Annotated in this window: 50 protein-coding genes and 1 other RNA gene (1 of these 51 only partly in view); 33 read left to right on the top strand and 18 right to left on the bottom strand. The window is 46.2% G+C overall.

What is annotated here, in order from left to right:
• Positions 1-174: 174 nt before the first annotated feature.
• Both HG547_RS16275 and HG547_RS16270 read right to left on the bottom strand, forming a co-directional pair.
• Positions 175-522: a thioredoxin family protein gene (locus HG547_RS16275; protein WP_169548405.1), complete on the bottom strand. Its 348-nt coding sequence runs from the start codon at positions 520-522 to the stop codon at positions 175-177.
• Between the two features lie 219 nt (positions 523-741).
• Positions 742-1,335 carry an excalibur calcium-binding domain-containing protein gene (locus HG547_RS16270; RefSeq protein WP_169548404.1) on the bottom strand — a complete coding sequence of 198 codons (594 nt, stop codon included), beginning with the start codon at positions 1,333-1,335 and terminating at the stop codon, positions 742-744.
• Positions 1,336-1,641: 306 nt separating this feature from the next.
• Between HG547_RS16270 and HG547_RS16265 the strand changes: the two genes are divergently transcribed.
• Positions 1,642-1,998, top strand: coding sequence for a helix-turn-helix transcriptional regulator (locus tag HG547_RS16265; protein ID WP_037414271.1), 357 nt, complete (start codon positions 1,642-1,644; stop codon positions 1,996-1,998).
• A gap of 1 nt (position 1,999) precedes the next feature.
• On the top strand, positions 2,000-2,950 hold the full coding sequence (locus tag HG547_RS16260; protein ID WP_169548403.1) for a hypothetical protein: 951 nt from the start codon (positions 2,000-2,002) through the stop codon (positions 2,948-2,950).
• A gap of 34 nt (positions 2,951-2,984) precedes the next feature.
• On the opposite strand, the gene HG547_RS16255 is transcribed toward HG547_RS16260, so the two are convergent.
• Positions 2,985-3,785, bottom strand: coding sequence for a hypothetical protein (locus tag HG547_RS16255; RefSeq protein ID WP_169548402.1), 801 nt, complete (start codon positions 3,783-3,785; stop codon positions 2,985-2,987).
• Between the two features lie 456 nt (positions 3,786-4,241).
• On the opposite strand from HG547_RS16255, the gene HG547_RS16250 reads away from it, so the two are divergent.
• The 5 genes from HG547_RS16250 (at position 4,242) to HG547_RS16230 (ending at position 10,544) form a co-directional block, all read left to right on the top strand.
• Positions 4,242-6,323, top strand: coding sequence for a TonB-dependent receptor (locus HG547_RS16250; protein ID WP_169548401.1), 2,082 nt, complete (start codon positions 4,242-4,244; stop codon positions 6,321-6,323).
• A gap of 807 nt (positions 6,324-7,130) precedes the next feature.
• Positions 7,131-7,961, top strand: coding sequence for an AraC family transcriptional regulator (locus HG547_RS16245; RefSeq protein ID WP_169548400.1), 831 nt, complete (start codon positions 7,131-7,133; stop codon positions 7,959-7,961).
• A 102-nt stretch (positions 7,962-8,063) separates the two neighbouring features.
• Positions 8,064-8,768, top strand: a complete 705-nt coding sequence (locus HG547_RS16240; RefSeq protein ID WP_169548399.1) for a LysE family transporter — start codon at positions 8,064-8,066, stop codon at positions 8,766-8,768.
• 134 nt (positions 8,769-8,902) lie between these two features.
• Entirely contained in the window at positions 8,903-9,712 is an 810-nt protein-coding gene (locus HG547_RS16235; RefSeq protein ID WP_169548398.1) for a hypothetical protein, read from the top strand.
• Between the two features lie 97 nt (positions 9,713-9,809).
• A complete protein-coding gene (locus tag HG547_RS16230) occupies positions 9,810-10,544 on the top strand; it encodes a DUF1566 domain-containing protein (RefSeq protein ID WP_169548397.1) in 735 nt (244 codons plus the stop codon).
• A gap of 37 nt (positions 10,545-10,581) precedes the next feature.
• Here the strand turns inward: HG547_RS16230 and HG547_RS16225 are convergent, their stop codons facing one another.
• A complete protein-coding gene (locus tag HG547_RS16225) occupies positions 10,582-11,124 on the bottom strand; it encodes a hydrolase (RefSeq protein WP_047538833.1) in 543 nt (180 codons plus the stop codon).
• Positions 11,125-11,450: 326 nt separating this feature from the next.
• Here HG547_RS16225 and HG547_RS16220 point away from each other — a divergent pair, with 326 nt between their 5' ends.
• From HG547_RS16220 to aroG, 5 genes are all read left to right on the top strand, one after another.
• On the top strand, positions 11,451-11,789 hold the full coding sequence (locus HG547_RS16220) for a P-II family nitrogen regulator (protein WP_011071066.1): 339 nt from the start codon (positions 11,451-11,453) through the stop codon (positions 11,787-11,789).
• A gap of 10 nt (positions 11,790-11,799) precedes the next feature.
• Complete coding sequence (locus HG547_RS16215; protein WP_037414289.1) at positions 11,800-13,050, top strand: ammonium transporter; 1,251 nt, start codon at positions 11,800-11,802, stop codon at positions 13,048-13,050.
• A 106-nt stretch (positions 13,051-13,156) separates the two neighbouring features.
• Positions 13,157-13,504, top strand: coding sequence for a hypothetical protein (locus HG547_RS16210; protein WP_169548396.1), 348 nt, complete (start codon positions 13,157-13,159; stop codon positions 13,502-13,504).
• 118 nt (positions 13,505-13,622) lie between these two features.
• On the top strand, positions 13,623-14,810 hold the full coding sequence (locus HG547_RS16205; RefSeq protein ID WP_169548395.1) for a hypothetical protein: 1,188 nt from the start codon (positions 13,623-13,625) through the stop codon (positions 14,808-14,810).
• A 307-nt stretch (positions 14,811-15,117) separates the two neighbouring features.
• Positions 15,118-16,176 (top strand): 3-deoxy-7-phosphoheptulonate synthase AroG, encoded by a 1,059-nt coding sequence (aroG, locus tag HG547_RS16200; RefSeq protein WP_169548394.1) that lies wholly within the window; start codon positions 15,118-15,120, stop codon positions 16,174-16,176.
• Positions 16,177-16,217: 41 nt separating this feature from the next.
• Here the strand turns inward: aroG and HG547_RS16195 are convergent, their stop codons facing one another.
• Entirely contained in the window at positions 16,218-16,394 is a 177-nt protein-coding gene (locus tag HG547_RS16195) for a hypothetical protein (protein WP_011624090.1), read from the bottom strand.
• Between the two features lie 503 nt (positions 16,395-16,897).
• Between HG547_RS16195 and HG547_RS16190 the strand changes: the two genes are divergently transcribed.
• Both HG547_RS16190 and HG547_RS16185 read left to right on the top strand, forming a co-directional pair.
• Positions 16,898-18,688, top strand: a complete 1,791-nt coding sequence (locus HG547_RS16190) for an ABC transporter ATP-binding protein/permease (protein WP_037414298.1) — start codon at positions 16,898-16,900, stop codon at positions 18,686-18,688.
• Between the two features lie 110 nt (positions 18,689-18,798).
• The gene (locus HG547_RS16185; RefSeq protein WP_037414299.1) at positions 18,799-19,056 is read left to right on the top strand and encodes a hypothetical protein; all 258 of its coding nucleotides are present in this window, start codon (positions 18,799-18,801) and stop codon (positions 19,054-19,056) included.
• A 35-nt stretch (positions 19,057-19,091) separates the two neighbouring features.
• On the opposite strand, the gene HG547_RS16180 is transcribed toward HG547_RS16185, so the two are convergent.
• The 3 genes from HG547_RS16180 to HG547_RS16170 form a co-directional block, all read right to left on the bottom strand.
• Positions 19,092-19,298 (bottom strand): hypothetical protein, encoded by a 207-nt coding sequence (locus HG547_RS16180; protein ID WP_037414301.1) that lies wholly within the window; start codon positions 19,296-19,298, stop codon positions 19,092-19,094.
• 145 nt (positions 19,299-19,443) lie between these two features.
• The gene (locus HG547_RS16175) at positions 19,444-20,934 is read right to left on the bottom strand and encodes an FMN-binding glutamate synthase family protein (RefSeq protein WP_047538818.1); all 1,491 of its coding nucleotides are present in this window, start codon (positions 20,932-20,934) and stop codon (positions 19,444-19,446) included.
• Positions 20,935-20,945: 11 nt separating this feature from the next.
• Positions 20,946-21,539: a histidine phosphatase family protein gene (locus HG547_RS16170; RefSeq protein ID WP_069453575.1), complete on the bottom strand. Its 594-nt coding sequence runs from the start codon at positions 21,537-21,539 to the stop codon at positions 20,946-20,948.
• A 183-nt stretch (positions 21,540-21,722) separates the two neighbouring features.
• On the opposite strand from HG547_RS16170, the gene HG547_RS16165 reads away from it, so the two are divergent.
• The 3 genes from HG547_RS16165 (at position 21,723) to HG547_RS16155 (ending at position 23,855) form a co-directional block, all read left to right on the top strand.
• Positions 21,723-22,328 carry a DUF5610 domain-containing protein gene (locus HG547_RS16165; protein WP_169548393.1) on the top strand — a complete coding sequence of 202 codons (606 nt, stop codon included), beginning with the start codon at positions 21,723-21,725 and terminating at the stop codon, positions 22,326-22,328.
• A 109-nt stretch (positions 22,329-22,437) separates the two neighbouring features.
• Positions 22,438-23,187, top strand: a complete 750-nt coding sequence (locus HG547_RS16160; protein WP_144345375.1) for a ferredoxin--NADP reductase — start codon at positions 22,438-22,440, stop codon at positions 23,185-23,187.
• A 71-nt stretch (positions 23,188-23,258) separates the two neighbouring features.
• Entirely contained in the window at positions 23,259-23,855 is a 597-nt protein-coding gene (locus HG547_RS16155; protein WP_169548392.1) for a glutathione S-transferase N-terminal domain-containing protein, read from the top strand.
• 6 nt (positions 23,856-23,861) lie between these two features.
• On the opposite strand, the gene HG547_RS16150 is transcribed toward HG547_RS16155, so the two are convergent.
• Positions 23,862-24,281, bottom strand: coding sequence for a hypothetical protein (locus tag HG547_RS16150; protein WP_047538809.1), 420 nt, complete (start codon positions 24,279-24,281; stop codon positions 23,862-23,864).
• 215 nt (positions 24,282-24,496) lie between these two features.
• Here HG547_RS16150 and HG547_RS16145 point away from each other — a divergent pair, with 215 nt between their 5' ends.
• From HG547_RS16145 to HG547_RS16125, 5 genes are all read left to right on the top strand, one after another.
• Entirely contained in the window at positions 24,497-25,504 is a 1,008-nt protein-coding gene (locus HG547_RS16145; RefSeq protein ID WP_037414315.1) for a Fe(3+) ABC transporter substrate-binding protein, read from the top strand.
• Positions 25,505-25,562: 58 nt separating this feature from the next.
• Positions 25,563-27,197 carry an iron ABC transporter permease gene (locus HG547_RS16140; protein ID WP_169548391.1) on the top strand — a complete coding sequence of 545 codons (1,635 nt, stop codon included), beginning with the start codon at positions 25,563-25,565 and terminating at the stop codon, positions 27,195-27,197.
• Positions 27,194-28,243, top strand: coding sequence for an ABC transporter ATP-binding protein (locus HG547_RS16135; RefSeq protein ID WP_169548390.1), 1,050 nt, complete (start codon positions 27,194-27,196; stop codon positions 28,241-28,243). The genes HG547_RS16140 and HG547_RS16135 overlap by 4 nt, the downstream gene beginning before the upstream one ends.
• A 142-nt stretch (positions 28,244-28,385) precedes the next feature.
• On the top strand, positions 28,386-30,098 hold the full coding sequence (ggt, locus tag HG547_RS16130) for a gamma-glutamyltransferase (RefSeq protein WP_037428480.1): 1,713 nt from the start codon (positions 28,386-28,388) through the stop codon (positions 30,096-30,098).
• Between the two features lie 203 nt (positions 30,099-30,301).
• Positions 30,302-31,243 (top strand): Dyp-type peroxidase, encoded by a 942-nt coding sequence (locus tag HG547_RS16125; protein ID WP_037414323.1) that lies wholly within the window; start codon positions 30,302-30,304, stop codon positions 31,241-31,243.
• Positions 31,244-31,307: 64 nt separating this feature from the next.
• On the opposite strand, the gene HG547_RS16120 is transcribed toward HG547_RS16125, so the two are convergent.
• A complete protein-coding gene (locus HG547_RS16120; protein WP_088586138.1) occupies positions 31,308-32,210 on the bottom strand; it encodes a LysR family transcriptional regulator in 903 nt (300 codons plus the stop codon).
• A 119-nt stretch (positions 32,211-32,329) separates the two neighbouring features.
• On the opposite strand from HG547_RS16120, the gene HG547_RS16115 reads away from it, so the two are divergent.
• Entirely contained in the window at positions 32,330-32,962 is a 633-nt protein-coding gene (locus HG547_RS16115) for an NAD(P)-dependent oxidoreductase (protein ID WP_037428474.1), read from the top strand.
• Between the two features lie 121 nt (positions 32,963-33,083).
• On the opposite strand, the gene argR is transcribed toward HG547_RS16115, so the two are convergent.
• Positions 33,084-33,554: a transcriptional regulator ArgR gene (gene argR / locus HG547_RS16110; RefSeq protein ID WP_011071072.1), complete on the bottom strand. Its 471-nt coding sequence runs from the start codon at positions 33,552-33,554 to the stop codon at positions 33,084-33,086.
• 289 nt (positions 33,555-33,843) lie between these two features.
• Here argR and mdh point away from each other — a divergent pair, with 289 nt between their 5' ends.
• Entirely contained in the window at positions 33,844-34,779 is a 936-nt protein-coding gene (gene mdh, locus HG547_RS16105) for a malate dehydrogenase (RefSeq protein ID WP_037414331.1), read from the top strand.
• 95 nt (positions 34,780-34,874) lie between these two features.
• Here the strand turns inward: mdh and HG547_RS16100 are convergent, their stop codons facing one another.
• Positions 34,875-35,264: a DUF393 domain-containing protein gene (locus HG547_RS16100; RefSeq protein WP_169548389.1), complete on the bottom strand. Its 390-nt coding sequence runs from the start codon at positions 35,262-35,264 to the stop codon at positions 34,875-34,877.
• Positions 35,265-35,475: 211 nt separating this feature from the next.
• Between HG547_RS16100 and folM the strand changes: the two genes are divergently transcribed.
• Entirely contained in the window at positions 35,476-36,195 is a 720-nt protein-coding gene (folM, locus tag HG547_RS16095) for a dihydromonapterin reductase (RefSeq protein ID WP_169548388.1), read from the top strand.
• A 136-nt stretch (positions 36,196-36,331) separates the two neighbouring features.
• On the opposite strand, the gene HG547_RS16090 is transcribed toward folM, so the two are convergent.
• The 3 genes from HG547_RS16090 to zapA all read right to left on the bottom strand — a co-directional run bounded on the left by HG547_RS16090 (position 36,332) and on the right by zapA (position 37,611).
• The gene (locus HG547_RS16090) at positions 36,332-37,006 is read right to left on the bottom strand and encodes a 5-formyltetrahydrofolate cyclo-ligase (protein ID WP_169548387.1); all 675 of its coding nucleotides are present in this window, start codon (positions 37,004-37,006) and stop codon (positions 36,332-36,334) included.
• A 7-nt stretch (positions 37,007-37,013) separates the two neighbouring features.
• Positions 37,014-37,194: non-coding RNA, 6S RNA (gene ssrS / locus HG547_RS16085), on the bottom strand.
• Positions 37,195-37,308: 114 nt separating this feature from the next.
• Complete coding sequence (zapA, locus tag HG547_RS16080) at positions 37,309-37,611, bottom strand: cell division protein ZapA (protein ID WP_037414335.1); 303 nt, start codon at positions 37,609-37,611, stop codon at positions 37,309-37,311.
• A 225-nt stretch (positions 37,612-37,836) separates the two neighbouring features.
• Here zapA and HG547_RS16075 point away from each other — a divergent pair, with 225 nt between their 5' ends.
• The 6 genes from HG547_RS16075 (at position 37,837) to gcvP (ending at position 45,912) form a co-directional block, all read left to right on the top strand.
• The gene (locus HG547_RS16075; RefSeq protein ID WP_169548386.1) at positions 37,837-38,412 is read left to right on the top strand and encodes a UPF0149 family protein; all 576 of its coding nucleotides are present in this window, start codon (positions 37,837-37,839) and stop codon (positions 38,410-38,412) included.
• A 106-nt stretch (positions 38,413-38,518) separates the two neighbouring features.
• Positions 38,519-39,742: a 2-octaprenyl-6-methoxyphenyl hydroxylase gene (gene ubiH, locus HG547_RS16070; protein WP_169548385.1), complete on the top strand. Its 1,224-nt coding sequence runs from the start codon at positions 38,519-38,521 to the stop codon at positions 39,740-39,742.
• 33 nt (positions 39,743-39,775) lie between these two features.
• Positions 39,776-40,993 carry an FAD-dependent oxidoreductase gene (locus HG547_RS16065; protein WP_169548384.1) on the top strand — a complete coding sequence of 406 codons (1,218 nt, stop codon included), beginning with the start codon at positions 39,776-39,778 and terminating at the stop codon, positions 40,991-40,993.
• A 398-nt stretch (positions 40,994-41,391) separates the two neighbouring features.
• Positions 41,392-42,486 (top strand): glycine cleavage system aminomethyltransferase GcvT, encoded by a 1,095-nt coding sequence (gene gcvT, locus HG547_RS16060; RefSeq protein WP_169548383.1) that lies wholly within the window; start codon positions 41,392-41,394, stop codon positions 42,484-42,486.
• A gap of 25 nt (positions 42,487-42,511) precedes the next feature.
• Positions 42,512-42,901, top strand: a complete 390-nt coding sequence (gcvH, locus tag HG547_RS16055; protein WP_011071083.1) for a glycine cleavage system protein GcvH — start codon at positions 42,512-42,514, stop codon at positions 42,899-42,901.
• Between the two features lie 122 nt (positions 42,902-43,023).
• On the top strand, positions 43,024-45,912 hold the full coding sequence (gene gcvP, locus HG547_RS16050) for an aminomethyl-transferring glycine dehydrogenase (RefSeq protein ID WP_169548382.1): 2,889 nt from the start codon (positions 43,024-43,026) through the stop codon (positions 45,910-45,912).
• Positions 45,913-45,962: 50 nt separating this feature from the next.
• Here the strand turns inward: gcvP and HG547_RS16045 are convergent, their stop codons facing one another.
• Positions 45,963-46,166 carry a hypothetical protein gene (locus HG547_RS16045; RefSeq protein ID WP_169548381.1) on the bottom strand — a complete coding sequence of 68 codons (204 nt, stop codon included), beginning with the start codon at positions 46,164-46,166 and terminating at the stop codon, positions 45,963-45,965.
• A gap of 164 nt (positions 46,167-46,330) precedes the next feature.
• On the opposite strand from HG547_RS16045, the gene HG547_RS16040 reads away from it, so the two are divergent.
• Together HG547_RS16040 and HG547_RS16035 are read left to right on the top strand one after the other, a co-directional pair.
• On the top strand, positions 46,331-46,996 hold the full coding sequence (locus HG547_RS16040; protein ID WP_169548380.1) for a hypothetical protein: 666 nt from the start codon (positions 46,331-46,333) through the stop codon (positions 46,994-46,996).
• 122 nt (positions 46,997-47,118) lie between these two features.
• The gene (locus tag HG547_RS16035) at positions 47,119-47,715 is read left to right on the top strand and encodes a hypothetical protein (protein ID WP_169548379.1); all 597 of its coding nucleotides are present in this window, start codon (positions 47,119-47,121) and stop codon (positions 47,713-47,715) included.
• A gap of 331 nt (positions 47,716-48,046) precedes the next feature.
• Here HG547_RS16035 and HG547_RS16030 read toward each other — a convergent pair whose 3' ends face one another.
• Together HG547_RS16030 and HG547_RS20760 are read right to left on the bottom strand one after the other, a co-directional pair.
• Positions 48,047-50,227, bottom strand: a complete 2,181-nt coding sequence (locus HG547_RS16030; RefSeq protein ID WP_169548378.1) for an AAA family ATPase — start codon at positions 50,225-50,227, stop codon at positions 48,047-48,049.
• An 85-nt stretch (positions 50,228-50,312) separates the two neighbouring features.
• Positions 50,313-50,543 carry the 3' end of a nuclease-related domain-containing protein gene (locus HG547_RS20760; RefSeq protein WP_211164685.1) on the bottom strand. 684 nt of this gene lie beyond the right edge of the window, so 231 of the gene's 915 nt are visible here — the last part of the coding sequence; the start codon falls outside the window, past its right edge; the stop codon is at positions 50,313-50,315.

The raw sequence follows: 50,543 nt of genomic DNA, 5'->3' as shown, positions 1-50,543 counted from the left end.
TCTGGTAAGGCCAAACATAGGCAAATAGATGAGAATTTGTATGGCAGCAGGTGTGGGAATTTTCGATTGAGCTAACGAGCCGAAACACACTTTGGGGCATAAATGTTTTAGAAAAGGCTGTACACCGATGTGTTAGCTGCCTTTTCAGTATGATTCTTTATTACTTGGTGACAGTTATTCTGCATTCAGTAATTTATAGGGGCGGGCAATCGCTCCTTTGAGATCGCCGAGGGAAAACACCTTCGAAAAGCGCGCAAAGCTTTTGCCATAAAATATTGTTTCTACCACGGGCAGACTAAAGACATTGTATCTCGCGGCAAGCTCTAGGTGAGCCTCACAGTCGATATAGACTAACTGCATTTGGGGAAAATCCTCCGCTAGCATAGCGGCGATTTGCGGTTTTAGTACCTGACATACCCCACAACTTGGCGCACCAAATAGCAGTAATACCGCTGGATTTTGCTTTAGTATGGCATCCAGTTGCTCAGGTGTTTCAAGGGTGTGGATAACGGCAGTCGGCATGGACAATCCTATCGAATTTGGGGTTTTACAGGCAGAGTATCACGGAATTAATCCCCATTTTACGGCACTACTGCCGATAAATGAGCCTACGAAAAATAGACCCACCGTCAGTATGATAATGCCGAATACTATTACCCCTGCTATTTGTGTTCCGCTGAGTTTATCGATCCAATGTGAAAGCTTATTTATCATTTTTGCTTTACCTCGTTACAAAATGGATTAGCTACACCATTGGCGCTCGCAGGGGATACCATCGCCATCACCATCCATTTGCGTGTTGGGGCAATTTTGAATGTAAAAGGTCGCTTCGGCACAGGAGCGCATATGGCTGCAATGGGTTTTACCTGCTTCACAGTGAAATTGAGGTTCGACTGTTCTTGGAGATTGTACTTCGGAATAAGCGGCTGGCTTTTCCTCAACAATAGTTTCTTGCCGTTGTTGAAATTCCTTATAGCCAAATCCTGCGAGTGCAACAAGTAATAAAAGTGAAATCAAACGGTTGAATGATGACTGAGTGTTGTTGGTGCTTTTATTGCCTCGATTGACCTGCGGCGTTCGGCTTGCGGCTGCTGATGTGGGGGTTGCTGCCTGTACCGCAACGCCCTCTATTGAAGCGATTACAGCTTTAATTTTGCCGTCATTCTGGACTTCTGTTTGGTATAAAATGCTATCGCCGACTTTCGGTTTTCGCGCCATCTTCTTAAGCACTGAGATATGGATAAACACATCACGAGCACCGCTTTGATCTGGCTGAATAAAGCCAAAGCCCTTTTCATCGTTCCAGCGTACTAGTACGCCTCTCTCCATGAGCATTGATTGTTTCCTTATGAGTTGATTCTGCGCCTAACTGGATTTACTTGCATAAAAGGCTGCTAGCTAAGTTACTCAAGTTACAGCCTTTTGGCAATTTGTATCTGGGTGGCATCGCGATTGATGCACTTTGCTTTGTGCGCGGCGATTGCCTCAGTACCTTGTGGTTTATGTGATTTGAAAAACAAATCACCAAACCGTTTTGACTAAATTTTGCGCTAAAAACTTGCCATATTACTGTGTGTCGCATAGTATTTGCTGTGTGCCACATAGTATGTACGGCACAGTGTTAATCAATAGGAATTGAGTATGACAAGTTCACAGCTAGTCAAAATGCGACTCGAGTTACGCCGTGGCGTATTAGTGTTGGCGGTATTGGGATTGTTAAAACAACCCCATTATGGTTATTCGCTTCGCAAACAGTTGCAGGACGGCGGTATCGATATCGACGAGGGAACGCTGTATCCCTTAGTGCGCCGTTTAGCCGAGCAGGGATTGTTAGAAAGTGAGTGGCGACAGGCTGAAGGACGCGAACGCCGTTACTATCAATTGTCATCATCGGGGGCTGAGCTACTTAGCCAACTAACCGAGGAATGGCAGCAACTTAATGGTGCCTTGGCATTTTTGCTAGGGCAGGTTACCGATGAGAATACAGAGGAAAACTGATATGGAATTAGTTGACCGTTATATTGCCGCTGTGCAACGGGAATTGCCCGAAGATAAACGTCAGGAAATTAGTCGTGAACTCAAAGCTAATATCTGTGATCAATTGGATGCCCTTGCTGAACAGGGTGAGCTGTCGGAATCACAAATCGCCGCAGTGTTAAAGCAAATGGGACATCCGGCACTGGTCGCCTGGCAATTTGTGCCACCAAGCCCCATAGTGGCTAATGAAGATATCTCTTTGTTTAAGTACACCTTGTATATGGTACTGGGCGTCTTATTTGTATTGCAGGTGATTGGTGGGGCGACCCAATGGCTTGGTGCGACTGAAGGGAGTTTATTAGGATTTCTGCTGCATATTGTCCACGGCTTTATCGGTGATGCTTGCTTTGCATTTACCGTAATTGTGTTGTCATTTTGGAGTTTTTCAATTCAGGGAAAATCAATTTCCGCTGGCTGTAGTAAAGACTGGCAACCGCAACAACTGCCCAAAGTGGTGCCTTCTTGGCAGCAAATCCGCTTTAGTGATGTGTTTTTCGATCTAGCGACTTATCTTTTTTTACTCTTGGTAATTTGGAATAGTGTCTGGATGAGCGCCGAGCAACTGGCGGCACGTTCAGTTATCTTCAGTGTTAATGTACAGCAATTGCTGCAATGGTTTAGCCCCATTATCTTGCTGTCTATTTTCAATAGTCTTTGGCAACTGCGCCGTCAGGTGTGGACGGCAACATTATTGCTAACGAATATGGGGATGAATCTAGCCTATGCGTTATTGCTTGTTTTTCTGGCGTTTAACTCGCCATTGTTACAGGTTCAAGGATCTGACTTAAATGGTCTTTTTACAGTAGAACAGTTAGATAAATGGTTAAGCCATGTCCTGTTGATTACCGCATTATTCCCCAGTTATGAATGTATCCGTGATCTGTTGAGGTGGCGAAAGTTAACTGCAAGCTAGAGGCTTAAATCGTGGCGTGATTCGTGGTGAGGGATTATTTGTTTTGCTTACTGCTAATACTTGCTTGCGCTTGTTGCTTGTACAGTTCAAATAAACCTTGCTGCTTCATTTTTTTGAGTTGTGCAGCGAGGTTTATGGCCAGTTGGCTATGGCGCTCGTTTAAATACCCATAGCTTGTGATTGCCTCTAATGTCGCTATTGGTTTTATTAGGCCGTCTTTAAACTCAGGAGTTTGCTGAAGGAGTTGTGAACTTATTTCTGAATCGATGTAGATATCTATCCGGCCGTGAAGTAATTTTCGAAATGAGTTAATGGGTGAAGATGATTCACTAAGCCGCGTTTCTGGGATAAGCGCTGTAAGGATTTGTTCTACTCGCAATATGCCTCGGTAATATTCAACCTTATAGTCTGCTGTGGTTAGTGATTGCCAATCAGTAAGCTTGATATTCGGATTATTACTAAAGGCGATTAAATGTGTTTCGATAATGGGTTCTTCAACCCTAATCACATGTTGTACTTTATCGCCATAGGTGAACACTCTACCGGGTTCGCCATCGACTTTACCTGACTCCAGCATTTTGCTGGCTCGAATTGCGGGTACGAGTTCATAACTAAATTGATAACCCAGTTGGTCTAAGGCATGGCTGTAAATGAGTTCGGCCCATTTAAAGTAAAAGCTATGTTCAGGATCCTCATAAAACGCCATAGTAAATATGGGTTTATCCGTTACACTCGCCGCTGTTGGCGACGGTGTGGTTTCACTCGCTTGGGCGCTTAAGCAAAAGACGATTCCAATTAATATATTGGATATACCCGCAAGGTTCCTAAACGGCATGCTCACTCCCTTTAATATTGACTATATAACCTGAACTCGGGGTAACGAGTGTCGAAAAATCTAAACTCAACAAACTAAATAAATGCTATAAATGATTATTTTGAAAAGAAAAATTTTTTCTGACTGAATGCGCAGATTTTTGCGCATATCAAGGCACTCTGTCGTACGCATAGTGAGCTCTGGTTATATAGAGTATAGCCATCCTAATTCACTGGCTTAGCTTTATTCTCCCTTGTTCTTCGAACGGTGAAAAACCTCAATATCGGCAACAAAATGTGATCTGATGGCGGACAAATTGTCCTTTTGTTGATAAAAATGTGCGACTCAGCACATAAATTTGACAGATAAATGTCGTTGGCGATTTTTCTCTCACTGGAGTTTGAGCTAGATCCGCTTTTGTGCTGTGAAGACAGTGTTAAATCCGCGTCATCAACTCGTTGACTCGGGAAACACTCAATGAAACTAAAACAACACGTTTTAAAAACACGGTCAGCTAAAGCCTATTTAACTGGCCTATGTTTATTGCCACTTAGCGGCTTATCGGCCACAGCACTTGCTGATGATCTGGATAAAATCGAGCGTTTAGAAGTGCGTGGCAGGCAAATTAATACCTTAGGCCATAGTACTTCGGCGTCTGAAGGGATAGTGGGTGCGGCGGAGATCGAGAGTCGCCCGCTGCTGCGCACGGGGGAGATCCTTGAGTTTGTCCCCGGGATGATAGTCACTCAGCACAGTGGTTCGGGTAAGGCGAATCAGTATTTTCTGCGTGGCTTTAACTTAGACCATGGCACAGATTTTAATACTCGCGTCGAAGGTATGCCGGTCAATATGCGGACTCACGGGCATGGGCAAGGGTATACGGATCTTAACTTTTTAATCCCCGAGCTGTTAGGGGAAATACGTTATGCCAAAGGAGCTTATTATCCTGAAGTGGCAGACTTTTCTGGCGCGGGTGCGGCGCAAATTCTGCTCGCCGATGAACTCGCTTATCGCCAAGTTGGGGTGACCTTAGGTGAATACGGTTATCAACGGCTGGTGGCGACTCAGGATATGAAGACCGACGCCGGCCGATTTATTTTAGGAACAGAATTACAGGCTTACGATGGTCCTTGGAGTGATATTAAGGAGGATGTCAGCAAGGTCAATGTGGTTGGTCGCTATCTTACCAAGCTTAATGGCGGGGACTTTAGCCTCACTATGATGGCCTACGACAATAGCTGGAATTCGGCGGATCAAATTCCGGCGCGGGCGGTGGAGTCTGGGCTGATTGATTTTTACGGTTCACTCGACACCGATGTGGGCGGTGAGGCCAGTCGTTATAGCATTTCAGCGAATTATGACGCTGGCAACTGGCAGGCCAATGCCTATGCCATCCGCTCAACCATGGATCTGTTTTCAAACTTTACTTACTTCTTAAACGATCCCATCAATGGCGATGAATTTGAGCAGGTCGATGAGCGCACCATTTGGGGCGGCGATATTAAACGCGACTGGCAAATGAGTCTGGCGGGGACACAAATCAATTACAGTCTAGGTGCCGATGTACGTTACGACGATATTGGTGCCGTGGGTTTATATAACACCAAAGCACGGGAACGCCTCAGCACTGTGAGACTCGATGAAGTGCAGGAACTCTCTACGGGATTGTTTGGCAAGCTGGAGTGGTTGCCTGCTGACCAATGGCGTTTGAATTTAGGCTTGAGATACGACTATTTCGATGTGCAGGTCGATAGTGATAATCCCCTCAACAGCGGTGATGCTTCCGATGGTATGTTGAGCTTAAAGGCGGGCGCTTCCTACCTAGTGAACGATAATCTGGAACTCTATATGAATGCGGGGCAAGGATTGCATTCTAACGATGCCCGCGGCGCAACCATTAAGGTCGACCCAGTCACGGGCGATCCGGTTGAAAAGGTCGATTTGTTAGTGCGATCCAATGGTGGCGAGTTTGGGGTCAAATACTATGATCGCGACTTTATTAACTTCTCTGCCGCGCTTTGGTATTTGGAACTCGACTCTGAACTACTCTTCGTTGGCGATGCGGGCAATACCGAACCAAGCCGCGCCTCTGAGCGTTACGGCGCTGAAATCACGGCCTATTATTGGCTTAACGATGATGTGAGCTTAGATATGGAACTGGCCTGGACCCGTGCCCGTTTTACCGAAAATGAACTCGATGAAGGCAAATATGTCGATGGTGCCGTGCCCTTTGTTGGCAGTGCGGGCATTACCTATCGTCCCGATGGCGATGGTTGGTATACCAGTGTCAGGCTGAGATATTTAGGTGAGCGAATTCTCGATAGTTTTGATGAGCATAAAGCCGATGACACCACTTTAGTGAACCTTGCCCTGGGTTATCAGTTATCGGGCTTCGATACTAAGCTGGAGCTATTGAATATATTTGATAGCAAAGACCACGATATCGATTATTTCTACGAGTCTCGTCTAGCGGGTGAGCCAGCTGAAGGCGTGGAAGACTTGCATTATCATCCCGTTGAGCCGCGTATGGTACGGGTGAGTGTCAGTTATCGTTTCTAACTTGAGTGACCATTCTTGAGTGATCATTGCTAGCGCCAACCGATACGCTAAGTTTGTTCCGCACCTAGGATAAACTTAGCGTATCTATTCTGTTTAACATCATCATTTCGATATCTAACTCAAATAAAATATTTTTAAAATCAAGATAGTTAGTCATGTTAGACATTGAGGATGTCAGTGCCCTTCAAGTGGATACCCTCAAACACTCAATACTAAAATTGGTGATGAATATTAAACGGATCGCTGCCGTTATCTCCTGAAGTTTAATCATGGCATTAGCCACTCCCGTTACCGCTTCTTCTACCAACGAGGTGAATGCACAATGTGCAACGCTGGCAGATGACACTACTCAGAGTTATTTAAAGGGATAACACTACCTTTGAACAATAGGCTCCCAATGGCGAGTATTTGCGTTATTTCCCCATTGAAAGGGCTCTGTCACTTAGCGCAAGGGTGACTTTAGGACGTTAAACATCAAGCACGATCATGAGCCGTTATACCATGTGATCTCACTGGCATTGCCCGCTGATATAACTAACATTGACCTAAAACACTACTTTATTGAACTAACACAATTACTTTGCTTTGTGGTTTAAAGCGTTATCGAACACGGTCGCAGTGGCTTCTATAAATAGCGAAGGCCATGCCATTGAGGCACAAGACGGCCACGGCAGTCATTCGCACTCATCCGCCATTTGGCATTTTTTGGGAGGGCGCTGCAATAATTTACTATTCCGACCAAGAGCTCGGCGGCTAGAATGAGTAGTATCTAAAGTTGTGTTTGCCCTGTGAGATTAAGCTTGTCCTATGAGCCGTGTGACTCCCGTTGAAAATATCAATTACTGGCGCCATCCCAGTCTCTCGGGCATTGAACTGAGTCAGGCGGAATTTACCCATTTCAGTTTTGATAAACACGTGCATCTGGATTATCACTTAGGCGTGGTGACTCAAGGGGCACAGCAATTTATCAATAAGGGCTGCCATTATCAGCTAGGACGACATGGGCTATCGACCCTCAATCCCGATGAAACCCACGATGGACAAAGCTGCGACGCCGAAGGTTATCGGGTTAAGGTGATGTCGATCCCCGTGGAATATATGAATGGTATCAGCCTAGAGTTAGGGCTGAAGGCCCATTTCTTTAATGCACCTATGGTGGATGACCCCGCGTTATATCAGTACTTTATCCAGTTGCATGATTTGCTTATCCAAGGCCAATGTTCTGAGCTTGCGGCCGAGTCCCATCTGCTGAATTTTATGCAGCTATTATTAACGCGCCATCCGGCAGGAGTGCTTAAAGTTGAGCAGGATAGGGGGCTATCATGGCAGCAGTTAAATCGAATCAAACAGAAAATCCACGATGAACCTTGGCAAAACACTCAGCTTGAAGGTTTAGCCAATGAGGTTAATCTGAGTAAGTTTCAGTTTTTAAGGCAGTTTAAACAGGCTACGGGGATGACGCCCCATGCCTACGTTAAGCGGGTGCGATTAGAGTTAGCTAAAAAGTCCTTAACCCATGGCGCCTTAGTGGCGGATGTGGCGCAGCAGTTAGGCTTTTTCGACCAGAGTCATCTAAATAAGGCGTTTAAGCAGGCCTTTTTACTCTCACCGGTTCAATTTCAGCGGCGCATGCTTTAATTTGTCTTGGAAAATTAGCGGCGTGCAATTTATTACAATGCAAGCTCTGGCTATTTAGTCATACTGGACTTTCTGTTTTTCTTGTTTTGCGGAGCCGTATTGATGGATGTATCCCTGTTAGTCACTTTAGCCGTTATTCATTGTGTTGCCTTAGTGAGCCCCGGGCCGGATTTTGCCATTATGGTGAAGATTGCCACCTCACAGCCACGAAACACCGCAATCGCCACGGCGGTCGGGATATCGGCGGCGATTTTAGCCCATACCATTTTGAGTTTAACTGGCGTTAGTTTAGTGATTAAAAGCTCCCATACCTTGTATCTCTTAGTGCAATTGCTGGGTGCTTCATACTTGGCGTGGATGGGATTTGGCGCACTAAAGGCCGCGGTGGCTTTTTTCAGTAAACCCAAAACCCTATTAAACAGTGAGGGCGCCGATCCTTCTGGATTCACAACGACATCGGAAAACAGCGCTGATATGTCAATGGCGGGCGCGGTCAACGCTTTGTCAGCTAAACAGGGTTTTATGAGAGGGCTTTATACCAATTTATTGAATCCTAAAGCTTTAGTGTTTTTCTTAACCTTATTCTCTGCCCTGATTACCCCCAGCGTGACGCCCGTGACTAAAGTCGCTGCCGCATTAATGTTATTTGTGTTGTCACTGCTGTGGTTTGGCTTTTTGGCTCTCATGCTCTCAAAAGCCAAGGTGCAGCAAAAGTTGCAACGACTGACGCCTATCATCGATGGGGTGATTGGGCTGATCTTTATGTCGGTGGCGGTAGCGATAGTGTCTAATTTGCTGTTGGCTTAATGAGAACTGAGCGAGGCTGTGATTCGGCTTTTAACACATAGGCTTGGATGGGATTGTTTATGTTTATCCCACCTTAGCTATGCTATCCTTGCCAAGTCTTAATTTGGATGTTTTTGACTTTAAAGGAATAAGCCATGCCTCATGCTCTGTATTCTCGAACATATTCAGCTATTCATCGACTTTCGCGCTTAGGGCTTTTTGCAGGCTTGCTGCTGGGGAGTCTAAGCCTTGCGCCACAGGCTTTGGCCGCACTAGAAGCGGAATATGTGCCGCAGGTGCAAGCTTTGATTGATGCGGCCAAGGCGGGTGATCGTCAGGCGATTGCCAAGCAGATTGCTTATCCTCTCAAGCGGGAATATCCGCTCCCCGATATACAAAATCCACAGCAAATGCTGACGAGATTCCAGCAAGTCTTTGATAGCAAGTTGCTGAGTCAAATTGCCAATTCGACCACAGAGAACAACTGGGAGACTATGGGCTGGCGCGGCATTATGCTCGATCACGGCAGTGTCTGGTTGGACTTTGATGGCAAAATCTCGGGCATTAATTATCAAAGCCCAAAGGAAGCCAAATTAAGAGACGAGCTAATCGCGCAGCAAAAATTGATGCTACACGAGAGTGTGCGCGAATTTGCTAGCCCAGTACTCGCGTGGGAAACCGCGCGATTTACCATACGTGTCGATGCCATCGATAATAACCAATACCGTTATGCCGCTTGGGCAAAGGGTAAATCCCTAAGCGAGAAACCTGATTTAGTCCTCAAAAAGGGTCAATTGGTGCGCGAGGGAACTGGCGGTAATCATTCCTTCCAGTTTAAAAGTGGTCCCTATCGCTATGTTTGCGATGTGATAGTGCTCAGCGCCGAAGAGAGTCCTGTGGGTAGACTTTATGTCTACAAAAACGATCAATTGCTGGTACAGGAGCCTGTGATTAAGGCGCTATAGCTTTATTGGTCATTCGCTTAAGGCAATTCCCTGATGCGAATGCCATCGAGGTTGCCTGTAGCTGTCTTTTATCAACACAGGATTTAGGTTTGTTGTGATGATTAATCCCGCCAAAATCGCCGTTTTCGGCACTGCCATAGTGCTGTTGTTTTTACTAACTGAATGTCGCCAAAAAGAGCAAATTCCCCTGTGCGGCCATGTCGAAGGTACGCCAATCGATACTAGCTTTGATGGCGGCCTAGACAATAACGACCGCACTCTGGCATCAACCAACTGCTTAAAAATCAAAGCACTTTACGATAAAAGTGATCGCCAAACTAAATGGTTTAGCAGTTCGCCTTCTATCGCTGTGATGAACGCCTTGGGTTACTTAAAACAAGATGATACCGACAACAGTGGCGATTCCTATGCGATGACATTTTATGTACAGGAGGAATTTGTGTTTGGCCCAAGCCGAGGAGAATATGTGCAGTTTCGTCAGGACGGTAAGGGCGTTATCTTACCCGGCACCGAAGCGGCCAAGGGCAATGAGGCCAAGGTTGGTGTTAACGGTCAGTTTGACCGCTGGTGCCAAAAATTGGCCTCAATCGAGTTTGCAGGTAAAGACAATTGGCGCAGGCCAACGGAGCAGGAGTTAAATACCCTCTATGGGGATGGTGAGAGTCGCGCAGCCTATCAACGTGCGCAGTGGAGCTCGACAATCCCTTCTTGGTCTAGCACAGTGTATGAGACCGAATTCGAGGTCGGCATTATCTCGGTCGCCCCCAGCGGTTATAGCTTTCGCAGTTATGCCAATAGTGCCAAATTTGCTGTTTGTGTCGCCGCGTTTTGACCCGCTAAAGAGAGCTTGAACAAGCTCTCTTTTCGCCTTATTTAATCAACTTAATCAGCGCTTTAAATCGATCGCCTTGGGCATCGTGTTGCAGTTCAAATAACAGTGACTCCACATTGGTCAGCGTGGCTCCCTTGGCGGTCATCATTTGAATGCCCAGCTGTTTATTGTCAACGCTGCGGGAAGAAACGGCATCGGCAACGACATGCACTGAGTAGTGCTGATCGAGCAGATCACGGCAAGTCTGGTATACGCAAACATGGGTTTCTATCCCCGCGAGCAACACCTGTTTCCGCCGAGTTTGGGTTAACGCATTAGCAAATTCATCACAATACCAACCACTAAAGTGTTGCTTGGCAATGGGCGAGCCCGTTTTTTCGAGTAAGGTTTTTAACTCTTCAGTGGTCGAGCCTAGTTTGGCGGGTAATTGTTCGAGCCAAAGGATAGGAATTTCAAACAGCTGCGCGCCTTGGATGAGTGTACTCAACTGCTGATGAAGCTTGGCTGAGTTATCCATGATCTGAGCGAGCTTTCCCTGCACATCGACGATAACGAGTACACATTCTTCGGGTTTTAACATCGGGTATTCCTTCTGCGCGGGTGGAATAAAGGCATCGTTTAGCGATTGCTCTGCTTATTTTGTGAATTGTGTGTTTTTTACACTGTTAGTAAACCCTAATTGAGCAGCCTCACCAATAGGGCAAAAGTCGAATATGCCGTGCACTTAAATTGCTCACTAAAAGAGTGCGCTGCCTCAACGCTTGCACAAGTCTGGTGCATTTTTAATCGGCTAATTCAAGTGTATTCTTTATTATTTCTTTTAAATCAATAAATTAAAATTCTGGCCTAATGATTGAATTATCTTGGCTACAAGTTAATAACAATCGCGTTTTTTTGGAGGTCAGGATGAAACTAGTCAGCGCTATCATCAAGCCATTTAAATTGGATGATGTCCGTGAAGCTATCGCCGGAATTGGTATTGAGGGGATGACGGTGACCGAGGTTAAAGGTTTTGGCCGTCAAAAGGGGCACACAGAGTTGTACCGTGGCGCTGAGTATCAGGTGGATTTTTTACCAAAAGTAAAACTAGAAATTGCCACTAAAGCAGAAAATCTCGACATGCTGATTGAGGCGATTACCACCGCGGCTCATACGGGAAAAATTGGTGACGGCAAGATTTTCGTTATCGACTTAGAACATGCCATCCGTATTCGTACGGGTGAACTCGACACTGAAGCGCTATAGGGGGCGGAAGATGGAAGAACTAACAAAATTAGGCGTGACAGTCTCTGAACTGCGCTTTGCACTCGACACCTTTTATTTTTTGATTTCTGGCGCCTTAGTTATGTGGATGGCAGCGGGTTTTGCCATGCTCGAAGCCGGCCTAGTACGCTCTAAAAATACCACCGAAATTTTAACTAAAAACGTGGTGTTATATGCGATTGCCTGTGTGATGTACCTATTGGTTGGCTACAACATTATGTATGTCGACAATGCTGAAGGTGGCTGGTTGCCTTCACTCGGTACGCTGATTGGCTCACAAGCTAGTGATGCAAACCATGCCTTAGAATCAGACTTCTTCTTCCAAGTGGTGTTTGTGGCAACGGCGATGTCGATTGTCTCTGGCGCTGTGGCGGAGCGGATGAAGTTATGGGCTTTCCTATTCTTCTCCGTGGTGATGACAGGCATTATCTACCCCGTTGAAGGCTACTGGACTTGGGGTAAAGGCTTTATCTCTAGCTTAGGCTTTGTAGACTTTGCAGGTAGCGGTATTGTGCACATGACAGGTGCTGCTGCGGCTATCGCTGGTGTGTTGCTGCTCGGTGCTCGTAAGGGTAAATATGGCCCTAACGGCCAAGTCAACCCAATCCCTGGCTCTAACCTGCCAATGGCAACCTTAGGGATGTTTATTCTATGGATGGGCTGGTTTGGTTTCAACGGTGGCTCACAGTTGATGGTTTCAGATGCGGCTAACGCTAGCTCTGTCGCTAAAGTCTTTGTGAACACCAACACCGCGGCCGCTTTTGGTGCTATTTCTGCCCTCGTTGTGTGCAAAATGATTTGGGGTAAAGCAGATTTGACCATGATCCTCAACGGTATTCTGGCGGGCTTAGTGGCAATTACCGCCGATCCGCTGTCGCCTTCACTGCTGATGGCGGGTGTGATTGGCCTAGTTGCTGGTGGCTTAGTGGTGTTCTCAATTGTGGGCTTAGATCGCATTAAGATCGACGATCCAGTTGGTGCGATTTCGGTGCACGGCGTGGCAGGTTTCCTCGGTTTAATGTGTGTGCCGTTATCAAATGCCGACGCCACTATTACAGCGCAATTAACTGGTGCAGCGATTATCTTCGCATGGGTATTTAGCGCGTCATTTGCGGTATGGTTTGTGCTGAAGATGACCATGGGTATCCGCGTTTCTGAGGAAGAAGAATATAACGGTATGGATGCATCTGATTGCGGTATCGACGCTTACCCAGAGTTTGTGACAGTCAAAAGTGCAGGCTGATATGACTTGATGCCTCTAAGGGATAAGAGGATAGTAAAGCAGAGCCAAGTGCTCTGCTTTTTTTATGGGTATTCGATTCTACTTGCACCGCAACAAGGAGCTAACGATGCGCTTAATCTCGGATCTCACCGCACCACTTAGACGTACCTGTTTGCTCGGGAGTATGCTGAGTGCTCTCTTAGCCTTGCCCACTTTTGCGGGGCAAGTTGTGGTGACTCGCTCGGATAAGCCTTTCGATGCTTTTGCTGTTCGCGACCAAGTGCTGAAAGATTATGAATGGCAGGAGTCTTTGAGAAGACAGGAGCAAATTCAAATTCTGCAAGCCTTGCCCCTTGGGTGTATCGTGCAGATGCAGCCATACCGTTACTTTCGCTGTGGCCAAGATAACTATCGTCCTTACCGTTATCAGCAGCAGGATGTGTATATCAAGGTTGACCCTCCGGCGCAGCGTTAACTCTCAAACTGCCGCAATCCTATGCGACAGGTCGTGATTTTTTGTAACCATTTAATGACGTCTTTTTGGCCAAGTGTAATAAGCTCAAATAGGAGCCTTATGGTCTGGGGGACGTATCATGATACAACTGCGCACCATCTCTAGCGGTATATTCTACTCATTATTACTTTTACTATTATGGGGTTGCAGCTCGACAGCTCCCAAACCTAGTGATAATGAGATAGATGCCCTGTTTGCCGATTCGTTGTTTACACCGGTTAATAATATTCCTAGCGTCGAGGATATTTTTAGTCTTCCGCCCTCTGTGGTAGCCGATGTCCGGCGTGCCTACGATCGCTATAGCTTCTCGACGAAAAATCCCGTCGCGGTGCACGAATGGTTAGCGAGTTATATCAATGCTAACCAAGATGGTGGCCACAGCGACTTTCACTATCAAGATAATCTGACTCAAACCGCCAGCGAAACCTACGCCCAGCGTGCGGGGAATTGTATGTCGTTGGTGGTGATGACATCGGCGCTAGCGGATATTTTTAAGATTGGCACTGAGTTTCAGGATATTGCGATTGAACCCGTATGGGACAAACAGGGCGAGTTTTATCTGATCAATGGCCATGTCAATCTGCGCTTGCTACCCGCTTCAAGCGTGCATGCGGTTTATGTGTCGACCCATGCCATTTTGGTCGACTTTATGCCCGAGCGCGCCCTGCGAGGCTACAACAAAGTGCAAATCAATCGCCAGACCTTAACCAGTATGTTCTATAACAATATGGCCGCCGAATCCTTGGTCGAAGGGAATTTAGACCGCGCCTATGCGCTGATTAAAGCGGGTTTAAAATCTGGACACTTTATCCCTGCACTCAACACCTTAGCCGTGATTTATCGCCACAAGGGCGATGAGCAACGTGCAGAGCAAGTTTATCGCTACGCCCTTAAGTTTGATGCTAATGATATGACGACCCTCTATAACTTAGCGGTGATCTTAGGTGAACAGGGGCGTTTAGATGAGTGGGCACAGATCCATAAAGTGCTTGAATTAGCGCGTATTCGTAACCCTTATTACTACTACGATATGGGTGAGCAGGCCTACGATGAGCATCAATACCGTGAGGCGCTCGCTTGGTATCAAAGGGCGGTTGATAAGGCCGATTATCGCCATGAGTTTTTCTTTGGTCTGTCACGCACCTATTGGGCGCTGGGGGATGAAAAACGCGCTAAACAGAATATGGAAAAGGCGGTGGCACTTAGCCACGAAGCCACAGATAAGCATCGTTATCAGGCCAAGTTACAGGCCATGCAGCAACACTAAATTCTTAACTCAACCTCCTTTGTTTGTGCCTAATACCTGATAAAGGAGGTTTTTTATTTCCGCTTTCATCACCGCTTGCTTCCAACCCCAACACTTGCTTGGCTTTAGTTTGCATATCACATTGAAATATTTGAATTTGTATTTTTTAAAAATATGTTAAAACAAGACCTTATAGCTGATTTGTTGAAATGGAGACAACTTGGTTGCATTAGCGGCGCAGACTGGATAAATTGAATTCAGTATTGCAGTCGAGATCCCTATTGCAGCGATAAAAATAGCCTAAACACGAGAGTGGGAGCAGTAAATTATGTATTACCAAAATGATGACGTTCGCATTAATGAAGTCAAAGAGTTACTTCCACCGATTGCGATTCTTGAACGATTTCCTGCTTCCGAAAACGCTGCTGCAACTGTGTTTAACGCCCGTCAAAGCATCCATAACATTCTCGCTCGTCAAGATGATCGTTTGTTAGTCGTTATTGGACCTTGCTCTATTCATGATCCTAAAGCTGCATTGGAATATGGCCAGCGACTGGTTGCGCTAAGAGAACGTTATCAAGATCAGCTCGAAGTGGTGATGCGAGTGTATTTTGAAAAACCGCGTACCACAGTGGGTTGGAAGGGGCTCATTAACGATCCTTATATGGATAACAGCTTCAAACTGAACGATGGTTTGCGTACTGCGCGTAAACTTTTAGTCGATTTGAATGACTCTGGCATGCCGACCGCGGGTGAGTTTCTCGATATGATTACCCCGCAGTATGTGGCGGATATGATGTGCTGGGGCGCCATTGGTGCGCGCACCACAGAATCCCAAGTGCACCGTGAGTTGGCCTCGGGGCTATCTTGTCCTGTCGGCTTTAAAAATGGCACCGATGGCACGATTAAGGTGGCGATTGATGCCATTGGTGCCGCAAATGCGCCGCACCACTTCTTATCTGTGACCAAATTTGGCCATTCGGCGATTGTGTCGACTAAAGGTAATCCGGATTGCCATATCATTTTGCGTGGTGGCCGTGAGCCTAATTACAGCGCAGCCCATGTGGCGCAAATTAGCGAGCAGTTAAAAAAGGCGAAGTTGGTCGACAATATCATGATCGATTTTAGCCATGCCAACAGTAGCAAACAGTATCAACGCCAAATGGAGGTTGCCAACGATGTTGCTGAGCAAGTCGCATCGGGTAATAAGGCGATTTTCGGTGTGATGGTTGAAAGCCACTTAGTGGAAGGACGTCAAGATCTGATTGAAGGCCAAGCACTATGCTATGGTCAGAGTATCACGGATGCTTGTATTGGTTGGGACGATACAGAACGTTTGCTCTCAGTGCTAAATCAAAGTGTTATTGAGCGTCGTCAGCGCGATTAATACGCTTAAAGATCAAAAACAAAGGCGCTATCCCAGCGCCTTTATTTTTTGCTCATTTCGGCTAAATATTCGTTCGCTTTGGCTAAGCTACCAAAAGCGGCAATCAGATTATTTCGGCCTTTGTCCTGAATTTCTGGATTCCCTGACTCGATCATCATCCACACCCAAGTTTGGATCAGTGGTAACGGCGGGTATTGAACTTTGGCTGAATCCAACATAAAGCATCCTTCGATCTTGATTTATTTGAGTTATCTTAGTGTTATCGCAAAACGAGTACAGAGCATATTGCTTCGCTCGCTGCTGCGGCCAGAGGTTTGCAAATCCTGCTGCTAGTGAACTTAAGTCCATGGGGCATTTTGGGTAAAACCGACAAAATAATCAACACTCCAATCCATGTTATCGCAGCCTATTTTAGCGTTCATTATTCGGATAAAACCTTGCAACTACGGCATTTCTTATCGTTAATAAGCCCTTAGTGATTTCTCCTAGGGTAAGTCGTTAGTGTGACATTTTTATATCGAGGCACTTCTATGCGTATATCTAATTAAAGATGTCTCATTACTTCAGTACCGGCAGCTGGTATAAGTGGTAATTGTGCCAAGTGACAAGTGGTTTGTCTGTCAGAAAAATCTGATTGATTTTATTAAAACTTTATCCTTTGATTCACTTTATTATTCGCCATGCTGTTACAATTGACCGACTTAGGCAAAGGTTTAGATATATGCGTCCAACACTGTACTTTGAAGGTCCCATCGATAAGCTCAATTGGCATGTGATTAAATTGCTCTGGCCCTATTTGCTTGAATATAAGGGGCGGGTGGCATTGGCTATGTCTTGCCTTATTGTTGCTAAGCTTGCTAGTGTCGGTTTGCCGTTTATTCTCAAAGATATAGTCGATACTTTAGATGTTAATAAAACAGCGCAGGCCTTGAGTGTGCCTATCGGCTTAGTATTGGCCTATGGCGCAGTACGACTGTTAACTGCCATTACGGGGGAAATTCGCGATACCTTATTTGGTCGAGTAACAGAGCGGGCTATTCGGCGTTTAGGCCTTGCGGTGTTTGATCACCTACATCGCCTCGATTTGGATTTTCACTTAGAGCGACGCACGGGCGGTTTATCGCGAGACATTGAACGTGGCACCAGTGGCGTGAGCTTTTTGATGCGTTTTATGGTGTTTAACATAGTGCCGACGCTGTTAGAAATTGCTATGGTCATTGGCATTTTCTTTTTTAATTATGGACTTGCCTTTGCTGCGATCACTTTTACCTCCGTGATGGCCTACATTTGGTTTTCGGTCATTGCTACCGAGTGGCGTACCGAATATGTGCGCGATGCCGCCAAGGCCGACTCCCTCTCTAATACCCGCGCTATCGACAGCCTGCTGAATTATGAAACCGTGAAGTATTTTAATAACGAGAAATATGAATCGGATAGATACGATCAGGCCCTAGAACAATGGGAAGTCGCTAAGCGTAAGAATCGTTTATCGCTTTTTGCCCTCAACGGCGGGCAGGCGCTGATTATTGCCTTAGCGATGACGGCGATGATGGCGTTAGCGGCTTATAAAGTGACCAACAATGAAATGACCATAGGTGACTTTGTGCTGATCAATGCTTTTATGATGCAGCTCTTTATGCCGCTAAACTTCTTGGGATTTGTCTACCGTGAGATCCGTGGCGCTTTAGCCAATATCGAGCGGATGTTCAGTTTGCTGGATAAACACCCTAGTATTATAGATAAACCCGATGCATTAGATTTTCACCCTTCCCGTGGCGAGCTCAGTTTTGAGCAGGTCAGTTTTAACTATGATGACAGACCCATACTGCGTAATGTTAGTTTTAAAGTTGCAGCGGGTAAAAAGGTCGCTGTGGTTGGGGATAGCGGTGCGGGAAAATCCACATTAATCAAACTATTGTTCCGCTTTTACGATGTAGAGCAAGGACGTATTTTGATTGATGGGCACGACATTCGCCAGTTAACACAAGATGCGCTTCGCAGAGCGATTGCGATAGTGCCACAAGATACAGTGTTATTTAATGATTCTTTAGTTGAGAACATTCGTTATGGTCGCCCTGATGCGAGTGATGACGAAGTGCGCGATGCTATTAAACTCGCTCATTTAGAAGATTTTATTGCTTCACTTTCACAGGGTTGGGATACCAAAGTGGGTGAGCGGGGATTAAAACTTTCAGGTGGCGAGAAACAACGAGTTGCGATTGCTCGCGCGATCTTAAAAGGATCGCCAGTGTTAGTATTTGATGAGGCGACTTCATCCCTCGATAGTCGCTCCGAGCAGGCTATTTTAACGGCCCTTCGCGAGGTGGCCAAAGGACACACCAGCTTAGTGGTTGCACATCGATTATCGACTATTGTTGATGCTGATCAGATTGTTGTTTTAAGCAAAGGCGAAATTGTTGAGCAGGGACATCATACAGCATTATTAGCCCAGGACGGCCTTTACGCTAAGTTGTGGCGGATACAAAATGAACAACAACAGCTCTTGGTGTAATTATCAAAAGCGTTTGCTGTAAGTCTAATAGCGTTGCGACAATTCAGTTTTTATTCAGCTAAGGCTCTCTATACTCGAATCCAAGCAAATAATCATAAGAGGTGCTTGGCATGGAAAATATGGCATTAAGAGTCAATATTGAAGGCAGAGAAGAGAAAGTCAGCACAGACTGGTTTGCGATTATGGCAACGCTTCAAAAGCGCGGTGTAGATTATGATTCGCTACAACGAATTCATGCTGAGCTCAATGCAGGTCTGAAAGTGACAACAAGACGGTTAACGCTGGCCAAACTGAATCTAGATATGGGACTGGCTGGGATTATTCGTGGAACGAATGAATATAACGCTGATATTCATGGTGTTTGTTAAGCAGAATCACGAGAGAAATAATAGGATATATAAAATTATATCCCCTTGGGTTTTCCAGCCTTCCAACCTTCACACAGCAGATTGAATTTATTGGTCGAGTCGTCAATTCGTTTCAGACGAATGACTTGACCTTCACGAAAACACAACAGCTCGCCTTCGATCTCTGTTAAGCGATTACAGCTCTTACAGCTTGTGCTGGCAGTTTTGCTGTCAGACATTTGGCTTACAAAGCTAGATTTCACAGTGTTTCCTTAACAATAAATATGAAATGATTTAATTCAATGCGTGTATCACGGATTTTACTCCTTTTGTGATACACATTCAAATTAGTTATTGCTGAATTAACTTTAGATGAAAGTCGTATGTTATGCACTGGAAATTTATTAATTATTGATTGATATGGGAATAATATTTATCCAGTGAAACCGACAAGCCACTTTCAAGAACAATCCGTACATGGGAAGGTTTGAGCTGCCTTGGTTCTGTTACCCCACATGCATGGGCTATTAGCGCCAAGTCGTGGTGTAGATTATGGTTATAATTGGCAACTCGGTTAGATTTATCTTTTGGATCAAGTCCTTGCTGAAGTTTTTTATTGTGTGTGGTAATTCCAGTGGGACAAGTGTCCTTGTTGCATTGCAATGCTTGAATACAGCCTAAGGCGAACATATTCCCACGGGCTGAGGCGATAAAGTCGGCGCCTAAGGCGAGTGCCCAAGCGACCCGTGAAGGGACAATGAGTTTACCTGAGGCGATCACTTTGATACGTTTACGCAGTCCACGTTGAATCAATACATTAACCAAAATAGGTAGACTTTCTTTTAGCGGTAGGCCAACACAATCCATTAAAGGTTGCGGCGCGGCACCTGTTCCACCATCGGCGCTATCTAAGGTGAAAAAGTCTGGAGCAGATGCTTCTCCACGACGTTCAATTTCATCGCAAAAATCTTCAAGCCATGTTACGTCGCCGAGTACGGCTTTTATTCCTGTGGGTTTACCCGTTACTTCGCGCACTCTGGCAATCATATCCAGAATATCGCCAACATTTTTAAACTCGATATGACCGTTGGGACTGATGGAATCTTGTCCCTGTGGAATACCGCGAATATGGGCGATTTCCTCTGTCACTTTTACGCCAGGTAGGATGCCACCTTTACCGGGTTTTGCACCTTGACTCATTTTGATTTCAAACATTTTGACTTGAGGGTGCGCTGCAATTGTTTTGAGTTTGTTATCGTCTAAATGGCCGTGCTCGTTACGAACGCCATATTTGGCGGTGCCGATTTGAAAGACTAAATCACAGCCGCCCTTTAAATGATAAGGGCTTAAACCGCCTTCACCTGTATTTAACCAACAACCTGCCTGCGCTGCACCATGGGATAAGGCTGTTATAGCGGGGCGGGACAGAGCGCCAAAGCTCATGGCAGAGATGTGGCAAATGGTATTAGTGGTGTAAGGTTCGCGGCAATCGGCGCCAATAGTTAGCGGATGAATGGGTGTAATGTCCTCATCTTGGGTCGGAAAGGCGGTATTCATAAACATAATCGTACCAGTCGTGTCCAAGGGCCGGGTCGAGCCAAATGCTATCGTTCTATCGACATTTTTAGCCGCTCTATATACCCAGCTTCGTTCTGCGCGGTTAAAGGGGAGTTCTTCCCTGTCCTGGGCAAAAAAGTATTGTCTGAAAAATTCACCTTGTTTCTCAAATAAATATCTAAAACGACCAATCACAGGATAGTTATGGCGTACTGCCTGTTTGGTTTGCAATTTGTCAGCAAAGTACATGTAGACAATGGCTAGAGCGCCAAAACCGATAATGATTAAAAACAGCCCAGATAAGAGATCTAGTCCCCACATAAACCAATTCAATTCGTGCATCTTGTTATCCTCTATTCATTGCCGTAGCGGGTGGAGATCAAGCTGGCAGGTTGTCCATCATTAATGGAAAGTAAAAACAACTGGCTGTAATCATCTTCACTGATGTTGGTAATTTCAGGGCCACCGAGAGCCTTGATGATAAGTGGCACGGTGTTGGAGTGCCCTGCAATTAAGCTGTTACCTTTAACCGCATGTACTTGTTCAACAATATGTTGGATATGGGTTTCGAGAGGTTTTTTTGCCTCGAGCACAGTAATCGGTAAATGCCGCTCCGTTGAAATCGGTAATAAGGTTTGCTGAGTCCTTTGATATTGGGTCGCAATCAGCTGCGAAATGGGGGTACGTTTTAAGGCGCTGATAAGCGCCTGAGCACGTATATTGCCACTGGCTGAAAGGGGAGGATCGCCTGCGGGCTCATCAGCTTTTTCTGCATGTCTTACGAGAATGATTAATCGATTATCGGCAATAGCTTGATTGATCGGACTAAGTCCAATGCTGGCGAAGAATAGCAGACTTATCAGTAATGATTGTATTAGCGTTCCTGAATTGAAACCGATTCTTCGATTATGCCGCAAAAAACCATGTAAATATTGGGCGATTGCCATGCCTTATATCCTTATTTTATGGGCGAGTATTAAGAGGGGGTTAGGATGGTATTGAACAAACAAACCTATTCTCTATTTGTATCATTGCATTAAGTATGAATGGTACTGCAATTTATAAAACTGCTAAAGTTGCTCAAATTTTGGTCGATAATTAAGTCTCCCCAAGTTGAGTGGAATAGCATCATGGAAATCAATAACCCTGCACAGGTACAGAGCACTTCTTCGACCCACAGTAAATATGCTGAAAACGCGGCAAATAGTGATAAGACGAAAAATGTGGATGCCACCTCTAAACAGACGGCGCAGCAAACCAGTAAGCAGTTAATGAATCAAGCGATTCTATCGGCGCAGGAAGATGTAAGCCTAAAGTCGGGTGATCAATCTATGACCTTGCTTTATCGCGCAGCAATCGAAGCGATAAACAAAGAGTTAGCTCCTTCTATGGGCGAGAACGCGATTCAAAACGCCTATGATAACGGTGTCGATACGTCCCCCGAGGCCACTGCCGATCGTATTGTGAGTTTCGCGACGCAATTTTTTAGTGTTCATCAGCAGCAAAATTCGAATATGAGTTTTGACGAACAGCTCGACAGCTTTATGACCATCATTGGTGGCGCTATCGATAATGGCTTTAAAGAGGCGAGGGATATTTTATCTGGTCTTAAAGTGCTGCAGGGCGATATTGCCGATGGTGTGGATAAAACCTATGGGCTTGTCCAAGAAGGATTACAGGCCTTTAGGGACAGTTTTAATAAAAAATCAAATGAGACTCAAGCGACTAACACTTAATTTAATCTTGCATATCTTAACTCTTAAGCCCCTTACAATAAGGGGTTTTTGTTGTGTGAATAACCGTCTATGCTAGGAGCCTATTTAACGTTTTGCTTGAGGGCGAGTTATGTGGACTAGGGGACGCGTTATTGAACGTATTGATTGGAACGACAAGTTATTTTCACTGCGGATAGCGGCCGAGTTAGCTCCCTTTATTCCCGGTCAATTTATTAAACTCAGTCAACTGCAAGATGATAAGCGTATCGCTAGAGCTTATTCCCTTGTTAATTCTCCCGATAAACCCTATGCCGAGATTTTGGCTGTTGCTGTAGAGGATGGCCAGTTATCCCCACAATTACAGAATCTTACCATCGGTGATGAAATAGAAATCACTCCAACTGCAACGGGTTTTATGACCTTAGATGAGATCCCAAAGGGAGAATTACAAGGTCGGCATTTATGGTTTTTAGCCACAGGTACGGCCATCGGGCCATTCTTATCCATGCTGGATACCGCCGAACCTTGGCAGCGTTTTGAGAAGATCGTACTTGTCTATGGCGTGCGCGAAGCTAAAGATTTAGCCTACCTCGATAAACTAAAGGCTTATTCGATGCAATATCCAGATCAGTTTATCCTGTGTTTAACTGTGACCCGTGAAAAGCTTGATGACGCATTGCAATGTCGTATCCCCGATGGCTTAGTCTCGGGTGAAATCGAGCGAAAAGTCGGATTAACCTTAAGTGCGGCGGATTCCCAGGTGATGATTTGCGGTAATCCTGGGATGATTAGTGGCGCCCAAGCGGCATTGCTTGATAAGGGGCTCTCGAAAAATTTACGCCGTGCTCCTGGGCAAATTACCGTAGAAAAATATTGGTAATAATGCGAGTGTTTAGTATCCGTTACCAAAGTATTCGTTGCTTTATAGTTGTCATTTAGAAGGATTTTTTGATGAAGTTGCTCTGCTCCCTTGCGTCACCCTATGCTCGCTGTGTTCGTAGCTTAATCCATTATTTAGGGATTAAAGATATTGAAGAAGTCCTCGTTAATCCAATGGAAAATACGGCACAGTTGCTTGATGTAAATCCGTTAGGTCAAATTCCCTGTCTGATCACGAATGATGGCGTGCCTATTTTCGATAGCGAAGTGATTATGCGTTATCTGGACGCAGAATTAGGTTCACAGGAAATGTTTGGCGGTCAACCTTATAACTGGGTATTGCAGTGCCAGTACTCGATGATCAAGGGATTGATCGACAGCGCGGTGAAGTTGCGCCAAGAGCAAATGCGTGAAGATGAGGGGGTGAGATCAGCTTTTTGGACATCACGTTTTGAGCAGGCTCTGCTGCGTGGGTTGATGCAGATGGAGCATCAGAGCGTGATTACTCAAGCAACCATACAAGCGCCACAGTTAGCGTTAATCTGTTTGTTGGATTATGTGGATTTCAGACACCCTGAACTCGATTGGCGTAAAGTTGCTCCAGCGACTGCGATCTGGTTTAGCGAAATGCGTGATTTACCTGCGTTTGTAGATACTCGCCCACAATAAATATTGTCAATGGTCGGTTAAGCGCCGGCCTTTAGGCTTATCTCGGCGATTATGTTCACCAAATGCGCCGAAGAGCTCTTTAGTCATGCCGTAGTCAACTCGGCGATCGTTACCAGCTTGGCGCCTATCGTCATAGTGTTTATAGTGGCACTGACATTGGCTTTGGGTGCAGCCTTTCATTGGAATTTCAGGCGCTTCTTTTGACAGGAAGCGTTTTCCTTTAATTGCATCGACCTGTTTGCAGCAATTAGCTTCGTTTTCAATACTCACGCAGTGGAAGGCATTCAATATCGTCGTTCCGTGCTTTGCTCGTTTTGCCAAACTCGTGGTTTTGGCAAACGACTTGTGCTGCTTTTGACTATTTTGGTAGGTCATAAATATCGCTAGTCCAAGAATGGTAATGAAGAGTAGTAGCATGCTAAACATAATACCTCCCAACTATTTTTAAAAATTAAGATTCAGTTTAGTTTGGTTTGAGATAATTCGCCTTTTTATATCTTAATTTCATTAAAAACAAAAAGTTATACTAACTATTGCTCTCCTCCAGTCGATCAATTACTCTTGCGAAACTGATAACTATTATCATTTTTAGTCTAAGAACGACTCACGTTTGACGTCATCATTTTGAGGAGAAATCGCGAATGAAATGGGTAACTTGTGCCGCTTTAATTGGGTTGATATCGGTTGCACAGTCTGCACATGCGGATGAAAAATTAACGGTTTATTCCTATCGTCAAGCGTTTTTGATTGAGCCCATCTTGAAGCGCTTTACTGAAGAAACAGGCATTGGCGTGAATGTGGTGTTTGCCAAAGACGGGATTGCCGAACGTATTGCCCGTGAAGGTCGATTATCGCCCGCCGATCTAGTGTTAACTTCAGATTTTTCTCGTTTGGTCGAATTAGTCGAAAAAGATCTGACTTCTCCCGTGAAAAGTGAGCAGCTCAATAGCAATATTCCCGCGCAATACCGCGATCCGGATGGGCAATGGTATGCCTTGACGATGCGTGTTCGTAACCTCTATACGGCAAAAGATCGCTTAGGCCCACAAGCGATTAGTTATGAAGAACTCGCCGATCCTAAATACAAAGGTAAGATTTGTACTCGCAGCGGTAAGCATCCTTACAACATCGCCTTGGTGGCTTCGATGATTGCTCATCACGGTGAGGCGGACACGAAAACGTGGCTACAGGGCGTGAAAACTAACTTAGCCCGCAAGCCTCAAGGTAACGATCGCGGACAGGTTCAAGCGGTAAAAGAAGGCCTATGTGATATCGCGATTGGTAACAGCTACTACTATGGCAATATGCTGCAAGATCCAGAGCAAAAGAGCTGGGCTGAAGCCGTAGTGATTAATTTCCCTAATCAGGCTGACCGCGGTGCCCATGTCAACGTTTCAGGTATGGTGCTCACTCGCCACGCGCCGAATAAAGACAATGCTATCAAGTTGATGGAATTCCTCTCTGGCGATGTGGCGCAAAAAGCCTATGCCGAAGTGAATATGGAATATCCAGTAAAAGCGGATGTTGCACCTTCAACCTTAGTGGCCTCTTGGGGCGAGTTTAAATCTGATAAGTTGCCGATTTTCAAGTTGGCGGAATACCACCAAGCGGCGGTGAAATTGTTAGATGAAGTTCAGTTTGACCTCTAGTTAGGCAGTTAAATCGATAAGTGCGCCTTGATTGGCGCACTTGCTTTAAAGGAGCCACATGATTTTAGGATTAGCCAGAAGCTGGTCGCTTACTGGTTATGCCATAGCTGTGCTACTGGTGTTACCCCTCGTTGCGTTACTTCTTCAAGCGGCTCAGCCCGATGAGGCCGTTTTTGGTCATCTACTTTCTACTGTATTACCGACATACATCACTAATAGCTTATGGTTGATCCTGTGGGTGAGCATTGGCTCACTCTTGCTGGCGTTGCCCTGCGCTTGGTTAATGGCGCGCTGTGAATTTGTCGGTAGACGGTATTTGCAATGGGCTTTGTTATTGCCCTTAGCCATGCCAGCCTACATTGTTGCCTACGTGTATACGGATTTATTTGATTACGCCGGCCCAGTACAAAGGAGTTTGCGCGCGCTCTTTGGTTGGAGCTCTCCGCAGGATTACTTTTTCCCTGATATTCGCACCTTAGGTGGTGCAGCGTGTGTGTTATCGCTGGTGTTATTTCCCTATATTTATCTGTTAGCGCGTACCGCGTTTATGGAGCAATCCTTAAGCTTGGCGCATGCATCAAGGATCATGGGCTGCTCGCCGTGGCAGAGTTTTTGGCGCTTATCTTTGCCAATGGCAAGGCCCGCTTTGGCCGTGGGTGTGGCATTAGTGGCGATGGAAACCGCAGCGGATTTTGCAACGGTTAACTATTTTGCCGTGCCAACCTTAACGACAGCCGTATATGACACTTGGTTGGGCTATGGCAATTTAACCGCCGCGGCAAAGCTCTCGGCCATTATCCTGCTCGTGGTGTTTAGCTTGATTGGCGTTGAGCGTTTTGCCCGCCGTAAGCAGCAGTTATTCCAAAAACAGTCCCGCATTCAAGTGAGCGATTTATATCGGCTCTCACCGATGCAAACCCTGTTTGCCCTCGGTTATTGCATCACCTTGTTACTGCTGGCCTTTGTGCTGCCAAGCGGAATTTTACTCTCCTACGCTATCGGTTATTTTGAGCAGAGCTGGGATCCGATTTTCTGGCAATTGAGCGTGAATAGTTTGAGTCTCGCACTCATTACTAGCCTAGTGTGCTGCGCGATTGCATTGATATTGATGTTTATTCGCCGTGTGAGCCCAAGGACGAGTGATGCATTGCCATCGCGCTTGGCTTCAACTGGCTATGCTTTACCCGGAACGGTACTTGCCATTGGTGTATTGGTGCCATTAACCCTGCTCGATTTTGCGATTAACGACGTCGCCGATTGGTTGGGGATGGCAGGCCCTGGGCTCTTGCTCACTGGCAGTACGGCTGCGCTGGTTTTTGCTTTTTGTGTGCGCTTTGTGGCCATTGCGATTGGCAGTGTTGAGACTAGCTATAAACGCATCTCGCCCTCATTAGACATGGTGAGTCTAACACTTGGGCAAAGCCCTCGACGTTTGCTCCAAAGAGTGCATCTGCCGCTGCTCACTAAGGGATTATTTGCCGGGGCGCTGCTGGTGTTTATCGAAAGTATGAAAGAATTACCGGCGGCATTGTTGCTGCGTCCCATAGGTTTTGAGAATCTCGCCACCTATGTCTTCCAGTTTGTCTCAGACGAAAAGCTTGAATATGGCGCCTTGCCCGCCATTGTGATTGTGCTCGTGGGTTTAGTCCCGCTGATTTATTTAAACCGTTCTTTGGAGCAAGATAGCCGATGACCAGTACGCTCAATCTTCATCAAGTCCATAGTGATTATCAGGGCCAACAGGTACTCAAAGGCTTAGATTTAACCCTAGCTCAGGGGGAAATCCTTGCGCTGTTAGGCCCAAGTGGCTGCGGCAAAACCACCTTGCTCAGGGCGGTGGCTGGCTTGCAGGCTATCAGCCAAGGTGAGATCCAAATTAATGGCAAGACGGTCAGCGGTGCAGGGCAGTTTGTGCCGAGTGAGCAACGGGGGATAGGGATGATCTTCCAAGACTATGCCTTGTTCCCCCATTTGACCGTTGCCGAGAATATTCTCTTTGGCGTAGCAAAATTAACGGCCGCGCAACGCAAGGCGCGCTTGGATGACATGCTCGCCCTAGTGAAACTCGAAGGCTTAGCCAAGCGTTATCCCCATGAGTTGTCAGGTGGTCAGCAGCAGCGGGTGTCGATTGCCCGCGCATTAGCCTATGAGCCGCAATTACTGTTACTCGACGAGCCTTTTTCGAATATCGATGCACAGGTGCGCCACAGCATGATGGCGGAGATCCGCAGCATTCTAAAGCAGCGTAATGTTAGTGCGGTTTTTGTTACCCATAGCAAAGATGAGGCCTTCGTCTTTGCCGATACCTTGGCCATTTTTAACCAAGGTGTGATAGTACAACATGGCCGAGCTGAGGACTTATATGCCGCACCAAATAGCCGCTATGTAGCTGATTTTCTGGGAAGTGGCAACTATTTACCCGCCGAGGTCGTTGATGGCCACCGTGTTGTCACTCCCATTGGTGAGCTGCGAAGCCTCACGCCCTTGTCAAAGTCTAATGCATTTAATGGCCAAGTGTTTTTGCGGCCACAGCAATTGGCGCTCAGTGCCGATGATGCGGGCGTAGGGACAATTACCGAGCGGCGCTTCCTCGGCGCATTTTGCCATTATTGGGTAAAAGTCGAGGCGGCATCCCACGCCCATTATGTCGAAGTGCGTAGCCAAATTATGCAGTTCAATGTTGGTCAGCGAGTGGGCTTAAATACTGAGCCACATTCCCTAGTGCTATTTGAGTCTTAATGCCTAGGCCACACTCGATATGCCAGTGTGTCAGCAGAAAGCATGACATTTTTGCTTACGTTTAACTTGGGTAAAAAACACCTAGATTGCTGATATTTTCAGCCTTCCTTGTTACCTTAATTCCTCCAGAGTGGGAGGAATTATGATAAAAACAATAAAATCAATTTGTACCTTAGTCACAGTGGCGACAGCAATGTCGTCATCGGGAGTGTTAGCCATGGATAGGATCACAGGTAAAGCCTTTGCGACGCGCTCAGAAGTGTATGCCACCCACGGAATGGCGGCGACCAGTCAACCGCTGGCGACACAGGTCGCGATTGATGTATTAAAACAGGGCGGCAGCGCTGTGGATGCAGCCATTGCAGCGAATGCCATGCTGGGCTTAGTCGAGCCGACTGGCTCGGGTGTTGGTGGCGATTTATTTGCCATCGTCTGGAGTGCTAAAGATAAAAAGCTCTATGGCCTTAATGCCTCCGGTCGCAGCCCCAAATCCTTAACGCTAGAGAAGCTAAAATCCCTCGGATTAGACTACTTGCCCCCTTTGGGGCCGCTACCCGTATCGGTTCCTGGTGCGGTGGATGGATGGTTCGAACTGCACGATAAGTTCGGCAAGTTACCAATGGCCGATAACTTAGCGCCAGCGATTCGTTATGCCCGCGAAGGTTTCCCTGTCTCCGAGTTGATTGCCTATTACCTTGAGGGCAGCGGTAAAAAGCTCGCTCAATTCCCCGGTTTTAAAGAAACTTATATGCCCAATGGCAAAATGCCTGCGGTGGGCGAAATCTTCAAAAATCCTGCACTGGCAAACACCTATGAGAAAATTGCTAAAGGCGGCCGCGATGCCTTTTACAAGGGGGACATTGCCAAAAGTATTGATAAATACATCAAGGCTCAAGGTGGCTATTTAAGTTATGAAGACTTAGCCAGCCATACCAGTGACTGGATTGAACCCGTATCGGTCAACTACCGTGGTTACGATGTGTGGGAGTTACCGCCAAATGGGCAGGGGATTGCCGCGCTACAGATCTTAAAAACCATGGAACCCTTCGATGTCGCCGCCATGGGCTTTAATAGTCCCGAATATGTGCACTTATTTGTAGAGGCCAAAAAACTCGCTTTTGCCGATCGCGCGAAATTCTATGCCGATATGGCCTTTAACAAGGTGCCTGTAAAAGAGTTGATCTCGCAGCAGTATAATTACGATCGCGCCAAGTTAATTGATTTAAACAAGGCGGCTAAGAGTGTCGATGCGGGCAATCCTGCGCTGCAACATGGGGATACTGTGTATCTCACTACCGCGGATAAAGACGGCAACATGGTGTCGCTGATCCAGAGTAACTACCGCGGCATGGGCTCAGGTATGACGCCGCCGGATCTCGGCTTTGTGCTGCAAGATCGCGGGCAGATGTTCGATCTCACCGAAGGTCGATTTAACACCTATGCGCCGGGTAAGCGGCCCTTCCATACCATTATTCCCGCCTTTGTGACCAAAGACGGTAAACCTTGGCTCAGTTTTGGGGTGATGGGCGGAGCGACGCAGCCGCAAATGCATGCGCAGATTATTATCAATCTGATTGATTTTAAAATGAACTTGCAAGAAGCGGGTGATGCCCCCAGAATTTTACACTCAGGTTCGACTGAGCCTACGGGGGAGATAATGAATGACGGTGGCTATGTGAGCCTTGAATCAGGCTTCCCCGTCGAAACTCGCCGTGAGCTGATGAAGAAAGGCCATGTGCTTCGCGATGTTCTCGGTGATTTCGGTGGCTATCAAGCCATTGGCTTTAATGCTGAAACTGGCGTTTACCGCGGTGCATCCGAAAGTCGAAAGGATGGTTATGCCGCAGGATATTAACGCATCACTCGTTTTGCTCTACTGAAGCGAATGCAGGATAGTCAACATTGACGAGGCGTAATGGCCTCGTCAATTTTTATATTTCAGCCTCAAAAGGCCTTTACATCACAAAGACGGACAAACTGTGCGTTACTTAATGTCATTTTCAGGTAAAGTTGCGGATAATATTGCCGAAAATGAATCGACAACAGGGTGATAACCAGATGGATATTCAAAATATGCCGCGTGAACAGTTAGGTGTGTGTGCAGAGGGAAACTTACATAGCGTCTATTTGATGTTTAATGCGAGCGACAACGATAACGTTGAATCGCAATTGCGTCCCTGTATTGCCAACGTTGCGCAGTATATTTATGAGTTGACGGATCAGTATTCCGACAGTGCATTCAATGGTTTTGTGGCCATAGGCGCCAACTATTGGGACAGTCTCTATCCCGATGCTCGCCCCGAAATGCTTAAGCCTTTCCCGGCGATGCAGGCGGGTAACCGCGAGGCGCCTGCGATCGAATACGATCTGTTTGTGCATCTTCGTTGCGATCGTTACGACATTTTGCATTTAGTCGCCAACGAAATCAGCCAAATGTTCGAAGACTTAGTCGAGCTAGTGGAAGAAGAGCGCGGCTTTAGATTTATGGATAGTCGCGACTTAACGGGCTTTGTCGATGGCACCGAAAACCCGAAAGGGCGTCATCGCCAAGAGGTTGCCTTGGTTGGGGATGAAGACCCTGAATTTAAGGGCGGCAGCTATATTCACGTACAAAAGTACGCCCACAACTTGAGTAAGTGGCATAGATTACCGCTTAAAAAGCAAGAAGATATTATCGGTCGTACCAAGCAAGACAACATCGAATACGAGTCGGAAGATAAGCCATTAACCAGCCATATCAAGCGGGTAAACCTCAAGGATGAAAACGGCAAGTCCATCGAGATTTTGCGCCAGAGCATGCCTTACGGCTCGCTCAAAGAACAAGGCTTGATGTTTATTTCAACCTGCCGCACGCCGGATCACTTCGAGAAGATGCTCCATAGCATGGTGTTTGGTGATGGTGCGGGTAATCATGATCACTTGATGCACTTCACCAGTGCGTTAACTGGCTCGTCGTTTTTCGCCCCAAGCTTAGATTTTTTGATGCAATTCGATAATTAACCCTTCGCAAATCGCGACTAAACGCACTGAGCCTTAAAGCCTCAGTGCGTTTTTGTTTGTGGGCTTAACTCGCCGCTGTCCACTTATTGATATCGAGTTGCCATTGCTGAGCGGTAAAATCGATAAAGGCGCGTACTAGCGCTTGTTGGTAACTGCGAGATAAGTACACGGCCCACAGGGTTTGCCCAGGCGCCGTGTATTCTGGGAGCACTTCTTGCAGTTGACCGCTGGCCAGATATTGATTAGCTAAGTCACAGGGCAAGTAGGCAATGCCATGCCCACGCAATGCGGCGCTGACCAGCACTCCCATTTCATTGGCCATCAGATTCCCCATAGGTTTTATCAGCTCACTCTGTTGCTCCTTGAGTAGCTGCCAATGTTGCTGCGAACTATGGATAAGGCAATTATGGCTGAGCAGATCGTTAGGGACGGTTAACGGCTCGGCTTGAGACAAGTAACTGGGCGCGGCGCACAGCACAGCATCTATGCTCATCAATTTACGGGCAATCAAATTCTCATCGGGCTGCTCGGTATAGCGCAGTGCCACGTCCACCCGCTCATCCACTAATTGAGCAAAACTATCCGACATTAACAGCTGAATATTGACCTTAGGGTGCAATTTTATAAAGCGATCGACCACATCAAACAGACTGTGCTGCCCAAGTCCGACGGGTGTGGCAATACGAATACTGCCGACTAATTCAGTGTTATGACTATGGGCGCGGCTTTCCATTGCGGCGACTTCACTCAGCACCCGTTGACAATATTGCAGGGCTTCTTCACCCTGCAAGGTCAGGCTAACGCTGCGGGTGGTGCGGTGTAGCAGGCGTAAACTGAGCCACTGCTCAATTTCTTGAATATGGCGAGAAACCTGTAAACGACTGAGATCGAGGTGTTCTGCGGCCTTAGTAAAGCTGCCACAGTTGGCCACTTCGATAAAGCTACGCATGGCGGCGATTTTATCCATATATAATTACACCCATTAGTATCTCAATCTGAAACAATCCTGCTCATTTATCGATATTTATCACGCTAAGTATCGCAAGTAAACTGGTCTCAATTTAAATCAGCAGTGAGACTTATCAAATGAAAATTGCAGTATTAGGTGCATCGGGTTGGATTGGCGGAACCATTTTAAATGAAGCCTTAAGCCGTGGTCATGACGTCGTCGCCTTAGTGCGTGACCCAAGCAAGCTTGGTGAAACGGCGGCAGAAGTGCGTAGTGTTGACCTGACTCAGCCATTAACCGCTGAAACCTTTGCAGGCGTGGATGTGTTAATTGCTTCAGTGGGCGGCCGCGCCGAGCAGAATCACGGCTTAGTGGCGAAAACAGTTAATAATCTATTAGCCGTATTGCCACAGGCTAAAGTGCCACGTTTATTGTGGGTTGGTGGGGCAGGTAGTCTAGAAGTGGCACCGGGAGTAACTTTGGTTTCAAGCCCAGATTTCCCGCCTGCCTATAAGGATGAAGCTCTGGCTCAAGGTGAAGCATTAAAGGCATTTCGCGCCGCCAACACCACTGTTAACTGGACTTTTGTCAGCCCAGCGGCAGAGATCTACCCTGGTGCAAGCGAAGGCTCTTACCGTTTAGGTGGCGATAGCTTCTTTACCGATGCAAATGGCCGTAGCCGGATTTCGGTGAGTGATTACGCCAAAGCCATGCTCGATGAAGCAGAAAAAGCGGCGCATCCCAATCAAAGGATCAGTGTGGCTTACTAAAGCTGAGGAGATTCGGCTAAATACTGTAACGTAAGCGGGACACAAGCCCTGAAATTAGGGTAATGCTGGACTGAAAAGCGTACAGTGGAAATAGAACAGGTCAGCAAGCTGACCTGTTTTTTTATTCTGCGTAGTTGAATAAAGATTTGATGGTTTCCAAGGTATCGGCGATATCTTGAATGCTAGATGGACAAATAAAGATCGTATCGTCACCCGCAATGGTTCCCAAAATCCCTTCAGGTTTACCGATGGAGTCTAACAAACGAGCAATTAATTGTGCGGCGCCTGGGCTAGTGCGGACAACAATCATCGCTTGGTTATGGTCAACATCGAGTACTAAATTCTTTAACGGGCTGCCCGCAGTGGGCACGCCTAATTCGGCAGGTAAGCAATAAACCATCTCCTGCTTAGCGTTGCGAGTGCGCACGGCACCGAACTTGCTGAGCATACGAGACACTTTAGATTGGTTTATATTAGTAAAGCCTTCTGCTTGTAAGGCGGTGACGATTTCACTCTGGGAGCCAAAGCGCTCCTCTTTTAAAATCGCCTTAAAAATTCTAACAAGGTCATCCTGATTCTTGGTCGTTTGCATAGTCTTATTCTTTATTCAAAAAAACAGGCTTATTCTGAATAGTTTTGGTTAAACTGTCAACAAATAACCATAATGACTGAATAAAAATGCAATTAACTCACTTCGTGCTAATTCATTTATAAATGTATTTGTTGAACTAGAGTAAATATTCAACATTGCAACGCGCTGTTTTAGTAAATCTTTGAATCAACGACTAAGGGATAATTGAAATTAGCGTGACATTCCAGTAATGTGACGCCAACGCAAAATAGATCCATGTCACAATATCCGAGAAATAACGGAGATAACTATGAAAGTTGCTGTACTTGGTGCTGCTGGTGGTATCGGCCAGGCTCTTGCCCTACTGTTAAAAACTCAATTACCTGCGGGTTCTCAACTGTCTCTATACGATATCGCACCGGTAACTCCGGGTGTTGCGGTTGACTTGAGCCATATCCCAACTGCGGTTGAAATCAAAGGTTTTGCTGGTGAAGATCCAACGCCTGCCCTCGTGGGTGCTGACGTTGTGCTTATCTCTGCTGGTGTTGCACGTAAGCCTGGTATGGATCGTTCAGATCTGTTCAATATCAACGCAGGTATCGTTCGCAACCTGATCGAGAAAGTGGCTGTTACTTGCCCTAAAGCGCTCGTGGGTATTATCACTAACCCAGTAAACACTACAGTTGCTATTGCTGCTGAAGTGCTGAAAAAAGCAGGTGTTTACGATAAGAACCGTTTATTCGGCGTGACCACTCTGGACGTTATCCGTTCTGAGACTTTCATCGCTGAATTAAAAGGCTTAAACGTTGCTGACGTTAAAATCAACGTGATCGGCGGCCACAGTGGCGTGACTATTCTGCCATTACTGTCTCAAGTTGAAGGCGTGACTTTCTCTGATGAAGAAGTGGCTTCTTTAACTAAACGTATCCAAAACGCGGGTACTGAAGTGGTTGAAGCTAAAGCCGGTGGCGGCAGCGCGACGCTGTCTATGGGTCAAGCGGCATGCCGTTTCGGTATGTCTCTGGTTCGTGGTCTGCAAGGCGAAGCTAACATCGTTGAATGTGCTTACGTTGACGGCGGCAGCGAGCACGCTGAATTCTTCGCTCAACCAGTATTGTTAGGCAAAAACGGTATCGAAAAAGTACTGCCTTACGGTGAAGTGAGCGCATTCGAAGCTAACGCCCGTGATTCTATGTTAGATACACTGAAAGGCGATATCAAACTAGGCGTTGATTTCGTTAAGTAATTCTTCTGAATTATGAGAAAACGGAGCCGAATGGCTCCGTTTTTTTATGCTTTAAACTTTGTTCTCTAAACTGGGGTTCTTAATCTTGAGTCTCGCTATTTAGGGAGTTGGCATTGGCTGTCACAGCGGGCTTTACCCATCAGTAGATAGGAAATACGGTATCTGTGCTTGGCGAATCTCAGATAGCACCAATCCGCAATAGGTTTGATAAGCGGTAAGCGTAGCACTTGTACCCAAGGGCGAGTGCCTGTTAGCGCCCATGCTTTGCAGGTGACATCGAGCCCGAGCAGCACTTGGCCGGAGGCGGTTTCGCCATGGAGAATGGTATTGGCGTAGTCTTTATCGATATAGCTGAATCTTGAGCTGAAATTGTCAGCATTAAGATCCACCAGTTCAATTCTATCGTCGGGATCGCGCGCTTTGAGTTGACGCATTTCGGCGCTACATAAAGGGCAATTGCCATCGAAAAAAATCCGCAGTTCCATTAGGTCTACCTCTTACTGTGTGTCCCTGAGTATACGCAGTTGTTAGGCATTTAGATCGACATGTTTACGGTTTTAATTGTTATACACTCTTGGCTAGAGGCATTAAGCTATTGCGATGAGTGACGTGATTGTGTGATTACGTGATTGTGCGATTAACAATCTGCCAAATGCGTTTGCTTTTAATCAGTGCTTGGCAAACAACAGGATGGATATGACAGCTCCCATTATTATCACTGGCGTGGGTAAACGTATTGGTTACGCCCTCGCGAAACACTTGCTCGCCCAAGGGCACAAGGTGATTGGCACCTATCGCAGCCATTATCCCAGCATCGATGAGTTGCAGTCTTTAGGCGCGACTTTAATCCAATGCGATTTTTACGATAATGCGCAGCTTCAAACCCTGATTGAGCAATTGAGCCAATACCCCAAAATCCGCGCCATTATCCATAACGCCTCTGACTGGCTGCCAGACAACAGCCCAAGCCTTGCCGCCCATGAAGTGATGCAGCGCATGATGCAGGTGCATGTGAGCGTGCCCTATCAAATAAACCTAGCCTTAGCCTCGCAATTACGTGCGGGAGCCGAGGGTGAGATTGGCGCCAGCGATATTATCCATTTCACCGACTATGTGGTCGAAAAGGGCAGTGCCAAGCACATGGCTTATGCTGCCAGTAAAGCGGCGCTAGATAATTTAACCTTATCCTTTGCGGCTAAATTAGCGCCCGAGGTCAAAGTGAATGCGATTGCGCCGGCGATGATCCTTTTTAATCCAAGTGATGATGAAGCCTATCGACAAAAGACCTTAGCCAAGGCCATCTTGCCAAAAGAAGCTGGAAATCAGGAGATTATTGCCTTAGTGGATTATCTGTTGGCGAGCCGCTATGTCACTGGGCGCAGCCACAATGTCGATGGTGGGCGGCATTTAAGGTAAAAAAGAATCTAGAACGGCCTGCGGCCTCTAGAACGCCATTGCATGGCTCTAGATTCTAGATTCAAGAAGAAGCCCTTATGGAGCGACGCTCTGCTTTTTCTAGCAGCGAAGCGCTCTAGCTTCTAGCTCCTACTTTTCAAAACTCCCATTCTCTGCTTGGAGTGATGATGGTCGGCAAGGGCACATCCCAATGTTCGCATGGCAGGCTCGGTACTTGTTGGCAATCATGGGCATACCCCATCGGCAGTGGTTTGCCTTTGCTGTGCCAATTAGCTAGCGTTCTGTCGTAATAGCCGCCGCCCATGCCCATACGATTACCTTGGATATCAAAGGCAACCAACGGGGTGATCACCACATCGAGTCGCTCAATCGGCATAACGTTACGCACATCTAGCCGAGGCTCTAAAATACCGAATTGATTCGGTAGCATTACCGAGTCGGCGTGGTAATGCAAAAACAATAATTGCCCAGCATTAAAGGGGTGCAGCCGTGGCAGATAGGTTTGAATCCGCTGTTGCCAAAGCGCTTCGATAAGCGGAGCTGTTGCCAGTTCGCCATCGTGGGTGAGGTAAAGCGCGACATGCTGGGCCTTCAGCGCGCTGAGCTTTTCGAGCATTCGCTGACATGCGGCAAGGCTTGCCTCGGTTTGCACCTCTGTCGAAAGCGAGCGGCGGGCTAAACGTATTTGTTTGCGTAACTCGGCGCGGCTTAGCGTTGGGCTTAGCGACTTGGCGTCAATTTCAGGCTGAGTGCCGTGTGGCCCATTGACTGTTGGAGCCGAAGTATTCGAGACAGGTGAAGTGATAGACATAAATAAGATGCTCCCCAGAATGCCGCTACCGGTGTAGCCCTTGAACCGTAGGTTCAAGGCGGGTAAATGATTACCTCCTAAGGCTTCTCGGTACGAGCCGAGCATGCTCAATGTCAGTAAAGCATTCACCCTGAGATCAAAATTATCGGCACAGGGACATTACCAGTTGGCCTGCATCCCAGGGAGCAAAAACGGTATTGAATCGCTAATCGTTTGGCTTAAAAAAGTATAGGCCAGTTAGCCATTCACTGTGCAACTCTTCTCAGATAGATGGTGTTTGGCACCGAGTGCACAGTCTAAAACTATTTGGTTGAACGCTCAACTAAGGCGTTTTCCAAGGTTGACTGCAACAGGCTGATGCGGTCATCCATTTGTTTCATATAATGCTTATTCTTTTGCTTTTCTTGGTACAACTCGTGGCCAATATTCAGCGCCGCCATAATGGCAATTTCTTCGCGGCTTAAGCTATTCGTGCGATTTTTTAGGGTGGTGAGTTGCTGCTCAACCCCTTGAGCCACAATGCGTAGGGCATCTTCCTGACCTTTCGGACAGGCGATAGAGTAGGTGCGCCCAAGCAGGGTGATTTCAACTGCACTGTTACTCATTCAAAGATGATCCTTTCGTTGGCATCGATAGGGCGGACTATATAGGGCTGATATTAAAAGTGCAAGGTAAGCTGCAGATGGATTACACATTCGCTGTTTTGTTTGCTGCTTGTGTGAGCAGTTGCCGGAATTTTTATCTTACCCTCCAAGAATACTGGATCAGAGTTGGTTCAAGTCTTTAACTCTGCTAGCATTGCTGCTGGAAAATTCTGATTGGAATCTGATATGGCGACCCCTCCTTCGTTACGTATCGAAAGCTTAAAAACAGCCCTCGATGCGGCTGAAATTGGTCAGCATCCCGTGGAAGTTCACGGGGCTCTTGTGGGTTTAATCTGCGGTGGTGTAGATCAAACCGGTGATTTGTGGATTAAACCGTTATTTGACCTGATGAACGATGGTCAGCCTTTACCCACTGCTTTACATCAATTGGTGTGCGAGTTATTCCAAGACTCGGTTGCTCGTTTGAGTGACTTTGATTTTGGTTTTATGCCGTTGCTTCCCGAAGAGGAAGAGCCGTTAAGTCACCGAGTTGAGGCGCTATCGCTTTGGACGCAAAGCTTTTTAACGGGCATTGCGATTATCCAGCCTAAGCTCAATAAAGCCTCCGCCGAAGTGCGTGAAGTGATTAAAGATCTGGCCGATATTGCCCAAGTGGAATTCGATGTGACCGACGATGAAGAATCGGAAACTGCCTATATTGAATTGCTGGAATTTGTGCGTATCGCTGCGATTTTGTGTTACTCCGAGTTTGGCCCAGAGCCGAGCCATGAAGAGAGTGACGATCCTGCGGTGATCCATTAATTCCTAAAAGAGAAAGGTGGAGCGATTCCGCCTTTTAGTGTTTTTCAAATCTAACATCCTGATGGCGAAACGCTTTTAGCCATGCCATAGCTTGAATGAGAACCCCATGACGGTAGCAGAGCACATGGATAATTCAGTTCAAAACGTCGATATTGCCATTGTCGGTGGCGCCATGGCGGGTGCGACCCTCGCGTTAGCTTTGGCTCGTTTGTCTGGTACTGAAAAACCTTTATCTATTGCCTTAATCGAGGCGCATCTTCCCGATAACAATCACCCCGGCTTTGACGCCCGTTCCATCGCCATTGCCCATGGTTCCATCTTCGAGTTATCCCGTTTAGGTTTATGGCCAAAACTGGCGCATTTAGGCACGGCGATTAAGGATATCCATGTGTCCGATCGCGGCCATTTTGGCATGACGGAACTCAACGCCAGTCAGTTCCATTTAGATGCGCTGGGGCAAGTGGTTGAGCTTGAAAGGGTCGGCCAAGTGCTGTTTAGCGAGCTTAACAAAACTCAGGTTAAGCTCTATTGCCCTGCCAAACTGTCAGAATTAATTCCCAATATCGACAGCCACACGCTGGTGCTCGATTCCGGCGAGCAGATCCGCGCCAAGCTGGTGGTCGCTGCCGATGGCTTGCAGTCTAAAGTGCGCAGCAGTTTTAATCTGCCCATCACCCAAGTGGCGTTCGAGCAAACCGCGATTATCGCTAATCTGCAAACCGATAAGCCGCACCAGCACTGGGCTTATGAACGATTTACCGAGACTGGCCCACTGGCGTTATTGCCGATGGCAGATAGCCAAGGTCAACCGCGTTTGTCCCTCGTCTGGGCACTCGATGATAACCGCGCGCAAGCGATGCTCAATGCACCTAAAGCCGAGTTTTTAGCTGAGTTGCAGCACGCCTTTGGTTACCGCGCTGGGCAGTTTATCGATGTCAGCGAGCGCCATGCTTATCCGTTAAATCTGTCTTATATGCCAAGGCCAATCCACCATAGATGCGTGTTTATTGGTAATGCGGCGCAGACACTGCACCCGATTGCGGGGCAGGGATTTAACTTAGGCCTTCGGGATGTGGTGAGCTTGCTTGACGTGCTCAACACTGCGCGAGAGCAGGGCGAAGATATCGGCGGTGTCGCCGTCACCCATGGCTATTTGCAGGCCCGTGAGGCGGATAGAAACAGCACTATTCGCAATATTGAATTTTTAGTCCGTGGCTTCTCTAACCAATACTGGCCCTTGGCCCTTGGGCGTAATCTGGGATTAAGGCTGTTGTCTTGGTTCCCGCCACTGAAAACCCCCGTCGCTCAAAAAGCGATGGGCTGGAAATAATTACTGGTATCGCAACGCGAAAAGGATGTACCCATGTTAAGTTCACAAGCCTATGACATTGCCATTGTGGGTGGCGGCATGGTGGGACTCGCCACCGCGATAGGATTGGCGCAGGCCGGTCTCAATGTTGTCGTTATCGATGCGGGCCACACAGAGCCCGTGAGCGGCGAGCCAAGGCTTAGGGTCAGCGCCATCAACAAGGCGAGCCAACGTTTGCTCGAGCACCTTGGTGCTTGGCACTATGTCGATGCCAGCCGCGCGACGCCCTATCAAAAAATGGCGGTATGGGATAAAGACGGCTTTGGCAAAATTGCCTTCGATGCCAGTAGCATCAGTGAACCTAGCCTTGGCGCGATTATCGAAAATGACGCCATCAGCTATGCCCTCGCCAAGCGTGCCAGTGAATTTGACAATATCACCCATATCGAAAACCAACGCTTAGAACGTATTGCCTTTGGTGAGCGTGAAGCTTGGTTGACCCTCGCCAATGGTGCTGAAATAGAAAGTGTCAGCGCCGCACTGGTGATTGCCGCCGATGGCGCCAACTCTTGGGTGCGTGAGCAATGTAAGATCCCGTTAACCTTCTGGGATTATGGCCACCATGCGATTGTGGCAACCATTCGCAGCGAGATTCCGCACCTTGCCACCGCCCGCCAAGTGTTTTTGCAGGATGGCCCGCTGGCCTTCTTGCCATTATATGAAGACAACCTCTGCTCCATCGTCTGGTCAGTGCCGCCCGAGCGCGCCACTGAATTACTGGCAATGGACAAAGTGCAATTTGAGCGCAATCTCACCGCCGCCTTCGACGGTCGCCTTGGGATCTGCAAGCTTGAGAGTGAACGCCAAGCCTTCCCACTGCGGATGCGCTACGCCCGCCATTTTGCCCGCCACCGTTTAGTGCTCGCGGGGGACGCTGCCCACACCATTCATCCATTAGCGGGCCAAGGGGTAAACCTTGGCTTCCTCGATGCCGCTAGCATTATCGAAGTCATCAGCGAATTACAGCAAGCGGGTAAGGATATCGGTGATTATGCCGAGCTGCGCGCCCTAGAGCGTTGGCGCAAGGCGGATGCGATGGAGATGATCGCGGCGATGGAAGGCTTTAAGCGCCTGTTCGAGGGTTCAAACCCAGTTAAAAAGGCCATTCGCGATCTGGGATTAAATCTTGTCGATAATGTCGCTGGGCTGAAAACAGTGTTCATGCAACAGGCCATGGGTAATAAGTCGTCGCTGCCCAAGTTATGTCGCTAGCCTCGGTTGCGCTAATGTGATCAGAATTGCCGCAATTATCAGCGATTTGATTGCAAGCTGTGCAAATCTGGCTTTCGCATGTAAAAAAATTACATGTTGAAGATGAGAAAATCTAATGACACAGGCTTCGGATTAGAAAAATCTCCTGTATACAAATTTGTGACGCAAGGTATAATTTCGCCGCATTTTAGACCCTAGTACTTATACCAATCACGATAAATATCTGATTAATTCAGAGCGAATCAGGCGTTGCAGTGACAGACGCATTGAGACCGAAAGAATCCCTTTCAAATTGATGCATCGTGGAAGTGAAATGCCGATTAGCCAGATATTTAGCCGGATTTGTATCACCCTACGCTAGGCAGAGACCTGAAGAAGGCCGCAAAAAAGGGATAACAATGGCTAATAAAACTGTTCTTTTTAACAAGCACTTAGAATCAAACGCTAAGATGGTCGACTTCCACGGTTGGGATATGCCCCTCAACTATGGTTCACAAATCGAAGAACACCACGCTGTGCGTCAAGACGCGGGTATGTTCGACGTGTCCCACATGACTGTAGTTGATGTGACCGGAAACGATGCTTGTGCATTCCTGCGTAAGTTGCTCGCCAACGATGTGGCTAAACTGAAAGTTCCTGGTAAAGCCTTATACGGCGGCATGTTAGATGACAATGCCGGCATCATCGACGACCTGATCACTTACTACCTCACCGACACTTTCTACCGTGTTGTTGTTAACAGCGCGACCCGCGAAAAAGACTTAGCCTGGATCGCCAAACAATCCCAAGGTTTTGATGTCACAGTGACCGAGCGTCCTGAGCTGGCGATGATCGCCGTTCAAGGCCCTAACGCTAAGGCCAAAGCCGCCGCCGTATTCAGTAGCGATCAAAATGCTGCGATTGAAGGCATGAAGCCTTTCTTCGGTAAGCAAGCGGGTTCTCTGTTTATTGCAACCACAGGTTATACAGGTGAAGCGGGCTACGAGATCATCGTGCCAGAAGCGGAAGCCGAAGCCCTGTGGCAAGCACTGTTAGATCAAGGCGTTAAACCCTGTGGTTTAGGCGCCCGCGATACATTACGTCTCGAAGCCGGTATGAACCTCTACGGCTTAGATATGGACGAAACCATCAACCCGCTGGCCGCCAACATGGGCTGGACTATCGCATGGGAGCCAACTGACCGTGACTTTATCGGTCGTAAGGCGCTTGAAGCCCTGCGCGATGCGGGAACCGACAAATTAGTCGGTCTAGTGATGGAAGAAAAAGGCGTGTTACGCCATGATATGCCAGTATTTTTCACCGATGCAGCGGGTGTTGAGCAGCAAGGCGTGATCACTAGCGGTACTTTCTCACCTACATTGGGCTATTCTATTGCGATGGCGCGTGTTCCTAGCTCAATTGGGGATACGGCGGAAGTCGAGATGCGTAAAAAGCGCGTGGCTGTTAGAGTAGTAGCGCCAAACTTTGTGCGCAACGGTAAACAAGCATTTTAAAAAAACGGAACAAGGAACAAGAACAATGAGCAATATTCCGACAGAACTGAAATACGCCTCTTCACACGAATGGATCCGCAAGGAAGAAGACGGTAGCTACACTGTGGGTATCACTGAGCACGCTCAAGAGCTGTTAGGTGACATGGTTTTCGTTGAGCTGCCAGAAGTGGGTGACACTGTCACGGCGGGCGACGACTGTGCAGTGGCGGAATCAGTGAAAGCGGCTTCTGACATCTACGCGCCAATCTCTGGTGAAGTGATTGCCGTCAACGAAGCACTGGAAGATTCTCCAGAGCTCGTAAACAGCGACGCTTACGGCGAAGGCTGGTTCTTCCGCGTTATGCCTTCTGATGAATCAGAAGTTGACGCTCTGCTCGATGCAGAAGGTTACCAAGCTGTTATCGACGAGGAATAATCGTCGACGCTAACGAAGCCCCAAGGGGCTTCGTTTGTTTTAGCGCAAGTTTGACATAACAATAGCCCGTTTATCAGTACCCTACAGTCCTGAGCGACGGCAAATCTGGAACAAGGTTTATCATGACCAAGCAAACCCTCACTCAGTTAGAACAGCACGATTTATTCTTACGTCGCCATATCGGCCCGGATAGCATCCAACAACAAGAAATGTTGAACTACGTTGGTGCAGAGTCTCTGGACGAGCTGACTGCGCAAATCGTGCCTGAGTCGATCCGTTTAAGCCAAGAGTTGAGCATTGGTGATTCCTGCGGCGAAGCCGAAGGTTTGGCCTACATTCGTGGTTTAGCCAAACAAAACCAAGTCTTCAAAAGCTACATTGGTATGGGTTACTACGGTACCCAAGTGCCTAATGTGATTTTACGTAACGTCTTAGAAAATCCAGGTTGGTACACGGCCTATACGCCATATCAACCAGAAATCGCCCAAGGCCGTTTAGAAGCGATTCTAAACTTCCAACAAGTGTCGATGGATTTAACTGGTTTAGATTTAGCTTCTGCTTCACTGTTAGACGAAGCGACCGCCGCCGCTGAAGCGATGGCGCTGGCGAAGCGTGTATCTAAAGCCAAAAAAGCCAACATTTTCTTCGTAGCCGATGACGTATTCCCACAAACCTTAGACGTAGTGAAGACTCGCGCTGAGTGTTTTGGTTTTGAAGTGGTGGTAGGCCCAGCCCATGAAGCGGTAAACCACGAACTGTTTGGTGCTTTGTTCCAATATTCAAACCGTTTCGGTCAAATCACTGACTTCACTGACTTATTCGCCGAATTACGCGCGAAAAACGTGATTGTGACTGTCGCTGCCGACATCATGGCCTTAGTGTTACTCAAGTCACCGGGTGCCATGGGTGCCGACGTGGTCTTCGGTAGCGCCCAGCGCTTCGGTGTGCCGATGGGCTTTGGTGGTCCACACGCGGCCTTCTTCGTGGCCCGTGACGAGCACAAACGCTCTATGCCTGGCCGTATCATCGGTGTGTCAAAGGACACCCGTGGTAACCGCGCACTGCGTATGGCGATGCAAACTCGCGAGCAACATATCCGCCGCGAAAAAGCCAACTCAAACATTTGTACCGCGCAAATTCTGTTAGCGAACATGGCGTCTTTCTACGCCGTATTCCACGGCCCACAAGGCCTGAAAACCATCGCATCACGCATTAACCGCTTTGCTGATATCTTAGCCGCTGGCTTACAAGCTAAAGGCGTGAGCTTAGTGAACACCACTTGGTTCGATACCATCAGCATCAAAGGCTTAGACGTTGCAGCAGTCAATGCTCGCGCGCTGGCCGCTGAAATGAACCTGCGTTTCGATGCTGACGGCATCGTCGGCGTGAGCTTAGATGAAACCACTATCCGCAGCGATATCGAAGCCCTGTTCGATGTGATTTTAGGTGCTGGCCATGGCTTAGACGTTGCTGCGTTAGACGCGCAAATCGTAGCCCAAGGTAGCCAATCGATTCCAGCGTCTTTAGTGCGTCAAGATGCCATCCTGAGCCACCCAACCTTCAATCGCTACCAAAGCGAAACCGAGATGATGCGTTATATCAAGCGTCTCGAAAGCAAAGACTTAGCATTGAACTACTCAATGATTTCATTGGGTTCATGCACTATGAAGTTAAACGCTGCGGTTGAAATGATCCCTGTCAGCTGGCCAGAATTTGCCAACATGCACCCATTCTGCCCACTGGATCAAGCCAAAGGTTACACTCAACTGATTGAAGAACTGTCTTCATGGTTAGTGAATGTCACAGGTTACGATGCCGTGTGTATCCAACCTAACTCTGGCGCACAGGGTGAATACGCGGGTCTGCTGGCGATTCGTAAATACCACGAGTCTCGCGGCGAAGCCCACAGAAACATCTGCTTAATCCCACAATCTGCCCACGGTACTAACCCTGCATCAGCGCAATTAGCCGGTATGCAAGTGGTTGTGACTGCCTGTGATAAGCAAGGTAACGTGGATTTAGAAGATCTGAAGGCCAAAGCGGCTGAAGTGGCAGAAAACCTGTCATGTATCATGATCACTTACCCATCGACCCACGGTGTGTACGAAGAATCTATCCGCGAAATCTGCAACATTGTGCACCAGCACGGTGGTCAAGTGTACTTGGACGGCGCCAACATGAACGCCCAAGTTGGCTTAACCTCACCAGGCTTTATCGGTGCCGACGTATCGCACCTTAACCTGCACAAAACCTTCGCGATTCCACACGGCGGCGGTGGTCCAGGCATGGGCCCAATCGGTGTGAAAGCGCACTTAGCGCCGTTCGTCGCGGGTCACGTTGTGGTGAAACCAGGCCGCGAAAGCGATAACAACGGTGCTGTATCGGCAGCGCCATACGGCAGTGCTGGCATTCTGCCAATCAGCTGGATGTACATTAAACTGCTCGGTTCAAAGGGTCTTAAAAAGTCGACGCAAACCGCGCTGTTAAACGCTAACTACGTGATGAAGAAGCTGTCTGAACACTACCCAGTACTGTTCCGTGGCCGTAACGATCGCGTCGCACACGAATGTATTATCGACCTGCGTCCAATTAAAGAAGCCTCTGGCGTGACCGAAATGGATATCGCTAAGCGTCTGAATGACTACGGTTTCCACGCGCCAACCATGAGCTTCCCTGTTGCGGGAACCCTGATGATTGAGCCAACCGAATCTGAGTCTAAGGTTGAACTGGACCGCTTTATCGACGCTATGGTGTCAATCCGCGCCGAAATCGCTAAGGTTGAAGCAGGCGAGTGGCCAGCGGACAATAACCCGCTGCACAACGCGCCACACACTATGGCCGATATTATGGACCCAGCGTTTGATTCACGCCCATACAGCCGTGAAGTGGCCGTGTTCCCAAGTGCCGCAGTGCGTACTAACAAGTTCTGGCCAACGGTGAACCGTATTGATGACGTGTACGGCGACCGGAATTTGTTCTGTGCGTGTGTGCCGATGTCAGACTACGAGTAGGGGCTGAATAGTACGTTATTCAGGTCTAACGTTTGATGAAAAGCGAACCCTTAGCGGTTCGCTTTTTTATTGCCTGCAATTTGGGGTTTAGTTGTGTTTTTGTTGAAGTAGTTTCTGCTGAGTTGAGTGGTGCGAAGTTGCTTTTTCATGGCTTCTGGCAACTGTACTTCCCAATTGCCTGCCGCAGGCTCTCGCACTGTTACACCAGTGACTCGCTGTAAATACATCCCTGTAAGCTCTGCTAAAACATCCATGTTTTAGAAGGTCACTGGTGCAACAATGCTGTATTTGGTGTAACCATTGAGTGACGAGTTATGCCTGTCCTAACTTTTGGCTTTATCCCTTACAAAGAATTAACAGAGCAGTCAGTTAATCTTCTGATATCATGAAGTTATTCTGAAATGGAGTTCTTCTGTTTATGCAAGCCATCATTCAAAAATACCTACAATCTGCTTTATTTTATCTCTTGATTGCCACTCTGATTATGATGGGTGGCATCATCGTTGGTTATCTGTGGTCTGGTGATATTGGGCTTTGGATATACGACAGTGGAGCAAGTATATCAACCACATTCACAGTTATAGGGTCAGTGTTTACCGTGCTGACGTTTGGATTGGGTATCATTGCGTATAACCATTGGAAGCATCCGTTTGATATAAATAAGTTGCACATGACAATTAATTTAGGGCAGGACTTGCTAGAAATGCTTGAGTTAGCAAACAATTACTCTGAAAGCTTGACTATTCTTGTCGCTTCAAAAATTGGACATAATCAAGTGCAGAGGGGGATTTTTAGAGCGGCAGCGATTAAATATGAATCTAAAGTAATTGAAATAAACATTTACAACCATATATTGAGAAATTTATCTTTAAATATAAGCAAACCATTTTCACCAAGTGATCTGTCATTTGGCAGATTAACTGAGGAGATCGCCAAAGATGAAACAATAGATTATGTAAAGTCTACAGATGGTGAGTTAAAACGATTGCATGATATTATGTTGCTTAAAGTCGAATTATTACAGCATATTTCAGATACGGTATATCGAGAGATTGATAGGCTTGCAAATAAATTACCTTCTTGAGAGAGGTTGCTCCTAAATCTTTGTGAAAATTCGAAATTGTGGCACCCATCTTAAGTCGCTTTATGTTATTGTTTTATAGTGGGTAGCCATTTGCATGGTCATATTTACTATAGGTACCAATTATGAAATCTATAAAAGTTGAACTTGGGAGAGCATTATTAGAAGCATCCCAAGTTGCGGATAATGTCACTGGACAATCGATAAATGCATTACCAGAGTATTTTCTATCAGTAAAAATCGCTGAATATTTGCATGATAAATTTGAATCTTACACTTTTTCTATGGAGGACTCATTTAAAAGTATTGCCACTGAACTTGGAATCAATACTGAGGGGCATCCAGAGCACTTTAGGCTTTCTGGTAAAGTAGACTTGGTGCTTAGAAATCAAAAATCTAAAAAGGCCAGGCATATCATAGAGTTTAAGCGTGGAATTAAATCAACAGGTTTAAAGAAAGATGCCCTGAGGCTAGCTTGGCTTTGCGAAAACTCGCCCTCTGGTCATAAAACGGAAAAAAACTATCTAGTTGTAGTAACACATAAGTCAAAAAGCTTTTTCAAAAAAAGGCATGAAGAAATAATAGAGTGGGTAGCTGAAGAATTTGATTACGTAAGTGTAAACTTTCATCCCGTCCCTCTGCCAAATCTTTTCAGCACTAATAAATATGGTTTAGGGAAGGAGTTATTTGGTGGGATTTGGGAGTTTAAGTATGATAATTAAATACATCCACAATTAACAAAGTAGTCAAGAAATGACGCATACACGACAGAGTTGAGGCCTGAGACAGTATTAAATCGTGCCACCCAATTTAAACCGCAGTTTTATTATGGGTGGCCATTTGTTAGCTAATTAGCTGTATAAGTCGCTGATAATGCGGTGTTGCTCATTGCCTGCCGCAGGCTTTAGCACTGTTACACCAGTGACACGCTGTAAATACATCCCTGTAAGCTCTGCTAAAACATCCATGTTTTAGAAGGTCACTGGTGCAACAATGTCAGTTCTGGTGTAACCATTGAGTGGAGAGTTATGGCTGTCCTGACAGTGTTGCTGTTTATGCCATCATTTTATTGTAATGCTCCTCAAAATCAGTTTTGATGAATACTTCTTTAAACTTTATTATGAATCTATCTGGGTCGATTTCTCCTAAATCATTAATATTTACAGAGTCAGAGTGTGATTCTCTGTTAATAAATCTAAAAAAAGGAGAGAATTCAGCGTCTATTTCTTCAAGTTCATCCAGAGCCATTTTTAGTGCATCTGTTTTATGTACAAAAGAAAAATAATATTCGAGAATGTTTCTCATGATATTAGGTAAAACAATGTTGTTAGTATTGCCATTTTGAGCGTCTTTTATGATCTGCCAGTAAGACTGATAATCGTTTTTTATATCGTCTTTTTCCATGGGTAAAATATCGCTGTTAGTGTTTTTTAACACTCTAAATAAACTACACTTTTTTTCAAAATCTTGCGGTTTTTGAGGGAGGTATTTTATCATTTCATGTAGATAATATAGGCTGTGAGTGAGTAGTATTACTTGTGCATATTGGTAACCTTTAATAAGCTTTTTATTCGTAAGAGCTCCTATTTCATAAATATAATTATGAGATAGACTTGATATAGGATCGTCAACAACAATAATTTTCTTATTTTGGGGAGTTGTGGAGTCACTATTTATGCTTCCTTGGCATAGCTCCAAAAAGTAGAGATATGTAATAAGTGTTTTTTCACCTTCACTGAGCGATTTATATACGTCAATACCGCTTGCAGTAACACCACGACAAAGATAATAGTGATTATTTTCTCCTGGCTTTTGCTTAATCTCAAAACCTTCTAAACCTATAGACTTTATTTGGTTGTTTATACTGATTACTGACATTTCTATATTGGTTATTTTTTTACGGTTCTCAGCGACGATAACTTTTTGAGTATCAATTGCCGTAGTAAGCGTCTTTTCCTCATTTTCAACGCTAGTAATGTTAGTATCTATTGATTTAATTAAATTATCATGAGCTTTAATGTCAGCATCATATTTTATACGTACTAAAGACCAAAACTTATTTTTTATAGCGGCTAAAGATTCTTTTTTATTTCCTAGCTTAGCGTTGAATTTCGCTATAGAAATGTTTTTGGTACTGATAATATCATTAATAGATTGTACTAACTTCGCCGTAGGCTCTAGGTTTACTTTCACACTTGGATCTGCTGTTTTTTGATTAATCTTAATAAGATTGGCTTGTAAAATACCTGAAAGTTTTTCTTTAGCTAAATCAAAATTAGTATCGTTAATGGCAGTATAGTGAGCATCTAATAACGTCACGTTTAGTTTTTTGATAACTTCCTCATATCTGCTTTGCAAGGTGTTTAGTTCATTCTTTTTTTCTTCATAGGATACATCAAAAAGGTTATTAATATTTTCTATTAATGTTTTATCGATAGCCTGTTGGCAAAATGGACATTTCCCTTCAGTATCATTAATATAAACTCGACCTTTATCGATCCAAGTAGAGTTTTGTAATTTTTGTACTAATGCAGCTAAATAACTTTCGCTCGAGGCAACAATGACCTGACTTAGAATACTATTTGACTCGATTGACTCCAGGTTTAAAGTTATGTTTGGAATCATACTTTTTTGTGCAGTATTTTTATTATTAAGTTCTTTTGATTCCGCGGCTAGAATGTCAAAATTATAATCAGGAGTTTCTATAAGGTCTATTTTTAATAGTTCATTATAAAATGTAGTGGCTGAGTTTTTAAAACCTATTAAACAGTGATCTAAGTCATTTTTTTCATACTCTTGTTTAGTTTCAAAACACTTATCTTTAATAGCTTTTACTTGAGTAGCTTTCTTTTCATTGAGTTGAGTTTTATAGATCTGTTTTTGATTTCTTTGTTTCTCTAGTTCGATTATCTCTAGCTCTGCTTCACTAATAGCTTGCTCTGCTGATATATTAGTTTCACCTAAGGTGAAAACTCCATTAAAGCTATCTTGAGAGAAGTTTCTGTCAACAAAGTCGGTATTATAAACTAGAATTTGATAATCTTGAGAATTAGGTAACACATAGCTGCAGTTATTGTAGCTACTATGCGTTGTATCCTGCAGGTATCTTGCAACAGTAGATTTACCTGTACCGTTGTGACCGTAAAGAAAGACTATTTTCTTATTTGTATTTAGTGATACAGGGGTAGAATTTTGAAAACTAGCTACTCCTTGCATAGAAATTGATTCAATCATATATAATACTTCCGTGATTCGTAATGTGGTTATGAAAATATTGCGGATAAACGGGCTCAGCCTAATATTTTCGTTTTTATTATTTCTACATCTCGCTTTTACTTAGGCATCTTTGGGCGACTTGGTAGATGATGATGTCGACTTGTTGCTGGGTAAGATCTTGGGTTTTCAGTTTTGGGATCGTGCCGACTAATTGTTTGTGGTTAAGGATCGGGAACGGTGGCTTTGATTGACTTGTGACATACCAGCCGGGGAATACTAGGACTGGGGTTGAGGATACTGGTGTCCCTGTTGCCTTGGTTAACCATTGGCTGAC

It is taken from the genome of Shewanella sp. DNRA4, from assembly GCF_012843185.1.
Classification (GTDB): domain Bacteria; phylum Pseudomonadota; class Gammaproteobacteria; order Enterobacterales; family Shewanellaceae; genus Shewanella; species Shewanella xiamenensis.
Note: the sequence above shows the minus strand (reverse complement) of the source record. Positions and strands in the feature narration are given on the sequence as shown.

Bases quoted from the DNA above. Each gene is read 5' to 3' on its own strand.
- HG547_RS16275 (WP_169548405.1), bottom strand. From the start codon at position 522: ATGCCGACTGCCGTTATCCACACCCTTGAAACACCTGAGCAACTGGAT.
- HG547_RS16270 (WP_169548404.1), bottom strand. From the start codon at position 1,335: ATGCTCATGGAGAGAGGCGTACTAGTACGCTGGAACGATGAAAAGGGC.
- HG547_RS16265 (WP_037414271.1), top strand. From the start codon at position 1,642: ATGACAAGTTCACAGCTAGTCAAAATGCGACTCGAGTTACGCCGTGGC.
- HG547_RS16260 (WP_169548403.1), top strand. From the start codon at position 2,000: ATGGAATTAGTTGACCGTTATATTGCCGCTGTGCAACGGGAATTGCCC.
- HG547_RS16255 (WP_169548402.1), bottom strand. From the start codon at position 3,785: ATGCCGTTTAGGAACCTTGCGGGTATATCCAATATATTAATTGGAATC.
- HG547_RS16250 (WP_169548401.1), top strand. From the start codon at position 4,242: ATGAAACTAAAACAACACGTTTTAAAAACACGGTCAGCTAAAGCCTAT.
- HG547_RS16245 (WP_169548400.1), top strand. From the start codon at position 7,131: ATGAGCCGTGTGACTCCCGTTGAAAATATCAATTACTGGCGCCATCCC.
- HG547_RS16240 (WP_169548399.1), top strand. From the start codon at position 8,064: ATGGATGTATCCCTGTTAGTCACTTTAGCCGTTATTCATTGTGTTGCC.
- HG547_RS16235 (WP_169548398.1), top strand. From the start codon at position 8,903: ATGCCTCATGCTCTGTATTCTCGAACATATTCAGCTATTCATCGACTT.
- HG547_RS16230 (WP_169548397.1), top strand. From the start codon at position 9,810: ATGATTAATCCCGCCAAAATCGCCGTTTTCGGCACTGCCATAGTGCTG.
- HG547_RS16225 (WP_047538833.1), bottom strand. From the start codon at position 11,124: ATGTTAAAACCCGAAGAATGTGTACTCGTTATCGTCGATGTGCAGGGA.
- HG547_RS16220 (WP_011071066.1), top strand. From the start codon at position 11,451: ATGAAACTAGTCAGCGCTATCATCAAGCCATTTAAATTGGATGATGTC.
- HG547_RS16215 (WP_037414289.1), top strand. From the start codon at position 11,800: ATGGAAGAACTAACAAAATTAGGCGTGACAGTCTCTGAACTGCGCTTT.
- HG547_RS16210 (WP_169548396.1), top strand. From the start codon at position 13,157: ATGCGCTTAATCTCGGATCTCACCGCACCACTTAGACGTACCTGTTTG.
- HG547_RS16205 (WP_169548395.1), top strand. From the start codon at position 13,623: ATGATACAACTGCGCACCATCTCTAGCGGTATATTCTACTCATTATTA.
- aroG (WP_169548394.1), top strand. From the start codon at position 15,118: ATGTATTACCAAAATGATGACGTTCGCATTAATGAAGTCAAAGAGTTA.
- HG547_RS16195 (WP_011624090.1), bottom strand. From the start codon at position 16,394: ATGTTGGATTCAGCCAAAGTTCAATACCCGCCGTTACCACTGATCCAA.
- HG547_RS16190 (WP_037414298.1), top strand. From the start codon at position 16,898: ATGCGTCCAACACTGTACTTTGAAGGTCCCATCGATAAGCTCAATTGG.
- HG547_RS16185 (WP_037414299.1), top strand. From the start codon at position 18,799: ATGGAAAATATGGCATTAAGAGTCAATATTGAAGGCAGAGAAGAGAAA.
- HG547_RS16175 (WP_047538818.1), bottom strand. From the start codon at position 20,934: ATGCACGAATTGAATTGGTTTATGTGGGGACTAGATCTCTTATCTGGG.
- HG547_RS16170 (WP_069453575.1), bottom strand. From the start codon at position 21,539: ATGGCAATCGCCCAATATTTACATGGTTTTTTGCGGCATAATCGAAGA.
- HG547_RS16165 (WP_169548393.1), top strand. From the start codon at position 21,723: ATGGAAATCAATAACCCTGCACAGGTACAGAGCACTTCTTCGACCCAC.
- HG547_RS16160 (WP_144345375.1), top strand. From the start codon at position 22,438: ATGTGGACTAGGGGACGCGTTATTGAACGTATTGATTGGAACGACAAG.
- HG547_RS16155 (WP_169548392.1), top strand. From the start codon at position 23,259: ATGAAGTTGCTCTGCTCCCTTGCGTCACCCTATGCTCGCTGTGTTCGT.
- HG547_RS16150 (WP_047538809.1), bottom strand. From the start codon at position 24,281: ATGTTTAGCATGCTACTACTCTTCATTACCATTCTTGGACTAGCGATA.
- HG547_RS16145 (WP_037414315.1), top strand. From the start codon at position 24,497: ATGAAATGGGTAACTTGTGCCGCTTTAATTGGGTTGATATCGGTTGCA.
- HG547_RS16140 (WP_169548391.1), top strand. From the start codon at position 25,563: ATGATTTTAGGATTAGCCAGAAGCTGGTCGCTTACTGGTTATGCCATA.
- HG547_RS16135 (WP_169548390.1), top strand. From the start codon at position 27,194: ATGACCAGTACGCTCAATCTTCATCAAGTCCATAGTGATTATCAGGGC.
- ggt (WP_037428480.1), top strand. From the start codon at position 28,386: ATGATAAAAACAATAAAATCAATTTGTACCTTAGTCACAGTGGCGACA.
- HG547_RS16125 (WP_037414323.1), top strand. From the start codon at position 30,302: ATGGATATTCAAAATATGCCGCGTGAACAGTTAGGTGTGTGTGCAGAG.
- HG547_RS16120 (WP_088586138.1), bottom strand. From the start codon at position 32,210: ATGGATAAAATCGCCGCCATGCGTAGCTTTATCGAAGTGGCCAACTGT.
- HG547_RS16115 (WP_037428474.1), top strand. From the start codon at position 32,330: ATGAAAATTGCAGTATTAGGTGCATCGGGTTGGATTGGCGGAACCATT.
- argR (WP_011071072.1), bottom strand. From the start codon at position 33,554: ATGCAAACGACCAAGAATCAGGATGACCTTGTTAGAATTTTTAAGGCG.
- mdh (WP_037414331.1), top strand. From the start codon at position 33,844: ATGAAAGTTGCTGTACTTGGTGCTGCTGGTGGTATCGGCCAGGCTCTT.
- HG547_RS16100 (WP_169548389.1), bottom strand. From the start codon at position 35,264: ATGGAACTGCGGATTTTTTTCGATGGCAATTGCCCTTTATGTAGCGCC.
- folM (WP_169548388.1), top strand. From the start codon at position 35,476: ATGACAGCTCCCATTATTATCACTGGCGTGGGTAAACGTATTGGTTAC.
- HG547_RS16090 (WP_169548387.1), bottom strand. From the start codon at position 37,006: ATGTCTATCACTTCACCTGTCTCGAATACTTCGGCTCCAACAGTCAAT.
- zapA (WP_037414335.1), bottom strand. From the start codon at position 37,611: ATGAGTAACAGTGCAGTTGAAATCACCCTGCTTGGGCGCACCTACTCT.
- HG547_RS16075 (WP_169548386.1), top strand. From the start codon at position 37,837: ATGGCGACCCCTCCTTCGTTACGTATCGAAAGCTTAAAAACAGCCCTC.
- ubiH (WP_169548385.1), top strand. From the start codon at position 38,519: ATGACGGTAGCAGAGCACATGGATAATTCAGTTCAAAACGTCGATATT.
- HG547_RS16065 (WP_169548384.1), top strand. From the start codon at position 39,776: ATGTTAAGTTCACAAGCCTATGACATTGCCATTGTGGGTGGCGGCATG.
- gcvT (WP_169548383.1), top strand. From the start codon at position 41,392: ATGGCTAATAAAACTGTTCTTTTTAACAAGCACTTAGAATCAAACGCT.
- gcvH (WP_011071083.1), top strand. From the start codon at position 42,512: ATGAGCAATATTCCGACAGAACTGAAATACGCCTCTTCACACGAATGG.
- gcvP (WP_169548382.1), top strand. From the start codon at position 43,024: ATGACCAAGCAAACCCTCACTCAGTTAGAACAGCACGATTTATTCTTA.
- HG547_RS16045 (WP_169548381.1), bottom strand. From the start codon at position 46,166: ATGGATGTTTTAGCAGAGCTTACAGGGATGTATTTACAGCGAGTCACT.
- HG547_RS16040 (WP_169548380.1), top strand. From the start codon at position 46,331: ATGCAAGCCATCATTCAAAAATACCTACAATCTGCTTTATTTTATCTC.
- HG547_RS16035 (WP_169548379.1), top strand. From the start codon at position 47,119: ATGAAATCTATAAAAGTTGAACTTGGGAGAGCATTATTAGAAGCATCC.
- HG547_RS16030 (WP_169548378.1), bottom strand. From the start codon at position 50,227: ATGATTGAATCAATTTCTATGCAAGGAGTAGCTAGTTTTCAAAATTCT.